At 38.1% G+C, this 57671-nt stretch carries 59 protein-coding genes and 5 tRNA genes (2 of these 64 running past the window's edge); 52 read left to right on the top strand and 12 right to left on the bottom strand.

Annotated features, from left to right (window positions below; genetic code table 11):
- From MKY71_RS17075 to zupT, 9 genes are all read left to right on the top strand, one after another.
- Nucleotides 1–312 carry the final stretch of a GNAT family N-acetyltransferase gene (locus MKY71_RS17075; protein WP_340733442.1) on the top strand. 522 nt of this gene lie to the left of the window's left edge, so only the last 312 of its 834 coding nucleotides appear in the window; the start codon falls outside the window, past its left edge; the stop codon is at nucleotides 310–312.
- Nucleotides 313–359: 47 nt separating this feature from the next.
- Nucleotides 360–1469, top strand: a complete 1110-nt coding sequence (menC, locus tag MKY71_RS17070; protein ID WP_340733441.1) for an o-succinylbenzoate synthase — start codon at nucleotides 360–362, stop codon at nucleotides 1467–1469.
- Nucleotides 1470–1747: 278 nt separating this feature from the next.
- Nucleotides 1748–2704 carry an ABC transporter permease gene (locus MKY71_RS17065; RefSeq protein ID WP_340733440.1) on the top strand — a complete coding sequence of 319 codons (957 nt, stop codon included), beginning with the start codon at nucleotides 1748–1750 and terminating at the stop codon, nucleotides 2702–2704.
- Nucleotides 2691–3647, top strand: coding sequence for an iron chelate uptake ABC transporter family permease subunit (locus MKY71_RS17060; RefSeq protein ID WP_340733439.1), 957 nt, complete (start codon nucleotides 2691–2693; stop codon nucleotides 3645–3647). The genes MKY71_RS17065 and MKY71_RS17060 overlap by 14 nt, the downstream gene beginning before the upstream one ends.
- Nucleotides 3644–4411 (top strand): iron ABC transporter ATP-binding protein, encoded by a 768-nt coding sequence (locus tag MKY71_RS17055; protein ID WP_079523338.1) that lies wholly within the window; start codon nucleotides 3644–3646, stop codon nucleotides 4409–4411. Before MKY71_RS17060 ends, MKY71_RS17055 begins: the two co-directional genes overlap by 4 nt.
- A gap of 182 nt (nucleotides 4412–4593) precedes the next feature.
- Entirely contained in the window at nucleotides 4594–5631 is a 1038-nt protein-coding gene (locus MKY71_RS17050) for a siderophore ABC transporter substrate-binding protein (protein WP_340733438.1), read from the top strand.
- A 64-nt stretch (nucleotides 5632–5695) separates the two neighbouring features.
- Nucleotides 5696–6028 (top strand): antibiotic biosynthesis monooxygenase family protein, encoded by a 333-nt coding sequence (locus MKY71_RS17045; RefSeq protein ID WP_339174126.1) that lies wholly within the window; start codon nucleotides 5696–5698, stop codon nucleotides 6026–6028.
- A 128-nt stretch (nucleotides 6029–6156) separates the two neighbouring features.
- The gene (locus tag MKY71_RS17040; RefSeq protein WP_340733436.1) at nucleotides 6157–6750 is read left to right on the top strand and encodes a phosphatase PAP2 family protein; all 594 of its coding nucleotides are present in this window, start codon (nucleotides 6157–6159) and stop codon (nucleotides 6748–6750) included.
- 148 nt (nucleotides 6751–6898) lie between these two features.
- Nucleotides 6899–7720 carry a zinc transporter ZupT gene (zupT, locus tag MKY71_RS17035; RefSeq protein WP_340733435.1) on the top strand — a complete coding sequence of 274 codons (822 nt, stop codon included), beginning with the start codon at nucleotides 6899–6901 and terminating at the stop codon, nucleotides 7718–7720.
- Between the two features lie 64 nt (nucleotides 7721–7784).
- On the opposite strand, the gene MKY71_RS17030 is transcribed toward zupT, so the two are convergent.
- The 3 genes from MKY71_RS17030 to thrC form a co-directional block, all read right to left on the bottom strand.
- On the bottom strand, nucleotides 7785–8432 hold the full coding sequence (locus MKY71_RS17030) for an NAD(P)-dependent oxidoreductase (RefSeq protein WP_340733434.1): 648 nt from the start codon (nucleotides 8430–8432) through the stop codon (nucleotides 7785–7787).
- Nucleotides 8433–8598: 166 nt separating this feature from the next.
- The gene (gene thrB, locus MKY71_RS17025) at nucleotides 8599–9498 is read right to left on the bottom strand and encodes a homoserine kinase (protein WP_339196381.1); all 900 of its coding nucleotides are present in this window, start codon (nucleotides 9496–9498) and stop codon (nucleotides 8599–8601) included.
- A complete protein-coding gene (thrC, locus tag MKY71_RS17020; RefSeq protein ID WP_339174114.1) occupies nucleotides 9495–10553 on the bottom strand; it encodes a threonine synthase in 1059 nt (352 codons plus the stop codon). Before thrC ends, thrB begins: the two co-directional genes overlap by 4 nt.
- A 209-nt stretch (nucleotides 10554–10762) precedes the next feature.
- Here thrC and MKY71_RS17015 point away from each other — a divergent pair, with 209 nt between their 5' ends.
- The 3 genes from MKY71_RS17015 (at nucleotide 10763) to MKY71_RS17005 (ending at nucleotide 14259) form a co-directional block, all read left to right on the top strand.
- Complete coding sequence (locus tag MKY71_RS17015; protein WP_339174112.1) at nucleotides 10763–11995, top strand: MFS transporter; 1233 nt, start codon at nucleotides 10763–10765, stop codon at nucleotides 11993–11995.
- Between the two features lie 357 nt (nucleotides 11996–12352).
- Nucleotides 12353–13201: a MurR/RpiR family transcriptional regulator gene (locus tag MKY71_RS17010; RefSeq protein ID WP_339174109.1), complete on the top strand. Its 849-nt coding sequence runs from the start codon at nucleotides 12353–12355 to the stop codon at nucleotides 13199–13201.
- A gap of 131 nt (nucleotides 13202–13332) precedes the next feature.
- A complete protein-coding gene (locus MKY71_RS17005; RefSeq protein ID WP_340733432.1) occupies nucleotides 13333–14259 on the top strand; it encodes a manganese-dependent inorganic pyrophosphatase in 927 nt (308 codons plus the stop codon).
- A 423-nt stretch (nucleotides 14260–14682) separates the two neighbouring features.
- On the opposite strand, the gene MKY71_RS17000 is transcribed toward MKY71_RS17005, so the two are convergent.
- Both MKY71_RS17000 and MKY71_RS16995 read right to left on the bottom strand, forming a co-directional pair.
- Nucleotides 14683–15906: an IS110 family transposase gene (locus MKY71_RS17000; RefSeq protein ID WP_340732598.1), complete on the bottom strand. Its 1224-nt coding sequence runs from the start codon at nucleotides 15904–15906 to the stop codon at nucleotides 14683–14685.
- Nucleotides 15907–16038: 132 nt separating this feature from the next.
- Nucleotides 16039–17511 (bottom strand): FAD-dependent oxidoreductase, encoded by a 1473-nt coding sequence (locus tag MKY71_RS16995; protein WP_340733430.1) that lies wholly within the window; start codon nucleotides 17509–17511, stop codon nucleotides 16039–16041.
- Nucleotides 17512–17665: 154 nt separating this feature from the next.
- On the opposite strand from MKY71_RS16995, the gene MKY71_RS16990 reads away from it, so the two are divergent.
- The 12 genes from MKY71_RS16990 to MKY71_RS16935 all read left to right on the top strand — a co-directional run bounded on the left by MKY71_RS16990 (nucleotide 17666) and on the right by MKY71_RS16935 (nucleotide 28405).
- Nucleotides 17666–18370 carry a DsbA family oxidoreductase gene (locus tag MKY71_RS16990; RefSeq protein ID WP_339196366.1) on the top strand — a complete coding sequence of 235 codons (705 nt, stop codon included), beginning with the start codon at nucleotides 17666–17668 and terminating at the stop codon, nucleotides 18368–18370.
- A gap of 215 nt (nucleotides 18371–18585) precedes the next feature.
- A complete protein-coding gene (locus MKY71_RS16985; protein WP_339174101.1) occupies nucleotides 18586–19224 on the top strand; it encodes an FMN-dependent NADH-azoreductase in 639 nt (212 codons plus the stop codon).
- Nucleotides 19225–19425: 201 nt separating this feature from the next.
- Nucleotides 19426–19731 (top strand): winged helix-turn-helix transcriptional regulator, encoded by a 306-nt coding sequence (locus MKY71_RS16980; protein ID WP_339174098.1) that lies wholly within the window; start codon nucleotides 19426–19428, stop codon nucleotides 19729–19731.
- A gap of 85 nt (nucleotides 19732–19816) precedes the next feature.
- Entirely contained in the window at nucleotides 19817–20728 is a 912-nt protein-coding gene (gene murB, locus MKY71_RS16975) for a UDP-N-acetylmuramate dehydrogenase (protein WP_339174095.1), read from the top strand.
- 102 nt (nucleotides 20729–20830) lie between these two features.
- The gene (locus MKY71_RS16970) at nucleotides 20831–21589 is read left to right on the top strand and encodes an exodeoxyribonuclease III (protein WP_339196364.1); all 759 of its coding nucleotides are present in this window, start codon (nucleotides 20831–20833) and stop codon (nucleotides 21587–21589) included.
- A 78-nt stretch (nucleotides 21590–21667) separates the two neighbouring features.
- Nucleotides 21668–24079 carry a penicillin acylase family protein gene (locus tag MKY71_RS16965; RefSeq protein ID WP_339174090.1) on the top strand — a complete coding sequence of 804 codons (2412 nt, stop codon included), beginning with the start codon at nucleotides 21668–21670 and terminating at the stop codon, nucleotides 24077–24079.
- A gap of 253 nt (nucleotides 24080–24332) precedes the next feature.
- Nucleotides 24333–24620, top strand: a complete 288-nt coding sequence (locus MKY71_RS16960; protein WP_445265725.1) for a late competence development ComFB family protein — start codon at nucleotides 24333–24335, stop codon at nucleotides 24618–24620.
- A 312-nt stretch (nucleotides 24621–24932) separates the two neighbouring features.
- Complete coding sequence (mntR, locus tag MKY71_RS16955) at nucleotides 24933–25352, top strand: transcriptional regulator MntR (RefSeq protein WP_340733429.1); 420 nt, start codon at nucleotides 24933–24935, stop codon at nucleotides 25350–25352.
- A 26-nt stretch (nucleotides 25353–25378) separates the two neighbouring features.
- On the top strand, nucleotides 25379–26236 hold the full coding sequence (locus MKY71_RS16950) for a CvfB family protein (protein WP_339174083.1): 858 nt from the start codon (nucleotides 25379–25381) through the stop codon (nucleotides 26234–26236).
- 119 nt (nucleotides 26237–26355) lie between these two features.
- Entirely contained in the window at nucleotides 26356–27270 is a 915-nt protein-coding gene (locus MKY71_RS16945) for a DUF1002 domain-containing protein (protein ID WP_339174080.1), read from the top strand.
- A gap of 99 nt (nucleotides 27271–27369) precedes the next feature.
- Complete coding sequence (locus MKY71_RS16940) at nucleotides 27370–27651, top strand: GNAT family N-acetyltransferase (protein WP_340733428.1); 282 nt, start codon at nucleotides 27370–27372, stop codon at nucleotides 27649–27651.
- A 346-nt stretch (nucleotides 27652–27997) separates the two neighbouring features.
- Nucleotides 27998–28405 (top strand): 3-oxoacyl-ACP reductase, encoded by a 408-nt coding sequence (locus MKY71_RS16935; RefSeq protein ID WP_339174076.1) that lies wholly within the window; start codon nucleotides 27998–28000, stop codon nucleotides 28403–28405.
- A gap of 142 nt (nucleotides 28406–28547) precedes the next feature.
- Here the strand turns inward: MKY71_RS16935 and MKY71_RS16930 are convergent, their stop codons facing one another.
- Nucleotides 28548–30068: a succinate CoA transferase gene (locus MKY71_RS16930; protein WP_339174073.1), complete on the bottom strand. Its 1521-nt coding sequence runs from the start codon at nucleotides 30066–30068 to the stop codon at nucleotides 28548–28550.
- A 328-nt stretch (nucleotides 30069–30396) separates the two neighbouring features.
- Nucleotides 30397–31047 (bottom strand): LytTR family DNA-binding domain-containing protein, encoded by a 651-nt coding sequence (locus MKY71_RS16925; protein ID WP_339174070.1) that lies wholly within the window; start codon nucleotides 31045–31047, stop codon nucleotides 30397–30399.
- A gap of 571 nt (nucleotides 31048–31618) precedes the next feature.
- On the opposite strand from MKY71_RS16925, the gene MKY71_RS16920 reads away from it, so the two are divergent.
- From MKY71_RS16920 to MKY71_RS16910, 3 genes are all read left to right on the top strand, one after another.
- Nucleotides 31619–32413 carry a helix-turn-helix transcriptional regulator gene (locus MKY71_RS16920; protein WP_339174067.1) on the top strand — a complete coding sequence of 265 codons (795 nt, stop codon included), beginning with the start codon at nucleotides 31619–31621 and terminating at the stop codon, nucleotides 32411–32413.
- 267 nt (nucleotides 32414–32680) lie between these two features.
- Nucleotides 32681–32935, top strand: coding sequence for a hypothetical protein (locus tag MKY71_RS16915; RefSeq protein ID WP_339174064.1), 255 nt, complete (start codon nucleotides 32681–32683; stop codon nucleotides 32933–32935).
- 25 nt (nucleotides 32936–32960) lie between these two features.
- A complete protein-coding gene (locus tag MKY71_RS16910) occupies nucleotides 32961–33836 on the top strand; it encodes a M15 family metallopeptidase (protein ID WP_340733426.1) in 876 nt (291 codons plus the stop codon).
- A 100-nt stretch (nucleotides 33837–33936) separates the two neighbouring features.
- On the opposite strand, the gene cls is transcribed toward MKY71_RS16910, so the two are convergent.
- Together cls and MKY71_RS16900 are read right to left on the bottom strand one after the other, a co-directional pair.
- Complete coding sequence (cls, locus tag MKY71_RS16905; RefSeq protein WP_445265756.1) at nucleotides 33937–35352, bottom strand: cardiolipin synthase; 1416 nt, start codon at nucleotides 35350–35352, stop codon at nucleotides 33937–33939.
- A 128-nt stretch (nucleotides 35353–35480) separates the two neighbouring features.
- Nucleotides 35481–36281: a YwqG family protein gene (locus MKY71_RS16900; RefSeq protein WP_339174056.1), complete on the bottom strand. Its 801-nt coding sequence runs from the start codon at nucleotides 36279–36281 to the stop codon at nucleotides 35481–35483.
- A gap of 469 nt (nucleotides 36282–36750) precedes the next feature.
- On the opposite strand from MKY71_RS16900, the gene MKY71_RS16895 reads away from it, so the two are divergent.
- Nucleotides 36751–36888 carry an Lmo0850 family protein gene (locus tag MKY71_RS16895; RefSeq protein ID WP_176141992.1) on the top strand — a complete coding sequence of 46 codons (138 nt, stop codon included), beginning with the start codon at nucleotides 36751–36753 and terminating at the stop codon, nucleotides 36886–36888.
- 94 nt (nucleotides 36889–36982) lie between these two features.
- On the opposite strand, the gene MKY71_RS16890 is transcribed toward MKY71_RS16895, so the two are convergent.
- Nucleotides 36983–38173 carry an FtsW/RodA/SpoVE family cell cycle protein gene (locus tag MKY71_RS16890; protein WP_340733425.1) on the bottom strand — a complete coding sequence of 397 codons (1191 nt, stop codon included), beginning with the start codon at nucleotides 38171–38173 and terminating at the stop codon, nucleotides 36983–36985.
- A 289-nt stretch (nucleotides 38174–38462) separates the two neighbouring features.
- On the opposite strand from MKY71_RS16890, the gene MKY71_RS16885 reads away from it, so the two are divergent.
- The 4 genes from MKY71_RS16885 to MKY71_RS16870 all read left to right on the top strand — a co-directional run bounded on the left by MKY71_RS16885 (nucleotide 38463) and on the right by MKY71_RS16870 (nucleotide 42556).
- Complete coding sequence (locus MKY71_RS16885; protein WP_339174051.1) at nucleotides 38463–39212, top strand: hypothetical protein; 750 nt, start codon at nucleotides 38463–38465, stop codon at nucleotides 39210–39212.
- A gap of 98 nt (nucleotides 39213–39310) precedes the next feature.
- Entirely contained in the window at nucleotides 39311–40384 is a 1074-nt protein-coding gene (locus tag MKY71_RS16880) for a D-alanine--D-alanine ligase (protein ID WP_339174050.1), read from the top strand.
- Nucleotides 40385–40396: 12 nt separating this feature from the next.
- Complete coding sequence (locus MKY71_RS16875) at nucleotides 40397–41767, top strand: UDP-N-acetylmuramoyl-tripeptide--D-alanyl-D-alanine ligase (RefSeq protein WP_340733424.1); 1371 nt, start codon at nucleotides 40397–40399, stop codon at nucleotides 41765–41767.
- Nucleotides 41768–41860: 93 nt separating this feature from the next.
- The gene (locus MKY71_RS16870; protein ID WP_340733423.1) at nucleotides 41861–42556 is read left to right on the top strand and encodes an alpha/beta hydrolase; all 696 of its coding nucleotides are present in this window, start codon (nucleotides 41861–41863) and stop codon (nucleotides 42554–42556) included.
- 153 nt (nucleotides 42557–42709) lie between these two features.
- On the opposite strand, the gene MKY71_RS16865 is transcribed toward MKY71_RS16870, so the two are convergent.
- Nucleotides 42710–42883 carry a hypothetical protein gene (locus MKY71_RS16865; protein WP_339174042.1) on the bottom strand — a complete coding sequence of 58 codons (174 nt, stop codon included), beginning with the start codon at nucleotides 42881–42883 and terminating at the stop codon, nucleotides 42710–42712.
- A 36-nt stretch (nucleotides 42884–42919) separates the two neighbouring features.
- Between MKY71_RS16865 and MKY71_RS16860 the strand changes: the two genes are divergently transcribed.
- The 3 genes from MKY71_RS16860 (at nucleotide 42920) to MKY71_RS16850 (ending at nucleotide 46639) form a co-directional block, all read left to right on the top strand.
- Complete coding sequence (locus MKY71_RS16860; RefSeq protein WP_339196351.1) at nucleotides 42920–44464, top strand: DEAD/DEAH box helicase; 1545 nt, start codon at nucleotides 42920–42922, stop codon at nucleotides 44462–44464.
- Nucleotides 44465–44691: 227 nt separating this feature from the next.
- The gene (locus tag MKY71_RS16855; RefSeq protein ID WP_340733422.1) at nucleotides 44692–45171 is read left to right on the top strand and encodes a PH domain-containing protein; all 480 of its coding nucleotides are present in this window, start codon (nucleotides 44692–44694) and stop codon (nucleotides 45169–45171) included.
- On the top strand, nucleotides 45164–46639 hold the full coding sequence (locus MKY71_RS16850; RefSeq protein WP_340733421.1) for a PH domain-containing protein: 1476 nt from the start codon (nucleotides 45164–45166) through the stop codon (nucleotides 46637–46639). Before MKY71_RS16855 ends, MKY71_RS16850 begins: the two co-directional genes overlap by 8 nt.
- Before the next feature lie 44 nt (nucleotides 46640–46683).
- Here MKY71_RS16850 and MKY71_RS16845 read toward each other — a convergent pair whose 3' ends face one another.
- Nucleotides 46684–47307 carry a rhomboid family intramembrane serine protease gene (locus MKY71_RS16845; protein WP_339174033.1) on the bottom strand — a complete coding sequence of 208 codons (624 nt, stop codon included), beginning with the start codon at nucleotides 47305–47307 and terminating at the stop codon, nucleotides 46684–46686.
- Nucleotides 47308–47397: 90 nt separating this feature from the next.
- Here MKY71_RS16845 and acpS point away from each other — a divergent pair, with 90 nt between their 5' ends.
- From acpS to MKY71_RS16760, 17 genes are all read left to right on the top strand, one after another.
- A complete protein-coding gene (gene acpS / locus MKY71_RS16840; RefSeq protein ID WP_339196346.1) occupies nucleotides 47398–47751 on the top strand; it encodes a holo-ACP synthase in 354 nt (117 codons plus the stop codon).
- A 65-nt stretch (nucleotides 47752–47816) separates the two neighbouring features.
- On the top strand, nucleotides 47817–48809 hold the full coding sequence (locus MKY71_RS16835) for a LolA family protein (protein ID WP_339196344.1): 993 nt from the start codon (nucleotides 47817–47819) through the stop codon (nucleotides 48807–48809).
- Nucleotides 48810–49039: 230 nt separating this feature from the next.
- Nucleotides 49040–50158: an alanine racemase gene (gene alr, locus MKY71_RS16830; protein ID WP_340733417.1), complete on the top strand. Its 1119-nt coding sequence runs from the start codon at nucleotides 49040–49042 to the stop codon at nucleotides 50156–50158.
- Nucleotides 50159–50324: 166 nt separating this feature from the next.
- Nucleotides 50325–50612, top strand: coding sequence for a hypothetical protein (locus MKY71_RS16825; RefSeq protein ID WP_008405780.1), 288 nt, complete (start codon nucleotides 50325–50327; stop codon nucleotides 50610–50612).
- A 4-nt stretch (nucleotides 50613–50616) separates the two neighbouring features.
- The gene (locus MKY71_RS16820) at nucleotides 50617–50967 is read left to right on the top strand and encodes a type II toxin-antitoxin system PemK/MazF family toxin (protein WP_008405778.1); all 351 of its coding nucleotides are present in this window, start codon (nucleotides 50617–50619) and stop codon (nucleotides 50965–50967) included.
- A gap of 273 nt (nucleotides 50968–51240) precedes the next feature.
- The gene (locus MKY71_RS16815) at nucleotides 51241–51642 is read left to right on the top strand and encodes an anti-sigma regulatory factor (protein WP_340733415.1); all 402 of its coding nucleotides are present in this window, start codon (nucleotides 51241–51243) and stop codon (nucleotides 51640–51642) included.
- Nucleotides 51643–51655: 13 nt separating this feature from the next.
- Nucleotides 51656–52651: a PP2C family protein-serine/threonine phosphatase gene (locus MKY71_RS16810; protein ID WP_339196340.1), complete on the top strand. Its 996-nt coding sequence runs from the start codon at nucleotides 51656–51658 to the stop codon at nucleotides 52649–52651.
- A 74-nt stretch (nucleotides 52652–52725) separates the two neighbouring features.
- Nucleotides 52726–53058: an STAS domain-containing protein gene (locus MKY71_RS16805; RefSeq protein ID WP_339174019.1), complete on the top strand. Its 333-nt coding sequence runs from the start codon at nucleotides 52726–52728 to the stop codon at nucleotides 53056–53058.
- The gene (gene rsbW / locus MKY71_RS16800; RefSeq protein ID WP_014822539.1) at nucleotides 53058–53528 is read left to right on the top strand and encodes an anti-sigma B factor RsbW; all 471 of its coding nucleotides are present in this window, start codon (nucleotides 53058–53060) and stop codon (nucleotides 53526–53528) included. The genes MKY71_RS16805 and rsbW overlap by 1 nt, the downstream gene beginning before the upstream one ends.
- Entirely contained in the window at nucleotides 53506–54291 is a 786-nt protein-coding gene (sigB, locus tag MKY71_RS16795; RefSeq protein WP_339196338.1) for an RNA polymerase sigma factor SigB, read from the top strand. Before rsbW ends, sigB begins: the two co-directional genes overlap by 23 nt.
- Nucleotides 54292–54417: 126 nt before the next feature.
- Nucleotides 54418–56589: a Tex family protein gene (locus tag MKY71_RS16790; RefSeq protein WP_340733412.1), complete on the top strand. Its 2172-nt coding sequence runs from the start codon at nucleotides 54418–54420 to the stop codon at nucleotides 56587–56589.
- 75 nt (nucleotides 56590–56664) lie between these two features.
- Complete coding sequence (locus MKY71_RS16785) at nucleotides 56665–57150, top strand: SprT family protein (protein WP_340733411.1); 486 nt, start codon at nucleotides 56665–56667, stop codon at nucleotides 57148–57150.
- Between the two features lie 176 nt (nucleotides 57151–57326).
- Nucleotides 57327–57402 (top strand) — tRNA-Asn (locus MKY71_RS16780).
- Between the two features lie 5 nt (nucleotides 57403–57407).
- Nucleotides 57408–57482: transfer RNA gene (locus tag MKY71_RS16775), tRNA-Glu, on the top strand.
- Between the two features lie 29 nt (nucleotides 57483–57511).
- Nucleotides 57512–57587, top strand: a tRNA-Asp gene (locus tag MKY71_RS16770).
- Nucleotides 57588–57591: 4 nt separating this feature from the next.
- Nucleotides 57592–57666 (top strand) — tRNA-Gln (locus MKY71_RS16765).
- A gap of 4 nt (nucleotides 57667–57670) precedes the next feature.
- Nucleotide 57671 (top strand) — tRNA-Lys (locus tag MKY71_RS16760) (it continues 75 nt past the right edge of the window).

Genomic DNA, 57671 nt, shown 5'->3' with positions numbered 1-57671 from the left:
GAAGAATTATTGGATGAAGCAAAGCCTGTAGTAAATTGGGAAGAAAACATGGTAGGGCTTCCGACATTGGACCCGGAGCAAAAGTTTGATAAAGAAGAAGCGCTTATTCATGATGCCTATCTGTTGCCTATCCCTACGAACTTCCAGAAAATCAAAGTGGAAAGTGTAGCTTTGGCAGAAGACTGGCGCTATAAAACAAGACATATTTTACAGGCAATGTTTGAACAAAATTATAAAATAATTTACTTAAATAAAATAAATGATAATATTAGCCACTACTTATTAGTAAAGCGTTCATTATTTGCTCTTTAATCATCAGTGAATGGTGCCGCAGCTAAATATTATTAGGAGCAGCAAAGATGAAATTAAAAGAAGTGACAATACATGAACTAGTGATGCGAATGAAAACACCGTTTACGACAAGCTTAGGAACGATGCAAGACAAGCGTTTTTTAGTTGTGGAAGCGACGGATGAAAGTGGTGTTGTCGGCTGGGGTGAAGGAGTAGCATTTGAGGAGCCTTCCTATACAGAAGAAACCTTTAAAACTTCTCTTCATTTATTGGAGGACTTTTTGATTCCTGCATTACTCGGAAAAGATTTAAAGCATCCGGATGATGTGTATGAGCTATTTCGTACGATTCGCCGCAACAACATGGCAAAAGCGTCGATTGAAGGAGCGGTATGGGATATTTATGCTCAATTGATGAACCAATCGTTGGCAAAAGCTGTTGGCGGGGTCCAAGAGAAAATTGAAGTGGGAATCAGCATCGGTTTACAGCCTACAGATGAACAGCTGATTGATACAATTCAGCATTATTTGGATGAAGGTTATAAGCGAATTAAAGTAAAAATCAAACCGGGAAAAGATATTGAGCTGATCCGAACAATACGGCAAGCATTTCCGGCAATTCCTTTAATGGCAGATGCAAACTCTGCATATACATTGGATGACATCGATCGGTTAAAAGAACTGGATCAATTTAATTTAATGATGATTGAGCAGCCTTTAGCGCATGATGACATCATCGATCATGCCATATTGCAGAAGCAGATAAAGACTCCGATTTGTTTAGATGAGAGTATTACTTCATTAGAGGATACGAGAAAGGCAATTCAACTAGGCAGCTGTCAGGTGATTAATATTAAAATTGCACGTGTTGGCGGTATTAGCGAGGCAAAACGAATTCATGACTACTGTATGGAACATCATATTCCAGTATGGTGCGGAGGAATGCTGGAAGCGGGGATTGGCCGTGCTCAAAATGTAGCACTGACAAGTCTTGCAAACTTTATAATGCCCGGTGATACCGCTGCCTCTGAACGCTATTGGCATGAAGATATCATTGAACCGGCAGTAACCGTTACAGATGGCTATATTACCGTTCCGAAAACAAAAGGACTAGGCTATCATGTAAACCGCGATACAATAAATAAATACAGTGTAAATAAAAAAACATATCGAATGTAAATGAAGGCCACAATTTTATTAATTGTGGTCTTTTTTTATTCGATTTTTCTACCTATTAGAATACATACGGGATGTTGTAAATAAAACGGAGAATCGCTATAAAAATACATTTTTCAATCTTTTCCTCTTTTAATACAAGTTTTAATGCAAATTGTCTGTTTGATTTTCATTATTAGCAATTATATAATGATGTAGGGAAAGAGATGATTCTCATTTTCATTTAGAATTTACGTATTATATAAAAATCTAAAATATATATAGAATAGTGGGAGAATGTAATGAGACTTTGGATGCTCGTAGCAGCGACCATCGTTCTGTCCTTTTTATCATTATTTATTGGTGCAATCGATATTAAGCCTTCTGATTTATTAGACTGGGAATCAGATAAAATGCAAATTTTCTTAATGAGTCGAGTACCACGATTGATGGCAATTATACTTGCCGGGGCAGGGATGGGTATTTCTGGATTAATTATGCAAAGCTTAAGCCGTAACAAGTTCGTATCGCCGACAACTTCGGGTACGCTCGATGCGGCAAAGTTAGGTATCGTTGTATCAATGATATTTTTCACAAGTGTAGGATATATGGAGAAAATTATTTTCAGCTTTGCCTTTGCACTGATCGGTATGATGGTTTTCATGCGTCTTCTTGAAAGCATTAAATTCAAAGACGTTATTTTTGTACCCCTTATCGGGATTATGTACGGAAATATTATTGGTGCCATTTCAACATTTCTTGCGTATGAGGCAGATGTGTTACAAAGTGTGGATACATTCTTCCTAGGAAGTTTTACGCTTGTTGTCTCAGGTCGCTATGAATTACTTTATATAGCAGTACCTGCAATTTTCCTTGCGTACTTATATGCGAATAAGTTTACAGTGGCAGGTATGGGGGAAGATTTCGCCAAAAATCTTGGCTTAAGCTATCGTACCGTATTAAATCTTGGTTTAGTACTGGTAGCAATTATATCCACTACAGTTGTTTTGACGGTAGGGATTATTCCTTTCCTTGGATTAATCGTACCGAACTTGGTTTCATTATATATGGGCGACAATTTACGTAAAACGATCCCACATACGATATTCTTAGGTGCAGCATTCCTATTAATGTGTGATATTTTAAGTCGTTTAATAGTATACCCGTTTGAAATTCCAGTAAACACAACGGTAGCGGTAATCGGCAGTGCGATCTTCTTAGTAATGTTGTTTAGGGGGAAAGCATATGCGAAAAAATAGTACGAAGCTAATCTTCTTAGCAGTTATCGCGCTGGTGTGTATTGCGTTATTTGCCTTTTATAATATTCAAGGCGGATTCAGTTATGCCTTTCCAAAGCGATTAGAACGAATTGCGGCAATGGTTATAACAGGGACGGCGATTGCCTATGCAACCGTTACATTCCAGACGGTTACACATAACCGCTTACTGACACCTTCTATGATGGGTGTCGATTCGATGTACGAAGTAGTGCAAACAATTATTTTCTTCTTTGCAGGCTCTGCATCAATCTTTGTAGTAAGCCGTTATTTAAACTTTGGTTTATCAATAGTGGCGATGGTCATTTTCGCCCTGATTTTATACCGTTTCTTATTCCGCGCAGATAAACATCCGATTTTCCTGCTTTTACTTGCCGGAATGATTATCGGAACATTGCTCGGCAGTCTGGTAACATTTTTACAAGTAATAATTGACCCGGTTGAATATGAAAGCTTACAGACACGTTTGTTCGCAAGTTTCATGAATGTAAAAACAGAGCTGCTGCTCATTGCTGTCATTATTTTAGGGGCTGCATTTATTTACGGTTACCGTTTATTGCGCGATTTGGATGTTATGTCACTAGGTCGTGAGAATGCAATAAACTTAGGTGTAAATTATGATAGAATAGTATTAAAAGTATTAATTTTATCTTCAGTTTTAATTGCAACATCTACTGCGCTAGTTGGTCCGATTACGTTTTTAGGGCTAATCGTTTCTAACTTGGCTTATCAGTTTTTTGCTACGTACAAGCATTCCGTTTTAATAGTGGGTGCGAGTTTAATTAGTATTATTGCACTTGTCGGTGGGCAGTTTTTAGTACTGCATGTATTCCAGTTAAGTACAACGATCAGTGTTATTATTAACTTTGTCGGTGGACTTTACTTTATTTACCTAATACTGAAGGAAAGTAGGAAAGCAGGATGATTGAAATTAAAGGGCTTTCTAAAAGCTTTGGAAAAAAACCGGTCGTTGAGGATGTCTCATTAACTATACAGCCGAAAGCAATCACTTCATTTATCGGACCGAATGGAGCAGGTAAATCAACATTATTATCAATGGTAAGCCGATTGCTTGATGCAGATACAGGTGAAGTATTTTTAGATCAAAGTGATGTTAAAAAAATGAAATCCAATGATTTTGCAAAACGCGTCGCAATTTTACGCCAGTCGAATCATTTAAATGTACGTTTAACCGTTCGTGAGCTTGTATCATTTGGGCGTTATCCATATTCGAAAGGTCGTTTGACTCCGGAAGATGAACAGCATATTGACCGTGCGATTGAATATATGACATTGGGAGATATGGAACATAAGTTTTTGGATGAACTATCCGGCGGTCAAAAGCAGCGTGCCTTTATCTCAATGGTAATTGCTCAGGATACGGAATATATATTATTGGATGAGCCATTGAACAACTTGGATATGAAGCATTCTGTGCAGATTATGAAAATTTTACGTAAGCTTGTTGATGAATTGGGCAAAACAGTAGTAATTGTTTTACATGATATTAACTTTGCTTCAGTGTATTCAGATCGGATTGTCGCTTTAAAAGATGGACGCCTTGTAAAAGATGGTCCAACAAATGAGATTATTAACTCCGAAGCATTAAGAGAAGTATATGATATGCATATTCCGGTACAGGAACAAGATGGTTGCCGTATTTGTGTATACTTTAATTCACATAGCTAAATAAAATGGTAATAAATGCATAAGTTTGCTCGCTTATGCATTTATTTTATGAATTTAAATGAGAATGAATATTAGTTTCAGAATATTCGTTGACAAGTATGAACAGTTGATTTAAACTAACGATAGTTAATTGAAAACGATTATCACTCTCGCTTGAGAGAACTTTAGGAGGAAAAGTAATAATGAAAAAGTGGAAATTTTTAACGGCAGCAGCATTAACATTAATGTTAGCAGCTTGTGGTTCAGACGAAGAAACATCTACTAAGGATGATGCGAACGAGCCGGCTAAAACAGAAGAGACATCTTCATCTACAGAAGCTTCAGCTTTCCCAATGACAGTTTCTCCATTATCAGTAAACAGTGAAACAGAAGATGGTAAGTCTCTTACTTTCGACGATGTAACATTTGAAGAAATGCCAAAAAACATCGTAGTATTCGACTACGGTTTCTTAGATACACTTGATGCATTAGGGGTTGAAGGAATTGTTGGTATCGCTGCAAACGGCGGTAAAGGTAACTTCCCTGAGCATTTAAAAGAAAAATATTTAACTGATTCAGTAACTGACGTTGGTTCTTTAAAACAAATCGACTTTGAAAAAGTAGCAGCTGCTAATCCGGATGCAATCTTTATCTCAGGTCGTCAAGGTTCTTTCTATGAAGAATTAAAAGAAATTACACCAAACGTAGTATTTATCGGTTCTGATAACTCAAACTATGTGGATGGCGTATATGAAACAGTTGACTTAGCTGCTGAAATCTTTGGCAAACAAGAAAAAGCTGAAGAATTAAAAGCTGCATTACAAGAAAAAGTTGATGCTGTTAAAGAAAAAGCAGCTGGCTATGAAAATGCATTAGTAGCAATGTACAACGACAAAAAGATCTCTGGTTTCGACAACGGTGAAGATTCTCGTTTCGCATACGTGTACAATGACTTTGGTTTCAAACCATCAACAACTGATATCAAAGCTTCATCACACGGTTCTGACTTCTCTTACGAATCAATTCTTTCTGTAGATCCAGAAGTATTATTAATTATTGACCGTACAGCATCAGATGTAGACACAATCAAAGCTGACATCGAAAACGATATCATCAAAAAAACTCGTGCTTATAAAGAAGGCAAAATTGTTTACCTTGATGGCGTTAACTGGTACTTCTCTTCTAACGGTGTAACAACTGAAGCAGAGAAATTAGATGAAATCTTAAACGAATTAAAATAGTATAATAAGTATGGCATGTCTCTCAATAAGAGGCATGCCATTTTTAAAAGAGAGGGGAACTTAAATGTTCGTACAAATTCGCAAATGGATTGTAACAGAAGGCAACTCCGATAAAATTATTGAGCGCTTTAGTAAAAAACCGGGTCAAGGCCCATCGATGCTTGAACAACGTGAAGGCTTTATCGGCCGTGAACTACTTGTAAAAAATGTTCGACGTGGTGAAGAGGAAGTTGTAATGATTGTTCGCTGGGAATCAGAGGATGCATGGAAAGCCTGGGAAAAGAGCCCGGAGCATATTGCAGGCCATAAAGCGAAAATCAAAGAGCATGGTGGTAAACCACCAAAACCGGAATTCGTTATTTCGATGGAACACGGAAATTATACAGTTGTGGAATAATGATTGTTTAAGGAAGAATCTACTTTGCAGAATTTATTTTGCGAAGTGGATTTTTATTTTTTTTGTATATTACATATAATAATAGGGTAAGTAGAATAACAGTTTGACTGAAGAAAGTAGGTGTTTATTTGAAAAAGATAACATCAATTTTTGCACTTGTTACATTGGTAGTATTTATTATTATTGCTTTAAATTTTGATACACCAAGCTTTGAGGCATTCGATATAAAAATCCGTTCATTATTATTTGAAAATAGTTTTATTATCTTATTTCACAATTTGGGAGAAACTAAGTTTATTATTGTGGCAACCGTTATTATGCTGCTGTATTTAGCGTTCTTCAAAAGAGATCTTCGCAGTGTGCTCTTTGTATTACTTACAGTTGGTGTGGGAAATGGACTAAACCAGCTATTAAAGCGTATTTTTGCACGACCACGTCCAGAGCTTGAAGATCAGCTATCTTCGTTTAGCTTTCCTTCCGGACATGCACAAATTAGTGTGATGTTCTTTTTAACACTGGCATATTTGATTGCGAAATGGCTGAAAAACAAGAAGTGGAAATTTACTACATATACTGTAATGCTGATTCTTATTTTTTTAATAGGATTATCACGTATAGCGGAAGGTCGTCACTATGCAACGGATGTTTTAGCAGGGTGGAGTATCGGGTATACTTGGTTTATCATATGCGTATTATGGTATGAGTCAAAAAAACATAAATAGCAGTAAGGGGGTTCCTGATACATAGGGATCCCTTTTTTAGTAAAATGATTTGGTTTCCCGCATAAGATGTTTCCTAATTGAAAAAAGTTGCACATAGGAAACTTTGTGCGTATAATGTGAGAAAAGAATTATAAAGAAGGAGAATAGTATGGATGAGAATGTATTATTAGCACTGGGCTTAACATTATTTGCAGGGCTTGCTACTGGTATTGGCAGCCTGATCGCTTTTTTTACAACGCGTACCAATAAGAGATTTCTTTCAGTAGCATTAGGTTTTTCGGCCGGTGTTATGATCTATGTATCGCTTGTTGAAATTTTTGTAAAAGCAAAAGATGCATTAGTAAATGTTCACGGGGAAACAGTTGGGTACTGGTATACAATCATCGGCTTTTTCGGTGGTATGCTTGTCATTGCTCTAATCGACCGCTTTATTCCGAAAGGGAAAAATCCGCATGAAGTAAAATCTGTAGAAGATGTTCAAAAGGCTCAATTGATCGGGAATGAAGATGTAGAAGCAGACCGCCTCATGAAAATGGGATTATTTACAGCGCTGGCAATCGGGATTCATAACTTTCCGGAAGGTATTGCGACTTTCATGGCAGTATTGCAAGACCCGAATGTCGGAGTTGCGATTGCCATTGCGGTAGCCATTCATAATATCCCGGAAGGTATTGCGGTAGCCATTCCAATTTTTTATGCAACAGGGAAGCGTATGAAGGCATTTAAATGGTCGTTCGCCTCTGGTTTATCAGAGCCGCTCGGTGCATTTATTGCCTACTTAGTACTAATGCAATTTATGACAGATACATTGTTCGGTATTGTTTTTGCTGGTGTTGCAGGGATTATGGTATTTATTTCGATTGATGAGCTGTTGCCGGCAGCCAAAAAGTACGATGAAGCCCATTCTTCTATTTACGGATTAATAGCAGGTATGGCAGTGATGGCCATCAGTTTAGTAATGTTAACTTAAGTTAATAACTTCACAAAAAAGCCAGCATCTCCTAACGGAGTATGCTGGCTTTAATGCTTTTCTATTATGATGCGGCTGTTACATTTTCAGATGCAACAGTAAATGTTGTATTCGGGTATTCATTTTTTTCAATTTCATCAAGCAATGCGACAGCAAAATCAGCATAACTGATATAACTGTTAAATTGTGAGTTTACTAAAATTTTCTCTTCACCTTTAATGTAATGGCCGGTACGTGGTCCATCCGAATCGAACATAGCAGATGGGATAGCAAAGGACCAGTGAATTGAAGAGCCTTCCAAATCACGCAAGTTCTGCAGTTGAGCCTTTGCTGCAACAGCAAGGTCTTCAGGATAATCCTCGAGATCCATAAGACGAACTGTTTTTTCGCGGTCAACAAATAGGCAACCCGAACTACCGATCACAAATAATTTTTTTTCTGTACCTTCCAGTAAAGAAATCAAATGTTCACCGGCATCGACGTGTAAATGTTCATCTCCTGGTAGTGGAGCAAAAGCATTAATTAAAATATCGAAAGGAGCGATTTGTTCCTTTGTTAATTTAAATAGGTCGCTTTCAATGATATTAATATTATTTTCTTGGACTGTTGCTTTATTTTTTACAATCGCTGTCACATCGAACTTTCGCATGATTGCTTCTCGTAATATATGAGTCCCTGCCTTACCCGCAGCCCCAATAACTGCAATTTTCATAAACATTACCCCTTTCTAACAGTAGATTTATTAATATACCCATATTTAACGGGAATTATGCATAAAAGACAAAATTACATATAAAAAAACAAAAAATGTACGCTATTCGAAATTGAATAACGTACATTAACTATCATTATGAGCTTGTTATCTATAACTTTGTAAATTAATTAACTGTGACAGTTGAGCCCGATGGTGATGCAGTTGTTGCTACCACTTGGTGATCCGGGAATTGCTGTTGCATTGAAGCGACAAATTGTTCGGAAATAGCGGACGGAATCATCGAGATTAAAGTTGGCCCAGCACCGCTTAAAGCTGTTCCATATGCGCCAGCTTTTTTTGCTGCTTCGCGAATCTCATTATAAGAAGGAATAAGATTTGCTCGGAAAGGCTCATGGAAAAGATCTGCTTCCATATAACGCCCGATTCGTACATAATCCTTCGCAATAAGGGAAGCGGCGAGCATATTTGCATTGGCACTTGCCCGCACTGCATAACTTCGCTGCAGCTGTTCCGGTAAAACACCACGTGATGCCGCAGTTTTAAGTTCAACGTTCGGAATGAAGACAACGAATGCTGCATCCATTTCCCGAATATGAAGTGTATCGACAATTCCTGCTTCATCCATTGAAGAAATCGTCAATCCGCCTAAAACCGAAGCGGTCGCATTATCAGGATGACCTTCAATCTGAGAAGAAATATTCAGTTTATCCTGTTGCGATAATTTCAGATTTCCTAAAATATCGGCTAATTCTATAGCACCGACAATTGCAGCCGCACTGCTGCCGATTCCACGTGCAAGCGGGAGCTCACTCGTCATTTCAATTTTACATGGAGGCAGCACGGCATGATATTGCTGTGCCACTTGCTGCGCTATCGTATAAATTAAATGTGTTTCGACTGTCGTATCAGAGGGCACATTGTCACCAATATGCACAAATTCCCACTCGTCTTGTAATGTGACATCCAATGTTAGATAAAGTGAAAGTCCAAGACCGATGGAATCAAATCCAGGACCTAAATTTGCTGTACTGCCAGGAACTTTGATTTGCCACTTCTTACTCATAGACTAAATACGCCCTCGATGTAATTACGGATTTCCTGCTCATCATTTTGAAGTGAGACAAGGTCTACTGTCGAAACATTCATCGCTGTATCTGGGTCCTTTAAGCCGTTTCCGGTAAACACTGTAACAACACGACTGCCAGCAGCAATTTTACCTGCTTTTACAGATTTAATGACACCAGCTAATGATGCTGCCGAACCAGGTTCAACAAAGATCCCTTCTCTGTTGGCAATTAGTTTATAAGCATCTAAAATTTCATCATCTGTTACTGAATCAATTAAACCGCCTGACTCATCACGGGCAGTTTCAGCGAACTTCCAGCTTGCAGGGTTTCCGATACGGATCGCTGTTGCAACTGTTTCCGGGTCTGCAATTGGTGCTCCTTGCACGATAGCAGCGGCACCCTCTGCTTCAAAGCCGTACATTTTAGGAAGGCCACTTTGTTTTGCTTCATTATATTCTTTGAAGCCTTTCCAGTAAGCTGTAATATTCCCCGCGTTCCCTACAGGAATACATAAGTAATCAGGAGCTTGACCTAGTTGATCAACAATTTCAAAAGCCGCTGTTTTTTGACCTTCAATACGATATGGGTTTACAGAGTTCACAAGTGCGATCGGAGTATTTTCACTGATTTTGCGCACAATATTTAATGCATCATCAAAGTTGCCGTCAATTTCAATAATTTTTGCACCATACATGCAAGCTTGTGCCAATTTACCGAGTGCTACTTTGCCTTTAGGAATGACAACGATTGACTGGATGCCTGCACGAGCAGCATATGCCGCCGCTGCCGCAGATGTATTGCCTGTCGATGCGCAAATGACAACTTTAGAGCCTTCTTCGATAGCTTTGGCAACAGCAAATACCATCCCGCGGTCTTTAAATGAACCGGTTGGGTTAGCGCCTTCAATTTTTCCGTATAACTCAATTCCAAGTTCCTTAGATAAATTTACTAATGGAATCAGTGGTGTATTTCCTTCATTTAGTGATAATGCAGGTGTATTTTCAGTAACAGGTAGGTACTGTTTATATTCTTCGATAAGACCTTTCCACATAGATAATAAACTCCTTCTGTTCTCGCTAGATGAACATTTGTTTTTGTATACAAGACATTTTATACCTATGCGTCCCTTATTTCAATAGGAATTGCTAAATTGTCGGAACAATTCGTTAAGTTAAAAAAATGTTGTCACTTTTAAGAAATAAATGTATGATAGTAACGTTGTTAAGTCAAGTGTAAAGACACATGGAAGGTGGAAAAGTAATGTCGGTGGAAACAAAGGATCAAAAGCCCCTATCACGTAATAAACTTCTACGTATAGCAGGGGTTGGATGGATGTTCGATGCAATGGATGTCGGAATACTATCTTTTATCATTGCAGCGCTTGCAGTTGACTGGGGTTTAAATAGTAGTCAAATGGGCTGGATTGCAAGTGTAAACTCAATTGGTATGGCAGTTGGTGCATTGTTTTTTGGTGCACTCGCAGATAAAGTTGGACGTAAACAAATATTTATGTGGACACTAATAATATTCTCCGTTGCAAGTGGTTTATCCGCATTTACAACAACTTTGACACTGTTTTTAATTTTACGCTTTTTTGTTGGTATGGGGCTTGGCGGGGAATTACCTGTCGCATCCACGCTTGTATCTGAAAGTGTAAAAGCTGAGGAACGCGGAAGAGTGGTTGTTTTACTTGAAAGTTTTTGGGCTGGTGGCTGGCTGATTGCCGCACTGATTGCCTATTTCGTTATACCGGCTGAGTTTTGGCCGATTGAAGGATGGCGCGTTGCCTTATTAATTACGGCAATACCGGCACTATATGCAATTTATATAAGAATGAAATTACCGGACTCTCCACAGTTCAGAGTAAAAGAAGAATCGAAAAAACGCTCGGTGTTGCAAAATATCGCAACATTGTGGGAGAAGAAATATGCCCGTTCTACACTGATGCTTTGGATTTTATGGTTTGCAGTTGTATTTTCTTACTACGGCATGTTTTTATGGTTACCAAGTGTAATGGTAGGTAAAGGATTTGATTTAATATCAAGTTTTAAATATGTATTAATCATGACTTTGGCCCAATTACCAGGCTATTTTACAGCTGCTTGGTTCATTGAAAAGTTTGGACGCAAATTTGTATTAGTTACATATTTATTAGGTACGGCAGCAAGTGCCTATGTATTCGGCAGTGCAGAAACAATCGAAGTATTATTAATTTCAGGTATGTTGCTTTCATTCTTCAACTTAGGAGCATGGGGAGCCTTATATGCGTATACACCTGAGCAATATCCGGCAATTGTACGCGGTACAGGTGCAGGTATGGCCGCAGCAATAGGTCGTGTTGGCGGTATTTTTGGTCCGTTATTAGTTGGGACACTACTGACAAAAGGTTTTGATATCAGCTATATATTCGCGATTTTCTGTGTAGCGATCGTCATAGGCGTGCTAGCGGTTATTTTCTTAGGAAAAGAAACGAAGCAAACGGAACTACTATAGTAGTAAATTATTAGAATTGATGTACTTTATAATAATGAATAGGGATCTGTGCTAATAAAATAGCCCAGGTCCTTTTTGTTGTAAAAACACTGGAAAAAAATACCTAACCAATAAACCAATATACCATTTTTTTAATAAATGTTTAGTTTTAAATTATAAATTTTACAAATCTATGTCAATTTCCTACTCGAACTTTTATATTCTTTAGTATGCTAAAGTTTTTTCAGAAAACTCGTTGAATTCTATTATTATTCATGATAATGTATTTTTTATTATTAAGAATTTAGTGCACGTAATGTTACATGAATGAGTGAGAAGTTATTTTAATAAAAAATATAGGAAAGGGAGATGGAGAATTTGACTATTTGTGAAAATATTAAAAAGAAGTATATTCGTCTTTCGAAGGGGCAGCGGAAAGTTGCACAGTTTGTTATGGATAATCCGAATATAGTTGGGACACATACCGCTTCCGAAGTAGGAAGGTTAGCAGATGTAAGTGAATCAACTGTCATCAGATTTTGCTACTCAATGGATTTAGCCGGTTTTAGTGAGCTCCAGGAAAAACTCAAGGGATATTTAATGGAAAAAGGTGAATCAACTGAAGATAAACAAGCGATGCCTGTTAAAAAAATCCGAAATCATATTGGAGCAGATATTGTAAAAAAAGATATCGCCAACATATCAAAAACTTTCAACCAGCTAAAAGAGCAGGATGTTGAAGAAGTTGTACAATTACTACATACAGCGAAAAAAATCCACTTTTTAGGTTTCAGACAGTCGACACCAGTTGCATTTTGGATGTACAGCAATGTCAATCGGTTACGAAACCATGTTCATTTTATTCCCCATGAGGCAGACAAAATTGCTCAACAACTGGCATATATGGATGAAGATTCATTGCTTTTCATAATATCACTTGATGAAGAGTACGAAGATATGGCGACAACAGTAGAAATTGCCAAAAGAAAAAATGCAAAAATTGTTGCAATTCGTAATGAAGAGCTCAAATCACAAGCGGAACCGGCTAACCCTGTACTTATCGTTCCAAATATAAAGGAATCTGGGGTTACATGTACAATTGCCATTTTCTCTCTTTTGAATATTTTAGTAGAATCAATGGTAAACCAAGATCCGCAGCAATATGAGCAGTATACTAAAAAAGCAAAAAGCACGGTCGGTATGTCTAATTTAATAGCAATTAGCTAAAACTGTCATGGCTGCCTCATAGCCATGACAGTTTTCTTTTTGCTTAATGAGATTGGTAAATCTTCTATTTTTCACTTTCTGAACGTTATGTTAAAATGAAGAGCGAAAAGCATTTAATAGGAGGCTCACTCATGAGTAAAACATTAGTTTTCGGACATAAAAACCCAGATACAGATACAATTACTTCAGCAATTGTTTATGCATATTTAAAACAACAATTAGGTGTAGATGCAGAAGCGGTTCGCCTTGGAGAATTAAATAACGAAACAAAGTATGCACTAGAAAAATTCAATTTTGAAGCGCCACGTCTAATTGCTAACGTAAAAGATGAAGGCGCAAAAGTAATTTTAGTGGATCATAATGAGTTCCAGCAATCAGCAGATGGAATCGAAGAAGTACAAATTTCGGAAGTGATCGACCATCACCGTATTGCAAACTTTGTAACAGCTGACCCGGTTTATTTCCGTGCGGAGCCTGTAGGATGTACAGCAACAATTTTAAATAAATTATTTAAAGAAAATAATGTGGAAATTCCGGCTAATATTGCTGGTTTAATGCTTTCTGCGATTATTTCGGATACATTACTATTCAAGTCTCCTACATGTACAGAGCAAGATGTGAAGGCCGGTGAAGAACTGGAAGCTATTGCAAATGTCGATGCTGCACAATACGGTTTAGCTATGCTAAAAGCAGGTGCGGACCTTTCGGATAAATCATTGGAAGATTTATTATCATTGGACGCAAAAGGGTTTGAATTTGGTGAGTATAAAGCGACGGTTGCCCAAGTAAATGCGGTTGATATCGAAGACGTTCTTGGACGCCAGGAAGAGCTTGAAAACTTATTGAACAAAAATATAGCTGATAACGGCCTGGATTTATTCTTCTTTGTCGTAACAGATATTTTAAACAATGATTCAACAGCAGTTGCAGCTGGACAAGTTGCAGAAGAAGCTGCGAAAGCTTTCGGTGCAACAATTGTCAATGGCCGCATCAGCTTACCAGGCGTTGTATCACGTAAAAAACAAATCGTTCCCGTTTTAACTGAAAACTTAAAATAAAAAATGATGAGGCTGGGACATAACCCGAAAATGCTATTTTTCTCTTAGAGAAAAATAGCATTTTTTTGCTGAGTGTTAAAATTGATTTCCATTCCGGGACGCTTTCCGCGGGCGTGGCCTGAGCCTGTAGTCTCAGGCGTCACGCTATTCCCGCAGGAGTCGCCCTGCATTCCAATCAATTTTGCAAAATATCCGTTTCTTAATAAAGGATTTCCTGTTATTTATCGGTTATTCTACTTATGTCCCAGTCTCATTTCTTACGATTAGTCAAGTGTATTCTACAACTTTAGTAGCTATTTTAGATTTAAGTGTAGGGGCATAGTTTCTCTCTTTATTTTACACTTATATTTTTATATGCCAAAAAGACCTAACGATTTTTATTTTTTTCGAGAGGTCTGTATGATATAGTGGAGTTACGTTTTATTACGATTTCTGAGCTGGTAGTGCGGACTCATAATCGTAAAGGATGCCTCGTGTTAATAACTGAAATGTCACTTTCAGAAACTTATTAACACAGGCGATGATCGCAACCTTATGAGGCTTTCTCTGAGGTTGCGTTTTTAATTTATAATAGTAATCCGCAAAATGATTTGGTTTCTCTTTTAACATAAGCATCCCTTGCATCATGAAATATAAAATTTTCCGCAAATGTTTATTCCCACGCTTATTGATACGATCCCGATATTGTGTGTTCCCGGATTGATAGCGCATGATATCGATCCCTGCGTAGGCGTTTAATTGTTTTGCATTTCGGAAGCGGCGAATATCACCGATTTCACCAATCAAGCGACAAGCTGTTGTTTCACCCACACCAGGAATGGAGCGTAATACAATATATTCTTGACGTTCTTTTGATAGCTCCGTCATCTGTTGGACAAGCGCCTCTTTCTTTTCCTTCAGTTCTGCAATACGAGTTGCGTAATCCTTTACTTGATCACACCTTACATCTGTCGGCTTAATGGCCGGATAACTATTTTGAGCTGCTTCCATTAGTTCAACGGCTTTTTTCTCTGCACGAGTAAGGGAAAGGTTCTTTTTCGTATTCGCCTTCAACCGATTTTTTATGACGGTTTTTGAATGAGACAAAACAAGGGTAGGGTGTGGGTAAAGCTGTACGATATTTAAAAATAATGCGGAACTTGGCGTAATGAGTTTTTCAAGCTCTGGAAAACTCATATGTAAAATCGCATGCATCCGACTCTTTAGTAAAATCATTTCCTCATCGATTTCATCATAATAGCGTGTAAGTGCACGCATCTGTTCATAATAATCATCTTGAACGTAAGTCGCTTCACGTTCCAATCTAAAATGCGTTTTGGCTAGTTCATGTGCGTCACTTACATCCGTTTTATGGCGTCGCATTTTCGCCATCTGTAAATTCGCTTCAAGTGGATTCATCCGACTATATGTATAGCCATGATTTTTGAAAAACGCTTCTACTGATTTGGAATAGACGCCTGTTGCTTCAAATACAATTTCAGGAGCTTGTCCATCTAGTTTCTTCATTTCTTCGATACGCTCGTGTAATCGCTCAAAGTCAATTCGTGTGTGATTTAATTCGCCTTCAAACTCACATTTTCGATACCGATCATAAATAACGACCGAACTTTTGCCTTTACTAACATCTAACGCAATGACATGTTTCATGATTTCATTCTCCTTTTTAGCCAGTCATAGAAGCCTTCACAATACCTTATCGATTCCACTTTCTTATACACGATCTCTTTGGACCCAACATACTAAACTGATTCATATAAGGGCGTGAAGTTAGCCGGTTTTTTATACGGACTCACAAATGGTCCCAGAGGCTGGTCGGCTTTTCTTCACTTCTACTATAAAAAAATAGTAGCACAAACCATGGCCTTGGTTTGTACTACTAATGTTAGTATGTTTTTTCATTTTTAACGGGTAGACGGCAGGGCCTTCAATAACCTCGCCTTTTGCGTTATAGCGTGATCCGTGGCAAGGGCAATCCCATGTATCATCTGCAACATTCCACCTTGTTTTACAGCCAAGATGTGTACATTTCGGTGCATCCGGTCTGTCGATATAGCCTTTTACAAGCTCTTTTCCAATCATCCCGCCTGTTTGCAGCATAAAGTAAAAAGTCTTTCCGAAATTTGAACGATTCGGTGAGAATAATGCGGTTGCAGGGTTTGCAATTCTTTTAATAAGATCCGTAAGCAATGTTCCGGCAACAAGTGAAGAAGAAAGTCCCCATTTGTTGAAGCCCGTTGCAATATACAAACTGTCATCACTTGGAGAAAGTTGACCAATATATGGGATTTGATCTGCAGTCATAACATCCTGAGCACTCCATCCGTATTCATATGGCGGAAGCTCAAAATCTTTTGTTAGCTCATGCTGCAATGTTTCGTAAAACGGGTCTGTATCGCTCGTCGATCCGGCTGTATGTGATTGTCCGCCGTAGATGAAGTAGGGCTGATTATCGATCAGTGCTGTTCTGATAGTACGGCTTTGCGCATCGATACTTAAATATTGGCCTTCCAACAGCTGTGAATATTTAGTTGCTGTCAGGTAAGAACGTTTAATTTGCAGCTTCATCGAATAAAGCTGACGAATCGATTCAATCGGATAATGTGTGCATAAAATCAGCTTTTTATAATGCACAGTATGGTCATTGCTTGTATGGAGGCAATTTTTGGACATCTCTAATTTTGTAACCCTCGTATTTAAATAAAGTTGAGCTCCATGTTTTCTTGCTAAATGGACATACGTATTTGTGAACTGTACTGGATTGATCTGACCTTCATTTTTAATACCGAGCGCAAGTTCTAAAGGAACCGAAAGCTCGATTTCTTTTGTGGCTTCAAAGGGAATGCCGATTTTTTTATAGCTTTCCGCCTCATTTAACAGCTGCTCTTTCCCTTGTGGGGTAGCTGTATATACATAGGAAGTAGCGCGGGAAAAGCTTGTGCTATTTTCGGAGGCGGCTTGTTCAATAGCTCGTTTATTCGCCTCGTAGTAAATTTTCCCGTCTTCTTCACTTAGTTTTGAGTAAATGAGGTTATGCTGCACTGTCAATTTTCCAGTCGAATAGCCGGTTGTTCCTTGTGCAAACTGAGGCATTGCTTCGATAAGAACGACACTAAGCCCCTCTTTAGCAAGCGAATAGGCAGTATAAATGCCACTAATCCCGCCTCCGATTATGCATATGTCGCAGTTGATCGATTCTTGAAGGGTAGGAGCAGCAAAATCTGAATGTGTTGGGAGCCAGAGCGATTGTTTCAAAATATCACCTTTTTATTTTTTAGCATTGGGCATTTGACGAGGATTTATTCAGGAGTTGTCACATATTAAATATTTCCGGGCCAGAGGGGTAGTTTCAAACATTGTACTTTTGTATTGTTGCTCGCTACAATACAAGACAAGGAGAGTGATTAGCATGAAAATCGAAGTATGGTCCGACTATGTATGTCCTTTTTGCTATATCGGCAAAAAACAATTGGAAATCGCATTAGATGAACTTGGGTATGGAGAGGCGATTGAAGTATCATATAAAAGCTATTTATTAGATCCTTCTACACCTGTTGATACAACAAGCTCTGTATACGAAGAATTGTCCCGAAAGTATCAAATTTCATTAGATGAAGTGAAGAAAATGACAGCAAATGTTACAGCACGTGCCAAAGAAGTTGGGCTTGAGTACAATTTTGATGATATGAAAAGTGCAAACACTGTAAAAGCGCACCGTTTAGCAAAATGGGCTGAAACGGAAGGGAAAGAACAGCAGTTCACAGAGCGCGTTTTAAAAGCCTACTTTTTAGAAGGTGAAGCAATTGGGCAAACTGATGTATTGCTGACATTGGCAAAAGAAGTCGGCTTATCTGCAGAAAAAGCGCGTCAAGTTATTGAAAGCGATGAGTATATGGAACAGGTACAGCAGGATATTGCGGTAGCTCAAAATCTTGGTGTACGCGGTGTACCTTTCTTTGTCATTGATAATAAGTATGGAATTTCAGGTGCACAGCCACAGGAAGTATTTGAACAAACAATCGAAAAGGCAGCGCAGGAAAGTGGTTTGCGTAAGCCCTTGAAAATGCAAGGGGTAGACGGGGCTGCGTGTACTGACGATTCTTGTGATATTTAACAGGAGTTCACGTGGTGTTAACGGGAAATTTTACCTAGATTCGTATTTTTATATAAAAGTGAAATAGGAATTCAGACTAAAGTATGAGGGCAATCTAATTGATTTTTTTAGGTTGTTCTTTTATTATATATAAGTACCTCGAATTTGAGATATTTTAAAACAAGATAAAAATATTCAAAAAATAAATAAGATTGAAATAGTAGGGAGAAATGAAAATGACAAACGTATTAGTAGTAAAAGCAAATAACCGTCCGGACGGCGTATCAACAAAAATGTATGAAACATTCATGGCGGAAGTAGCGAACGTTGAAGGTTTAAACGTAACATCTTTTGATGTATTTGAAGAAAATATGCCATATTTTGGCCAAGAACTATTCAATGCATTCGGTAAAGCACAAGCAGGCGAAGAATTATCAGCAATCGAAGCAGGTTCATTAGCTGCTTTCAATAAATCTCGTGAAGCATTAACAGCTGCAGATGTAGTAGTATTTGCATTCCCATTATGGAACTTAACAATTCCAGCAGCATTACAATCATTTATCGATTACACTTATGGCGCAGGTTATTCATTCAAATACAATGAACAAGGTCAATTAGTAAGCTTAATGACTGACAAAAAATATATCGTATTAAACGCTCGCGGCGGTATTTACTCAACACCACAAGCATCTGCTTCAGAAATGTCTGTAAACTACATTAATGCAGTTATCGGCGGCGTATATGGTATGGAAAAAATTGATGAAGTTATTATCGAAGGTCATGCTTCGAATCCAGCTGGTGCTGAACAAATTATTGCTGATGGCTTAGAAAAAGTAAAAGCTGCAGCGCAAAACTTGGCAAAAGTAACAGCTTAATTTAATTATTCATATAGTAGAGAAGGGTTGCTCACAAAGTTGTGGGCTCCCTTCTTTTTTTAGTCGGATAACAGCGTGTCTTAAGGTAAAATGTCACTTGGCAGTAAGCTACTTACTTTTCGTAATTAATGAGAAGTGGTAATATAATAAGTAGCAGTTAAATAAATTTAGTTTTAGAGTAGTGAATATGAGGTGAAGAAAATGAAAGAATCAGCACTATGTCCGCGCCTGTCAAAAGCAATGGAGCTTGTAGGAAAACGCTGGACAGCTTTAATTATTTATCAATTGTTGGAAGGGCCTCAACGTTTCAATGCAATCGAAGCTGCATTACCGATTAGTGGACGCTTACTGTCGGAGCGACTAAAGGAACTCGAAAAAGAAGGTATTGTTGAACGGAAAGTGTTTTCAGAAGTACCGGTTCGTGTTGAGTATAATTTAACCGATAAAGGGCGTTCACTTGAACAAACTGTGAGAGAAATTGAAATATGGGCAAAAACTTGGTTATAAATCTTGCTGTTTTACTTGTAAAAAGCGTTATAAAAACAGATACTTAAAAAGTACGTCAGCTTTACAGGAAAGGAAAATGTTTTTTATGACAATTCAACAGTGGGAAAATGATTTATTACAATGGATTCCTTCAACTAATATAAAAAAAAATGAAACATTAAAAAAATATACGATGACAAAACTTGGCGGTAAGGCAGATATTTTAGTACTGCCGAAAACTGAAGAGCAAGCAGCAGCAGTCGTTAAGTATGCATACGAAAATAATGTACCGCTACTCATGCTGGGGAACGGCTCCAATATGGTTGTACGTGATGGCGGGGTACGTGGTATCGTCCTGCATTTTGCTTTACTGGACGAAATTCGCATTGAAGGTGAAACGGTTTATGCTCAAAGTGGGGCATTGATCAAAGAAGTATCAAAACAAGTTGCAGCTCAAAGCTTAACCGGTTTTGAGTTTGCATGTGGTATTCCAGGGTCAATAGGCGGAGCAATGGCAATGAATGCAGGTGCGTACGGTGGTGAAGTTAAAGACATCGTCACATCATGTAAAGTATTGACACCGGAAGGAGAGGTTCTTGAGTTGAACAATGAGCAACTAGAACTTTCTTACCGTAAAAGCATCATTGCTAAAAAAGGCTATTTTGTACTGTCTGCTACGTTCCAATTAGCACATGGTGATCAAAAGCAAATCGATGAGAAAATTGCCGATTTAACATTCCAGCGTGAATCGAAGCAGCCGCTTGAATACCCTTCAGCAGGCAGTGTATTCAAGCGCCCGCCAGGTTATTTTGCAGGTAAGCTTATTCAGGATAGTGAATTGCAAGGTAAAGGTGTCGGAGGGGCAGAAGTTTCTACAAAGCATGCAGGATTTATCGTCAATAAAAACAATGCCACGGCAAAGGATTATATTGATACAATTCAAATGGTACAGCGTGTTGTAAAAGAGAAGTATGATATCGACTTGGAAATGGAAGTAAAAATTGTCGGTGAAGACTAATCTTGGATGATATAAAATGACTTCAACTCGTGCTAGTTTAGCGCGGGTTCTCTTTTTTTAATGGATAATTTTAATATGAGTTACATAAAGGGAGTAGGATAGATGAAATTTATTTCGTGGAATGTAAATGGGATTCGTGCATGTGTAAATAAAGGGTTTTTGGATTATTTCCGTGAAATGGATGCGGACTTTTTCTGTATCCAGGAAACAAAATGCCAGGTAGGACAGATTGATCTTCAACTGGAAGGATATTATCAATATTGGCACTCGGCAGTGAAAAAAGGTTACTCTGGTACAGCTGTCTTTACGAAACATGAACCGTTAGCAGTGTATTACGGTATCGAAAATGAAATAGCGGCAGATGAAGGACGTATCCTTACATTGGAATATGAAAATTTTTATTTAGTGAATACATACACACCGAATGCCAAAAGGGATTTAACTCGTTTGGAAGAGCGGTTGCAATGGGAAGACCGTATGGCACTCTATTTGAAGGAACTTGATGCGAAAAAGCCCGTCATTTATTGTGGAGATTTAAATGTTGCACATAGCGAATTGGATATTAAAAATGTGAAATCCAATATCGGAAATTCCGGATTTACATATGAAGAGCGCGGGAAAATGACAGATTTGCTTGCAAGCGGTTTTACAGATTCGTTTCGGCATTTCCATCCGGACCTAACCGACCACTTCACATGGTGGAGTTATATGGCGAAAGTACGCGAAAGAAATATCGGCTGGCGCATTGACTATTTTATCATCTCCGACCGGCTTGTAGATAAGGTTGAGGAAGCATCCATACATTCAGAAATTTTAGGTAGCGATCATTGCCCTATCGTATTAAAATTAAAAACGGTGTAAGATGAATAGACTAATAGAAACAGAACTTTTGCAGCATATTAAAGCTTTGTGAAAAAGAGAAAAAAAGAGGTGGAATTTATGGCACAACAGGCGAAAAAGTCAAAATGGCGCAAATTTATAAACATCGCCATTTGGGCAGTCGGGATTTTAATTATTATAGGTGGTGCGGCGGTAGCAGGATTGCACTTATACGTATCCAATTCTAAACCTGTCATTGAAGGTGAACTTGCAGTATCCATTTTAGATGATGATGTGGAAGTTACGAGAGATGGTGTAGGAGTACCGCATATTGTGGCCAAGTCCGATGCAGATCTTTATCGTGCTCAAGGCTATGTCCAGGCACAGGATCGTTTATTCCAAATGGATTTGGCACGCCGTCAAGCAAGTGGTACTTTAGCTGAGGTAGTAGGGGAATCTGCGGTAAATACAGATAAGTTTTTCCGTACATTCAGTTTACGACAGGCTGCAGAGTTATCATGGGATGACTATGATGCACAGTCAAAACAAATTCTTGAATGGTATGCGGATGGGGTAAATGCTTTTATCGATGAAGTAAAAGGTACAAGCAAACTTTCATATGAATTCAAATTACTTGGGTATACACCTGAAGCTTGGTCACCGATTGATTCATTGACAATCGGAAAATACATGGCATATGACTTAGGCGGAAACTGGAATCAGCAGGCTTTCCGTTCATGGGCAATGCAGAATTATACAAAAGAACAAGCTGAAGAATTATTTGTAGAATACCCTGAAAACGCTCAATCAATTATTGAGGCAAATTTAAATCTTGAAACGGATATTGCAAGCGCCATTCCAACGGATTATTTGCCGTCAGAACATAACGGCAGTAATAACTGGGTTATAAGCGGTGACCTGACAAAATCAGGTAAACCATTACTTGCAGATGATCCGCATCTAGGATTAAGCACGCCATCTGTATGGTATCAAATGCATCTGCAATCACCTGAACAAAATGTTAGTGGTGTCATTTTTGCAGGGATTCCTGGAATTATTCTTGGACATAACGAAGAGATTGCATGGGGTGTAACGAATGTAAACCCGGATGTGCAAGATTTATATATTGAAACACCAAACCCGGAAAACCCGTATGAATTTGAGTATGACGGTGAATGGGAAGAGGCAACTGTACGACAAGAGCCGATCAAAGTAAAAGACGGTGAAACGGTTGACTTTGAAGTTGTGGAGACACGCCACGGTCCAGTCATCTCTAATATTATGCTGAAAGATACTGAGATGAAAGAGCAATTCTCTATGCAGTGGACAGCACTGCAATCAACACAGGAATTAAAAGCAGTTCTAGGCTTCAATAAAGCGACAAATTGGGAAGAGTTCGAAGTTGCACTAGAAGACTTTAAAGCACCGGCACAAAACTTTGTGTTTGCTTCAACTGATGGAACAATTGCATACAAAGCAAATGGTCTAGTACCAATCCGTAAACAAGGTACAGGTTCATTACCGGTACCAGGTAACTCTTCGGAATACGGCTGGGAAAGCTATATTCCATTTGATGAGCTGCCAACGGTTATTAATCCGGAAGAAGGCTTTATTGCAACAGCGAACAATCAAGTGGTAGGCGAGGAATACCCTTACCATATTTCGAATCTTTGGGCACAGCCTTATCGATATGAGCGAATCGTAGAGATGATTAAAACACCGATGTATGATGAGGAAACAGGTGAATTATTAAAGCTTTCTGTTGCGGAAATGAAAGGTATGCAAATGGATAAGAAGAATTTGCATGCAGTAGAATTTTTACCAGACTTGCTTGAAACGATTAAAGCTCAAGATCAAGATGGTAAGTACAAAAATGTCATTACGCTTCTGGAAGAATGGGAGTATTACGATGACAAAGACCAAGGCGCACCACTTGTGTACCATTTCTTAATCGAAAACATGGAAAAAGCATTGTTCCAGGATGCAATGCCGGAAGATGTGTATAAATTAATGCCTGGCAAATCGCAAATTACAGACCAAATGCTGCGTGATGCATATGCAGGTAATTCGGGTGTCTGGATTACAGAAGAAGGCGGACTGGATAAATTCGTATATACTGCCTTCGAGGATGCTGTAACGAAGATTAAAGGTAAATACGGGACATCCGTTTCAAAATGGAAATGGGGCAGCTATAATCAGCTTACATTTAAACATCCATTAGCAAGTGCGTCGGACTTTTTAGCGGACTATGTCAACCCTGAAAAACTGCCGGTTGGCGGGTCTAGTGTTACCGTACAGGCAGCTTCCGAAGATGGCAGCGGAAATGTAAATCACGGTGCATCGTGGCGTTTTGTTGCAGACTTGGATAATTTAAATACAGCACATCACATTGTCGGTCCAGGACAAAGTGGACATGTGAAGTCAAAATGGTACGACAACCAAGTTTCAAACTGGGTATACGGCCGTTACCATAAAACAAATATTAATGGCGATATTAATACGAAGTACGAGTTAATTTTAAAAGCCGAATAGAAGTAAAACACCCTTTTTCTCAACGAGAAAAAGGGTGTTTTACTTTCTGGATGCATTTTTTTGCGCTTAATTTGATGAGTTTACTAAAGGCAGAAAGTAGTATACTGATATTTATAAAGTAAGCTAAAATATAGAGGTATAGTTTTTAATTCAAAAGTAAAAAAGTCACATATTCTAATCGAAAAGTTTGAGTTAAATTACTTTGCGTTATATGATTATAGAAGAGAATCCAGTTTTATAAATGAGGCGAAAGATGACAATGTCAGGTATTATATTAGTAAATGTAACAGAAGAAATTGTAAAAGGGCTTGTAAGTTTTCTGCTGCATGGCGTTGAATATCAAACATTTTGTCATTGTGAACAATGTGAGATGGATGTGAATGCAATTGTTTTAAATGTATTGCCGGCTCGTTATGTTACTTCAAACGAAACGAGAGATGCTGTATTTAAACAAATGAGCACACCGGAAAATCTTGAGGAAATCAACAAACAGATTATCCGTGCCCTTCACATTGTTAAACAATATCCTAAACATCCATAAGAAATGATTCAATGCATTCTTTATGTATATAAGCAGTTACGAGCAAGTTTTATAAAAGGTAAAAGGAAGAGGTTATTCAATTAGGGGCATACTAATTGCAATAGCCTTTTTCTTTTAATGCCTTTTAGCGTAGGAAGCTGTTTGTATAAGCCGTAATTCACGGAAATGACGGACTAACCTGCTTCCTGTCTTGCGATAGCCGAATCGTTATGGAATGAGCCAATGTAATTTAAGCGTTTACTGTTTTCAGTTAACTTTTTGCGTGAAATTGTAGTAAACTGAAAGAAGCAATTGGAAAGAGAGGGAACAGCTATGCCAACACCTAGCATGGAGGACCACATTGAACAAATTTATCTACTAATTGAACATAAAGGGTATGCACGTGTGTCCGATATTGCTGAAGCTTTATCTGTTCTACCTTCCTCCGTTACAAAAATGGTGCAGAAATTGGATAAAGACGGCTATTTAATATATGAAAAATATAGAGGCTTAACATTAACGCCAAAAGGGCAAAAGTTAGGAAAGAGACTTGTTCAGCGACATGATTTGCTGGAACAATTTTTGCGTTTAATAGGGGTTGATGAAGAACGTATATATGAAGACGTTGAAGGGATTGAACATCACTTGAGCTGGAATTCCATTGATCGCATTGCAGATCTGGTCCAGCTTTTAGAAGAAGAGCCTCAATTGACCAAGAAGCTGGAAGAAATGAAATCAAATCATATTATGTAATGATTGACTAGAAAAAGGAGAATATGATGAATCAATTAATAAAATCAGGACAAGTTGTGGAATTAACGGTATTGGAAGAGCAAGGGTCACGTTATATTTTAACGAATGGTGAGTTGGAAATTCCTTTAAATGCATCAGATGTAATAGAAGAAATTGCAATCGGCGATGTTTTAAAAGTTTTCCTTTATACGGACCGTCGTGGAGACCTTCAGGCAACGACAGCCATTCCGCATATTACAGAAGCGGATTATGGTTGGGCACGAGTGTTGAAAGTGACAAAAGAAGGGGCTTTCTGTGATATTGGTACTTCCCGCGAAGTATTAGTGCGTGCTGAAGACTTACCTGCAATTGAAGAAGTGTGGCCGGAAGCGGGAGATCATTTGTATATTACATTACGAACAGATCGCAACGGGGATTTATTCGGTCGTTTAATTACAGAAGAAAAGGTTAATGACATGTTTGAAGGCGCAGCAGAAGATATGTTCAATAAAAACATTACAGCTCGACCATACCGTCTATTACCGGTAGGTTCGTTTTTATTAGGCGTTGAAAACCCTTATCGTATTTTCGTACACGAATCGGAAATGAAAGCTGAGCCACGTCTAGGACAAGAAGTGCAAGTGCGCATTATTGATGTGAAGGAAGATGGCTCGTTGAACGGCTCATTCTTACCCCGAAAACATGAGCGTTTAGGTGATGATGCGGAAAAAATCTTCGCCTATTTGGAAAGTGTCGGTGGGAAGATGCCATTTGGCGATAAGTCAACACCGGAGGAAATATCCGAAATGTTCAATATGAGTAAAGGTTCGTTTAAACGTGCACTAGGTACTTTAATGAAAGCACGCAAAATTACGCAAAAAGACGGCTGGACAGAAATCGTTTAGATACAAATATAAGTAAAAGGGGAAATACATATGAAACCTTTTACTTTTTTTATTCGTATTATTTAAAGAATGTATAGCAAAGTTGGACAATATATACATTCGCAAAGGGGGATATACAAATGAGACAAAAATGGATGGCAGTCATCGCAGCATTCGCTTTATTGATTTCTTTCGTTTTACCAATGAGCGCTTCTGCGGCTACTACAGAACAAAAAAATCCAATCAATGAAAAGCTCGGTGTACCAATCGTTGTTTATGGAAGCAATTTATCTGCTGATGAAAAGGAATTAGTGAAAACTGCTTTACGTGTAGATCAGGAATCAGAAGTAGATGAAATTACAATTTCAGGACAGGATTTAGCTAAATATATAAAAGATAGTAACCCAAGTTCACGCATGTTTTCATCTGCTAAAATTACGCGTCAAGATGCTGGTAAAGGACTTACGATTAGTATCGTAACACCAGATAATATTACACAGGTAACATCGGAAATGTATGCAAATGCCATGTTAACAGCAGGTATTGAAGATGCGATTGTGGAAATTGCTGCACCAAAACCGGTAACAGGTCACTCGGCATTAGTCGGGATATACAAAGCATATGAAGCAAAAACAGGTGAGACATTAGATATCGAGCGTACAGATGTTGCAAATGACGAATTATCCGTTGCTACATCAATTGCTGAATCGGCAGGCGTTTCAGATGCACAAGTTTCTGAATTATTAACAGAAATTAAAAAAGCTATTGCAGAAAATAAACCGGGAACAAAAGAAGAAGTTCAGCAAATTGTTGAAGAACAATTGAACAAACTGCAAATCAATTTAAGTGAAAAAGACCGTCAGCTTTTAGTGGATTTAATGAACCGAATTAGTAATTTAAATATCGACTTCGGTAAATTATCATCACAGCTTTCGGATTTAACGGCAAAATTCGATGAAAAGTTCGGGGCGATATTAGAGGATGAAGGATTTTGGCAAAGCGTCAAAAACTTCTTCAATAATTTAATCAATACCATTTCATCCTGGTTCAAATAAAATAGTCGTTCAGTGAAAGCACTCATAAATTCGGGTGCTTTTATTTTTATTGAAAATTCAAATTATGGTATATTGTGAAGTACAGAAGGAGGGAGAAATATGGAATTTATTTATAAAGACAAAGGGAACAACTATGGTGCTTTGGAATATCAAAAGGACGGTCAACGTGTTGCTGAGATTACCTGGTTTTTACGTGATGGTGTCATGAATATGGATCATACGTATGTTTCTGATGTACTGCGCGGTCAAGGGGTAGCCAAAAAGCTTTTAGATGCTGCTGCGGATTATGCACGGGAAAACAATTACAAAATGAATGCCCTTTGTTCATATGTCGTTTCTTCATTCCAAAAAAGCGATGCGTATGACGATGTAAAAGTATAGCAATATACAAAAAACACGATTTTCTTTTTTTAGAAAATCGTGTTTTATTATGGAATTATAACTTTATTTTGTTTTAATAGCATGTGAATTAAAAACCTACAAATAATGAAATCAGAGCTGTAACCACTGCGGAAACACCGAGAAGCGAAAGGATTTCGGTACCTTTGTATGTAATTTCTTTGTTGTGGAACATAGTGACCACTCCTTTATTTTTTTATTTATATATATTTATCCAATTCAGGTAGTTTTTAATCCTATAACACCGAATGTTTTAAAAGAATTTCGCAGGGTATATTAATTTATATGAAAAGGGAAATTAAATTCCGAAATAGGAGGTAATATTATTATGGCTAAATTAAAAGGTAAAGGCGTTGTAGTTGCAGGATTATTAGCGGGTGCCGCTTCATTTTTAAGTAAAAAGGAAAATCGTGATAAAGCAATGGATTATTTGAATAAAGCAAAAGGAAAAGTAAACGAAAGCGGTGGCGTGCAGGGCTTGATGGAGAAAGTTCAAGGCAAATCTGCTGGTTACAGTAATGAAGATGCACATCCATCATCAACTGGTGATTTGGATACAAATGTTGCGAAATCAGCTTCAGTCGGGAAAGATGATTACAAGAAAGAATCACTGGAGGAAGTTGCATCGACAGCTGGAGAAGTATCAGACCATACTTTAGAGGGTAACCAAATGGTCGAAGAAGGCGGTCAAACAACACTGGAATATTACAACCATGAACAGGACAAACGTGCATAAGCAGTCCGATCCTTTATATAAAAACAAGGCAGGCGGGAAATTAGCCGCCTTTTTTTATGTTTTTTGTGGTTAGCAATTAAAAAGGGTTTGTCTTGAAACGTTAATAAATCGTTTCAGACAAACCCTTTAACATATATAAAGATTAAGCGTTAGCTGTTTCTTTTTTCATTGTTTTGTTTTTAGCAAGGTTAACGTGCCAAGATAGAGCTTCCTCTAAGATATGAGGAGTGTGTGCGCCGCCAGTTGCTTCGTAAGCGCGGTTATAGTAATCCCATAACTGCTCTTTGAAATCTGGGTGAGCACAGTTTTCGATGATTAATTTTACGCGCTCTTTTGGAGCAAGTCCGCGTAAATCAGCGATACCTTGTTCAGTTACAATTACGTCTACATCGTGTTCAGTATGGTCTACGTGAGAAACCATTGGTACGATTGAAGAAATCGCGCCGCCTTTTGCGTATGATTTCGTTACGAAGATACCAAGACGAGCGTTACGTGCGAAGTCACCAGAACCGCCGATACCGTTCATCATTTTAGTACCTGAAACGTGTGTAGAGTTTACGTTACCATAAATATCTAACTCAAGAGCAGTGTTGATTGAGATTAAGCCCAAACGACGGATAAGCTCTGGGTGGTTAGAGATTTCTTGAGGACGTAAGCAAATTTTATCAGCATACTTTTCTAAGTTGCCGTAAACTTTTTTCTGTAATTCTTCTGTAAGTGTAATAGAAGTTGCAGCAGCAAAGCGTACTTTACCAGCATCGATCAAGTTGAATACTGCATCTTGTAAAACTTCAGAAGCAACTACCAAGTTTTCGAATTCTGCATCAGCAAAGCCGTCTAATACTGCGTTTGCTACAGAACCTACACCTGATTGTAATGGCATTAATTCATTTGTTAAACGACCCGCTTTGATTTCAGAACGGAAGAAGTCTAATAAAATGTTTGCCATTGTTTGTGTTTCCTCATCTGGAGGAACGATTAATGAAGGAGCGTCTGGCTCTTCAGAAATAACGATTGCTTTAATTTTAGCTGGATCAACTTTAATACCGATTTCACCGATACGTTGCTCAGCATTTGTCATTGGGATCGCGTCACGCTTACCTTGTTCACCTGGAACATAAATGTCGTGAATACCGATCAATGCTTCTGGATGAGAGATATTTAATTCGATAATAATATTCTCTGCATACTCAGCGAAGATAGGAGAGTTACCTACAGAGTTAGATGGAATAATTAAGCCATCTTCTGTAATAGCAACTGCTTCTAAAATTAAGTGTTTAATAGGACCGATAATTCCTTGACGTACTAACTCAGCGTTGTGAGAAAGGTGTGCGTCTACATAAGAAATTTCGTCTTTGTTAACTAAACCGCGCATTACCGCATCCCCTTGGAAAGGACCGCGTTTGTTAATAACGCCAGCAGCAGCTAGGTAGTTATCAACTTCAGGACCTAATGAAGCCCCTGTATATACATCAATTTTGAATTTTTCATTTTTAGCGCGCTCTACTAATGCCATTGGTACAACTTTAGCGTCACCTGCGCGAGTAAATCCTGACATCCCTACAACTGTGCCATCTTGGATTAAAGCAGCAGCTTCTTCAGCAGATACAACTTTATCTACTAATTGTTTTAAACCTAAACGTTTCTCAACTCGTGGATCCATTAATAAATCCTCCCCTAATAAGTTATTTAATCGTTTGATAAACAGAAAACTTTTTTAATTTTCTGTGTATTTTACCAGGTAGTAAACCGGCATTTATGCTAATATTATCATCAAATTGTCACATTTACTTCACGCCCAACATAAAAGCGCTTAAAAGGTGAATAATAGAGAAATTTAGTGTAAAAAAGAGATAAAAAAGATTGGTTATGAAGTGTAGAGTAGAATTTGTTCAGCAAATTTGCACAATTAAAGTCAGGAAAATAGGTCAAAAGACTAAATGGGGAAATGAAAAAGCGACTCGTGTATGTACGAGTCGCTTTTAAATGTTTTAGAATCCTAAAGAACGGCGGAAGTAGCTTGCATAGCGTTGGCTTACAGGAATACGCGTACCGTCTTTCATAATTAATAGGAAAGTTGAGTGTGAATCTGGTTGGATTTCATCGATATAATCGATATTTACAATGTAAGAACGGTGGCAGCGGATGAACGAATCAGGAGCTAAAAATAACTCTAGGTCACTTAAGTTCAAGCGGTGATACCCTTCACGGTGCATCGTTTTTACAAATGTTTTACGCAATTGAGTCTCCAAATAAATCACTTGGTTGTGTTTAATTGGATACCAGCAGTCATCAATTTTTACTGTGATATAATTTGTTAAAAATGGAGAAGGTTTTTGAGGGAAGATTGCTGTAATAGCACCTTTTGTTTCACCTTCTTCAATGAGAGGAATACTCATTCCGTAATACGGAACTCCGAATACGTCCGATTCAATGTATGAATTGATTTTTTGACCATACGTTAACGCTTTGTACGCAGCAGAACCTTCTTTGATCGGGTCACCTGCTTTGATTTTCAAGTCTACCTTTTTGCTTGGCTGGTAATATAAATACTCATTGGTATCTGAAATAGCAATTGATGTATTCTCAGGGAAAAATTCTTTAATGACTTCCATAATTTCTTCTATTTGTCTTGGATCCACTTTATAACACCTCTTTATAAGCATTTTATACAATTATGAACTATTTTACTACATATTTAAAGAAATTGGGTTGGGAAGATTTTTTAATTTGAAAAATATTTATTAGAGATAATAAAAGGAATTATTTTCATAAAAAATTTAGTGAAAAAATAGCGTGAAAATTACTATGCTAAAAGAGTATGATTAGGTGAAATATGCATTTTTTAAATTCCATTATTTCTATAATTGGAAGTAACCTAATAATTTTGTCCTAGAGTAATTGTTAAAATTAGGTTGAAAGCAAATCTTGTAATATGGTAATATTCACTATAGTTACTAATAAAATGTACTATTTTGCGGAAAACAATGCATATTATAATAGTATAAATAATTACTTTGCTTAATATAAGAAATTTCCTATGGACAATTCTTATGATTAATATAATGATATCACTTATTATGAAGGGCAGACTGGCTCGTGAAAGGTATATAACCAATCTGCGCAATTTTGACAAATTCTTGTACATTTTGTATAAGGCTTGTTTTTTTAATAAGTAATAGAAGGTCATTCTGAAGAAAGATGGGGTAACTTATGCAACTACATCAATATTCAATCTCGGAAACAATTTCAAAACGATATTTTCAAGAGATTGACAATATCAATCAATATGCTGGTATCGAAGATTTTTTTGTTCTGGAATCTCGATTGATTTTTGAAGTCTATCATTTAGAAGTAGCGAAAGCAAAGAAGACATTACATGAAATTATAGACATATTATCCGCACGCTTCGGAAAACAAGTCATTAAAGTAGTGCGCTCGTACTTTGTTACGTTATCCTCAATTGTTGCGCGTAAGCTTTTAGATAATCAAGTTCCTTCTAAAAAAGCCTTTGCCTTCAATTTAGCATGTGCAGATATGATTGAAAACAAGATGAAGGATGCCGAGTTTCTGCAATTTGCAGATGACTTAATTGACTTTTATGTGTACTTTATTGCGGACCGTAAACAGCCAACGTTCCGTCACCAAACAGTAAACAAAGTAATTATGTACATAAATGATGAGCTGGAAAATGATTTGACAGTTGAAAGTATTGCAGCAAACTTCCATATTAGTACGAGTCATTTATCGCGTATATTCCGTGAGCATGTTGGTATCACGTTAGTGGAATACTTAAATGTTCGCCGTGTAGAGGAATCTCAATATTATTTACGTCATACAAATAAAAGTATTACGTCAATTTCAGATCAGTTCCATTTCTGCAATCAGAGTTATTTCACTAGAATCTTCAAGAAGTACACTGGTGTGACACCTAAACATTTCCGTGATGAGCTGCATCATGAATTTTTCCGATTTGAAATTCCGGAAGTCGAGTACGAAAGTGTTTAATATTATAAAGCCTGCGTATTCTTAAGTGTAGGGCAGATTGGCAATTGTATTTCCTTATTCTTCGTACACCTGAAAGTTTCAGAAAAAAAAGAATAATATATGAAAACTCTGCATGGTATATATTATTACATGTAGAGTTTTTTATTTGGAATCTAGTTTATTCTATAAGATTTTCAAAATTGCATTATCATTTACGCTAGTTTTATACTAAACAAGGATTGAAAATTAGATTGCTTTTACATGCAATCATCATGTAAGGAGAGAAAAATGAAAAAATACGAAAGAGCGATTTCACTCATTTTAGTTGCAGGGGCTAGTTTAACCGCACTATTTTTCATTGTGAAGCAAAATATGGAAGCAGCCATTTTAGCAATGACAATTATGTTTACGTTTACGAATTTTTTCCGTTCACGTACCTTCAAAGAAAAGGGACATGAAAAAGAAGCTAAATGGATGCAGAGGATGTCGATGATTTTTGCGGTTTTATCAGTAATTGTATTATTGATTATTGTCACAGGATAAAAATAGAAAAAGAAGGCGAAATGGAATGAAAAGAAAAGCAAACAGAAAAAGTCCGATCGCAATGATTGTATCCATTTCAATTATTATTTTAATCGCGATCCTAGGATCTATTTATTATAAATTTGAAGTAGCACAAACAGCTACAGAAGAAAAATCTGTTGAACCAAATGAACTGGAAAATAAAGAGACACAAAATACAATAAACGAAAAAGAAGAACCATTGAAGCCACAAAGTGGAAATGGCGATGAACCGGATAGCGCTGAAGACCCTTCTTCAAGTTCGGAACAGCCAATTAAAGAACCGGCTAAAGAAACACCACCTGCTACAGAAGAGGTAGAGCTGGAAAATGGGTACATTGTTGGCCAAAAACCTGCAACAGAACCTACTTTTGTGAAAGGGGTTTTAATTGCGAATAAGAAAAATCCGCTCCCTGCCACATACAATAAGGGGGAAGATCCTAAAGCGCGTGCCGCTTTTGAAAAGATGGCAAAAGCTGCGAAGGAAAATGGGCTAGAGCTTGTTGCTTTTAGTGGTTTCCGTTCTTACGAATATCAACAAACGCTATATGACCGCTATGTGAAGCGAGACGGGAAAGAAGCGGCTGATCGCTATAGTGCAAGACCGGGATATTCCGAACATCAAACTGGACTTGCTTTTGATATAGGGGAAAAAGGTCGTGAAGAATTATGGCTGACAAATGAGTTCGGCGACACCGAAGCAGGGCAGTGGTTGGCGCAAAATGCCCATAAATACGGGTTCATTTTACGATATCCAAAAGGAAAAGAAGAAATCACAGGTTTCATGCATGAATCTTGGCACTTCCGCTATTTAGAAGGGGAATTGGCCACAAAGGTATATGAAGCAGGCGTAACGTTGGAAGAATATTTAGGGATTCAATAATATAGGGATCAAAAAAACCAATTTTCTCTCGGAAGAAAATTGGTTTTTTCTGTGCGCAAAAGGTTTTCAACTTCAGCTACTATTACATTCATTACCCTTTCTATAAAATTGGGGACAATAAACGTGAAATGGATTCTTTGAATTTAATGAAATTAGAACGGTTATTATACAGTTCATATGTGAGCTCTGAGCAGTCTAATATATCACGTTCGAATATTTCAGCAAGACTGTGTGCCAATTCCCCGTCATAAAGAAGGGCATTCACTTCAAAGTTTAAACTAAAGCTTCGGACATCGATATTAGCGGTACCGACTGAAGCGATTTCATCATCCACGACAATCATTTTTGCATGGATAAAGCCTTTCTCATATTGATACACTTTAGCTCCAGCTTCTACGAGTGGTCCTACATATGAATAGGTCGCCCAATAGACGAACATATGGTCAGGTTTATTTGGAATCATAATCCGAACGTCGATTCCGGATAGGGCAGCGATTCGAATCGCATCAAAAAACGATTCATCTGGAATGAAATACGGGGACTGTATGTACACGTATTTTTTTGCATTTGAGATTAAATGCAAATAGTTGTTTTTAATGACTTCCCATTCTGTATCAGGCCCGCTTGAAATAATTTGCAAAGCTGCCATTCCTTTTAGAGGAATAATCGGGAAGTAGCGTTCTGCATAGCAAATATCATTTTTGGCGCTTGCCTGATTCCAGTCCAAAATGAATCGAGTCTGTAATGGATGGACAGCACTCCCTTCAATACGCAAGTGGGTATCGCGCCAGTAGCCGAATCGATCCGATAAACTTAAGTATTCGTCCCCGACGTTAAATCCGCCGATATAGCCGACACGCCCGTCTATTATGGAAATTTTTCTGTGATTTCTAAAGTTTAGACGCGGATTGATAAGAGGTAAAATCGAAGGGAAAAAAACTTCTACTTCACCGCCTGCTTCGATCAGCTCTTTAAAATGCCGCTTCCGAACTCCGCGGGATCCCATTTCATCAAACAGTACACGTACTTTTACACCTTGTTTCGCCTTTTTTATTAAAGCATTTAAAATACGTTGCCCCAAATTATCCAGTTTAAAAATATAATATTGAATATGGATATGGTTTTTCGCATGTAGGATATCATTTATAAGTGCTTCGAACTTGTCACTGCCATCAACGAAAATTTTCACATCATTGTCCTGTGTCAAAACAGCGTTATTTGTTTTTAAATTCATATAAATAAGATGGTTATAATTTTTAATGTTTTCTGTACGCAGTTCCAGCTCATTACTTTCAATTGCTTCAATCTGATAATTAATCAGCTGTTCAATCCCGATATCTTTTCTGCCATCCCACCGGAATAAATGTTTTTTTCTCAATTGTCTTCCTAACAATAAATAGAGGAAAAAGCCAACAAACGGTAAGAAAAAAAGAACGAGCAACCATGCCCAGGTCGATGAAGGCTTTTTGCGCTCTAAAAATATGACAGTCAGGGCAAATAGAATATTTATAAACATTATAAGTGGCACGAGTATGGAACTTTGGGTAATTGCGCTCAAAAGATTCACCTACTTTCTTTCTTATCATTATAGCCTATGGAAGCAAAACAAAAAAAGAAACACTACTAGCGAGTGCTTCCTGATGATTAATATTCCTCAACATGAAAGTAAATATCCGAGAAATCGCATTGTGCTAATTTTTTTGAGTTGATGAAGAAACTGATAATACCGCTATCTCCCCACATAATCTTTTGCTCATCGTTGGAAACGATTTGCAGTAATAATGTGTCGTAATGCTGCAAATAGGGTGAAGTTTTCCTGAAGTCCTGATGTATGAAATATGGATAGCCGCCGATTTTATGTTCCGCCGCTAAATAACATTCCAAATATACATCCTGAAATGAACGGTCATCCAATGTGATCGGTGCATCCATAATTTCAGGTTTGAAATAATTATTTAATCGGTAATCCGTTGCAGAAACCGGCTCAAATTGTGTTTTTGCAATGAGCTTCATCTCCTGCTGAATCGGGAAACTGCTGATGTTTACATCTTCTAAATAAGTGAAATCATGAATAAATTCATTATAGTGACCTTGATAAGGGATATACTGCACTTTAAAAGAACGACATTCAGAATGTGACTTCTCCTTTTCGTAACATTGCTGCGGGATATAAAATTGCAATATACCATCTTGCGGAAATGGGTGATCAAGCTGGATTTCCGCAAAATTAAGCTGCGCTAGAAAAAGCATATAGCGGTTATGTTTATCTTTTGGATGTTCCATTTTATTTGTCAAAAAAGGAAGACCGGCAAATTTACTTTCATGTAAGAACGCAGGTTGTTTCACCGGTTGTAAAATGGCTGCTTGTTCAGCTGAGTGACTTAAACTTGTATGATAATGGATCAATTCTTTCGGTATATAAATATTTTTTTCTATATGTGGCATTTGAAGTTCCTCCTAATGAAGTAACATCTATGTGAATGATGGATGAAAAAGCCCGTGTGGCTAAAATTTGTTTATTCTAAACGGAATTACTTCACAAAAATGGTCATGATATTTTCAATATTTCCACTTGTAATTTTTGTTAAACATAGTTGGAAATATAATGCAATTCATTTTGACTACAGGGAAAATAAAATTATTAAATAACATGTATCCGAAAAGGATTATAGAGATTATTTCAAAAGTAATTATAAAATTTATAAGAAAAAAATTTCTCTAAATAATAGGTTTATTATTATTGATAAACGGTTAAGTTTAATTATGTTTTAGTTTTGTCACAAAACAGGAAAGAAAAATTAGTTTATACGTGGTAACATATGAAGTAGTAAAAGGTCTGACCTTATTAATTTGAAACTTTTAACATGAAAAAACGTTATATATATTAACAAAGGAAAGTTTGAGGTGTAATCAAATGGCGAAAGAGATTGATTTAAAGCGTATTGTTACAAACTTATCAAAATTAGGTGTTACGGCGACAGTTACGAAATCTCGTCTTGAGCTTTTAAAAGTTTTAACACCACCAACACAAACTCCACAAACGCAAAATTAATGAAAATCAGGTGTGATGAAAACCCGTTCATCGTACCTTATTTTTATTTATAACAATAGGAAAAGGACCCGTGTCATCCACGGGTCCTTTTGTATTATTCATCGTCGGGATCATTTGTTGTAAACATATACGTCCGGTAATGAAACTTCATACTATAGACTAAACCGATCGCTAATGCATTCCCCATCATCGAACTTCCTCCGTAGCTAATGAAAGGTAAAGGAATCCCTGTAATCGGCAGAAGCTGGATTGTCATACCGATGTTTTCAAAGACATGGAATGTAATCATCGCGATAATCCCTGCACATACATAAGTACAGAACGGATCTTTTAACATTAATGTCATCTTCGTTAAGTGGTAGATTAGCAGGAAATATAGGCAAATAACCGCGCTCGCACCGATAAAGCCCCATTCTTCGCCAATTACGGCAAAGATAAAGTCTGTATGGTTTTCCGCTACATATACTTCACGCGACATGAAGCCTTTACCGAAAACCTCACCCGATCCAATTGCATTTAGTGAAGTAATTAAGTGGTAGCCATCTGATGTTGCATACGAGTAAGGATCAAGCCATGAATAAATACGAGCGAACTGATATGGCTGGAAACCAAATGTCTTTTCCAGAAAATCCTGCATATACAGTGCCATCCATAATAACGAACCGCCTATAACGACAGCCCCGCCGAACAGCGGTAAAATAATTTTCCACGTTACACCTGCCACAATTACAAGTGCAGCGGTAATGGCAAAGAATACTAGCGCAGAACCTAAGTCAGGCTGCAGCATAATGAAGCCAAGCGGCACGCCTAATGTTAGTGCTATTTTGCCGAGTAGCATTAAATCGGATTTTATCGTTTTGATCTGGTAAGTTTCATTGTGCTTACTAATTAAAAAGGCCGAAGCTAAAATGTAGAATGTCTTCATAAATTCGGCAGGCTGTATATTACCGATTGGTGTTTTATACCAGCTCTTTGCTCCGTTTGTTTCAACAGTTAAACCAGTTGAAGTCGGAATAATGACAAGGGCGATTAATAATAATATTCCGAAACCGTACAACGGCCAAGCCATTTTTTTATACTGATCAGGGTCAAAGTACATGACAAAGGCAACAATAAAAGCAAAAATTGCGTAGTTTAATATTTGCTTCGGTATGAAATTTATTCCATATTGACCTGAAGTTTGTGCAGATGCGATTGCAAGCACACTTACCCCTAAAAATATGAGGAGGATTGTAGTAAGTGGCCAGTCGAACCGTTTATTAAAATTATAATTGTTTGTATCCATTCGATTCACCTTAAATTATTAAATTTAACCCGTTCAAGGGCCAGAAGATACCAACAAATTGAAGGTTCTTTGAGCACAACATTTCCCGGTAAAAGAAGTGCAAATATAGGAAACTTTTCACGGGAACTGCCGTAATGTTTTAAGCTTTATTTACTTTATCATATTCTTATAAAAATTACTTTAGTAAGACTAATTTAAAAGTTGGACGAAACAGGTGAGAAAATGTTTCAAATTTGAATGAGAAGTCATATAATAATCATATTATTCATATTAAAGGGGCGTGCAAATCGTGGCGAAGAAAATGAAATCTGCTGAAGATTTTATGCATCATTTATATATTCATATGAACGATGTCGAACATTTTGTTATTTATAGTGGTCTTACACTGAAGGAGTTTATGGTTTCAGTCGAGCCAGTAAAAAATGTTCTGCTATTAAAGCACGCGTATGACAACGGCTCTTTTAATATGCATACACAATTTGATTTTGTAACAAATGAAGATATGCGCGATTTTTTGAAAAAGGAAAGCGACTTAAAGAAAGATTTATGCTGGGTAGATTTTACGACAGAAAAAAACGTTAATACATTAACTCCCCTTGAACAGGCAGAACTCCTTTATTTTAGTCATAAGCGTGAACCGCTTGCATCGCCTTTTTTCGGCAAATTGCAAAATCGCTACGCTTATTACTCATCTGTAACTGACAAACTGACAAAAGTATATTATCGTTTTATAGGAGATTCTGAAATACTTGTTTCGAATCTATTTAATCAAATGATAAGAGATAAAGAAGGTGTTGGGAGCTTTTGGAGAAGAAAGAATAAAAATAACTCACCGACAATCGATCCTTCGACATTAAGACAATATCGGCCTTTTGCTAAGGAAGGTGCATTGCTGTCATTATATAAACTAGATAAACCAAATTCCCATTACGCAATCGAAGTTCGAGTGCTGAGTGATTATGATTATCCGGATGAAGTTTGGGATGATTTAGATGAAATATTAAAACAAGGCTATGATGAATTAATACAAATTAGTTAACACTCACAGCGAACAGGGCAGTGGGTGTTTTTTATCCGATGTCAGCATTTAGTGTATTCGTGATAAAATAAGGTTAGTGAAAACTGGAGGTCAAAAAAATGAAAAAAAGAATTGGTTTATTATATGGTGGTAAGTCAGCCGAGCATGAAGTGTCACTCTCAACTGCAAAGGCAGTAACGCAAGCAATGGATTTTAATGAGTTTGACGTTTTCCCTGTTTTTATAACATTGAAGGGTGAATGGCGTGTTGGACCTCAATTAACAGAACCCGCTCAAACGATTGAACAATTGCAGTTTACAACGACATCAGACCAGTCTGAAAATAATATTTCGCAATTTATTGCAAAACATATGGAAACTCCATTCGATGTAATCTTCCCTTTACTGCATGGTACGAATGGTGAAGATGGAACGGTACAGGGCTTTTTGGAAGTGCTGAACATTCCTTACGTAGGCAACGGTGTTCTTGGTTCAGCTGCAGGCATGGATAAAGTAGTAATGAAGCAGCTGTTTGAAATGGCAAACTTGCCGCAATTACCTTATGAATATTTCATTCGTAGTGAATGGGAACGTGAGAAAGAAGCTTGGATTAAAAAGTGCGAACAGTCTTTAGGTTATCCGATGTTTGTTAAGCCGGCTAACTTAGGATCAAGTGTAGGCATCAGCAAAGCAAACAATGCAGCGGAACTAGAAAAAGCTGTTCAATTTGCATTGCAGTACGACCGCAAAATCGTCATTGAACAAGGCGTAACGGCGCGGGAAATTGAGCTTGCTGTATTAGGAAATGATACACCTAACGTTTCGGTAGCAGGTGAAATTAAGCCGATGACGGAGTTTTATGATTACGATTCAAAATATAAAGATGGCTCGACAGCATTAATTATTCCGGCACCATTAGAAAATAAGGTATATACGGACTTGGTAGATATGGCGAAAAAAGCATTTAAGGCGATTGACGGCGCAGGATTAGTGCGTGCGGATTTCTTCGTAACTGAAAACAACGAAATTTTCATCAATGAAGTAAATACAATGCCAGGATTTACACCAGTAAGCATGTATCCATTATTATGGCAGCATACGGATGTAACATATCCACAGCTAATTAAAGAGCTGATCGATTTTGCACTTGAACGTTATACAGAAAAACAACAGCTTCAATACAACAGAGATTGAGTGGGATAAAAAGTGAAAAAAAGTTTACAGCAAATTGCAGAATGGTTAACGATAGAAGATCAGTCATTTCCTGAAACGATTGTCACAGGTATTTCCATTGATACACGGACAATTGCAAAAGGGGATTTATTTATTCCTTTCCGTGGAGAAGCCGTAAATGGGCACCGTTTTGTTGAACAGGCATTTGAAAAAGGCGCGGCCGCTTCTTTATGGATGATTGATGAACCGAATCCGCCCGAACATTTGCCATTGATTTTCGTAAAGGATCCGGAACTTGCACTTCAAAAAATGGCGGAGTGTTACCGCAATGAGCATCAAGCGACATTTATCGGGATTACCGGCTCAAACGGGAAAACGTCTTCAAAAGATATTTTGGCGGGAGCGCTTTCTCCATACTTTAAAGTACAAAAAACAATCGGGAACTTTAATAATCAGCTTGGTTTACCGATTACAATCCTGCAGCTTGATGAGGATACGGAAGTGTCCGTTTTGGAAATGGGGATGAGCGGTTTCGGTGAAATTGAATTTTTAACGAAGCTTGCAAGACCGCATTATGCCATTATTACAAATATCGGTGAAGCTCATATGCAAGACTTAGGATCACGTGAAGGGATTGCGAAGGCGAAGTTTGAAATTGTAAAAGGATTGTCTGAAGAAGGCGTTCTTTTCTTTGATGGTGATGAACCATTACTTCAAAACTTAGTTGCAAAAACACCGCAGTTAAAAACACAGGCATTTGGCTTTAGCGAAGCGCAGAGTTTGACCGCTTCCCAAATAGAAGCGACAGCACAAGGCAGCAGCTTCCATGTAGATGGACTGATCCAAGGTGATTTCTTTATTTCGGTTTTAGGCGAGCACCAGGTGAAAAATACATTAAGTGCAATGCTCGTAAGTAAGGCATTAGGATTGACTGATGAACAAATCCGCGAAGCATTAAAGAAAGTAGTTTTAACAGATATGCGGATGCAGCTTGTTCCGGTTGGTGACTTATTATTTATTAATGATGCATACAATGCTGCGCCAACTTCGATGCATGCTGCCATCCAATTTGTCGAGCAAACAACAATCCGCAATGAAAAGTGGCTTGTCCTTGGGGATATGCTTGAGCTTGGAAACGATGAAAAGCCGATGCATGAAGGAATTGCGGCACATATCAATCCTGATGAAATCCGCTATGTTTGCTTATATGGCCCACGCATGAAGTGGCTCTATAATAAACTGCAAGAAACTTTTGATGCTGTGCATTTAGTGTACTCCGAAAATGAGTACGCACCGATTATCGAGAAAATCCAATCTCATGCAACAGACGAGTCCATCCTTTTAGTAAAAGGTTCTCGTGGAATGCAGTTGGAAAAAATTATTCATTCAATCGAGTTAGCCTAGTGCTAGCTCGTTTTTTTTTAGCGCAATAACTTTTTTCGACTTTAGATGTAGCTTATTATAGATACTAACAGCTTAATGGAAGCAGGTGATTGGATGAAAATCGGTGTCCTGTTTTTACATGGATTTTCAGGTGGACCGTATGAAGTGGAGCCTTTTGCACATTATATAGAGCAACGAATAGATTGGTTCATAAGTATTCCGACATTCTCCGGTCACGGTGATGCAGAGCATTTGGCAATGAAAGGCTATAAAGCAGAACATTGGATGATGGAGGCGGAGATCGCATATCGGCAGTTGAAAAAGCAAGTCGATGAAGTCATAGTCGTCGGTTTTTCAATGGGTGGTGTCATTGCGATGTACTTATCTATACGTTACCCAGTAAAAAAATTGGTACTCCTAAGTGCTGCAGCAAAGTATGTGAGTCCTACGCAGTTAGTAAAAGATGTTCGCGCAATTGCCCAGGATATGGTGCATCAGAAGTTAGAAGAAAACGAATTGTTTGCACGGTACAAATTTAAATTTAAAAACGTTCCATTAACAGCGACGATTGAATTTATGAAGGTCGTGAAGAGAACAGAACCTTATATAAAGAATATTCAGTGTCCCACTTTTATTGTACAGGGGGAGCTGGATGGTATTGTGCCAAGTGCAACAGCCCAAATTTTATTTGAACAAATTCAGTCGCAGGAAAAGCAAATGTATATTTCAGATTGTGGAAAACATCATATTTGTTACAGTGATGATTGTGAGCAATGGTTTGAGCAAGTGTATCAATTTTTATTGGAGTAATAAATTTCTGACTATTTTGATACAAAGCAATATCATTGCATACCGTTACAACCCGTGTTAGACTAATAAAAGCAATGGATACATTTTGTGCGAAGGCTCTTCAGACTTATAGGTGAAGAGTGCTTTTTTTTGATAAACGGTTTTATTCTATTTTTACAAAAGCAACATCCAATTAGAAACGGTAGAATTGAACCGCTCGGCAATGACCGGGCTTTCCTTTTCATATAAGAAACTCTGCCATGAAGCAGAGAGAATTTTTAAGTAACGGAAACGTTCCACATACAATGGCTCGAAATTTGCCGCCATTTCATCTGAAAATGTAACCATTTGTCAACTTATACAGGAAAAAGGAGAATGAAGAGTTTGACAAATTTTTCAGAATTAAACATTAGTGAATCGACATTACGTTCTATTAAGCGTATGGGATTTGAAGAAGCAACACCAATCCAAGAAGGAACAGTTACATTTGCAATGGCTGGCCGTGACGTTTTAGGTCAAGCACAAACTGGTACTGGTAAAACAGCTGCGTTTGGTATTCCTTTAATCGAGAAAATCGATCCAAAAAACCCGAATATCCAAGCATTAGTAATTGCTCCGACTCGCGAATTAGCAATCCAAGTTTCAGAAGAACTTTATAAATTAGGTTATGATAAGCGCGTAAAATTATTATCAGTTTACGGTGGTCAAGAAATCGGCCGTCAAATCCGCGCATTAAAAAACAAACCACAAATTATTGTAGGTACACCAGGTCGTATTCAAGACCATATTAACCGTCGTACATTACGTTTAGACGAAGTACAAACTTTAGTTTTAGACGAAGCGGACGAAATGTTAAACATGGGCTTCATCGATGATATTAATGCGATTTTAGAAAATGTACCATCTGATCGCCAAACATTACTATTTTCAGCGACAATGCCTCCAGCAATCCGTAAAATTGCAGAGACATTCATGAAAGATCCTGAAATCGTAAAAATTAAAGCGAAAGAATTAACAATGGAAAACATTGAGCAATTCTTCGTAAAAGCAACAGAGCGTGAAAAATTCGATGCGTTATCTCGTTTACTTGACGTTCAAAAACCAGAATTAGCAATCATCTTCGGCCGTACAAAACGCCGTGTTGATGAGTTAAGCCAAGCTTTAGGTTTACGTGGTTTCTTAGCAGAAGGTATTCACGGTGACTTATCACAGGCGAAACGTATTTCAGTTTTACGTCAGTTCAAAGAAGGTAAAATTGACATTTTAATCGCAACAGACGTAGCGGCTCGTGGATTGGATATTTCAGGTGTAACGCATGTTTACAACTTTGATATTCCACAAGACCCTGAGTCTTACGTTCACCGTATCGGTCGTACAGGCCGTGCAGGTAAATCCGGTGTTGCCGTAACATTCGTAACGCCTCGTGAAATGGGCTACTTACGTATCGTAGAAGAAACTACGAAAAAACGTATGACACCTTTACGTCCACCAACATCTGAAGAAGCATTAGTAGGCTTACAAGAAGATGCAGTGCAAACATTGGTGGAATTAGTTCAAAATAATGATTTAGGTACTTACCGCGAGTTAGCTGCTAAGTTATTGGAAAATAACGAAGCACTTGACTTAGTAGCAGCAGCACTTAAATCAATCACTAAAGAACCGGATGCTACACCGGTATCTTTATCAGAAGAGCGTCCATTACCAATGCGTCGTGACCGTTCACATGGTGGCGGAGGCCGCGGCCGTGGCGGTAATGACCGTAACCGTGGTGGCAACCGTGGCGGTGGTGACCGTCGTGGAGGAGATCGCCGTCGTGAAGGTGGCGGAAGCCGTTCTGGTAGCGGAAGCCGTGATGGAGGTCGTCGTGAAGGCGGTGCTCGTCGCGAAGGATCTCGTGATCGTCGTCCACGTCCACGTCGTGAAGACTAATATTATTTCTACACACCAACGATTTACTGTTGGTGTGTTTTTTTGTGGAGATTTTTATATAAATATATTTTCCGGGAAATAAAATTTTTATAAATTATTTAACAAATTTACCAATTAACTATACTATGAGGGAAGGGGAAAGTTTTAGGTCACCCCAGATTAAGCAGAATGAAACATTTAAACGTTTGATACGTATAGCATAATAGAGAGAAAGAGGTGTAAGGCTAATGAGAGATCAACCAAAATATCAGTTGCCTAAAAAAGCGCAAACAGTATGGCGACTATATGGAATCATTCAAACATTTATTATCGCTCTTTTAACAGGTGGTATCGTATTTTTAACAATCCGGTTTGACTGGCCACAATGGATTATGTGGATTGCCATTGCGCTTGTAGTGTTATCAATTGCGTTTTCGGTTATTGTTTTCCCGGGCATCCGCTGGAGAGTATGGCGCTATGAAGTGCGAGAACAGGAAATTGAAATTCAAAGCGGTCTTTTTGTCGTTAAACGGACATTAATTCCGATGGTGCGCGTACAGCATGTTGATACTGAGCAAGGACCGATTTTAAAGAAGTACATGCTGGCGAATATATCGATATCTTCGGCGGCAACAGTACATACGATTCCTATGCTGAAACTTGAAGATGCCGATGAATTGAGGACTAAAATTTCTGAACTTGCAAGGGTGGCGGAAGATGATGTCTAAAGAAAAATACAAACTTCATCCTGTTACGGCAATCATCAATGTTGTAAAAGCATTGAAAGATCTTCTAATACCGATCGTAATTATTGTTGCGGCGAACGGCTTTAATATTAATCTGGATTATCGTAGCGAAACTTTTTTCAGCGAAATGATCCCACTCTTCATTTTAGTAGTTGTTTTATCGATAACGGTCGTGAGCGGTTTAATTAAGTGGTGGACATTTGTTTATTGGTTTGAAGACAGTGAACTACGTGTGGAATATGGTCTGTTTGTAAAGAAAAAGCGTTACATTCCATTTGACCGCATACAAAATTTAAATTATAAAGAAGGTATTTTCCACAGGCTATTCAAGCTTGTACAAGTACAAGTAGAAACGGCGGGAAGTAAGGACGGTAAACCGGAAGCGGAATTGACAGCTGTAACGAAAGCTGCTGCTGACGAAGTGGAAATTCAAATGAAAAGGGCGAAGCAAAAGCAGCCTCTTGAAAGTGACATGATACAACTGGCGGAAGAAGAACCAGAGGCGGATTCGGTAGTATTACACAAAATGAAAGTACCGGAACTGTTATTGTTAGCGACAACTTCCAGCGGTGTTGGGGTAGTAATTGCCGGGGTTTTTGCTGTCCTTTCACAATTTGCGGAGTTCATTCCATTTGATCTGATTTATGATGAATTGGCCTTTTTAGTGGAATACGGATATATTGTAGTCATGATTTTAATTGCTCTTGCGCTAATGCTGGCGTGGACAATTTCGGTTGGTTTGACGTTTTTAAACTATTATAACTTTACGGTCAGCAAGCAGCATGACCGGCTCATTATTACGAGAGGGTTAATCGAAAAAAAACGTGTGACAATCCCGTTAAACCGGGTTCAGGCGATTAAATTGGCGGAAAACCCTTTCCAGCAGATGCTTGGTTTGGCATCTGTTGCGGTAGAAAGTGCTGGAGGAGGATTCAGCGGGGAGAATGATAAAAAGATCATCCTATTTCCGTTAATTGCAAAAAAAGAAGTGTTTTCACCATTGGCAGAACTGTTTCCGGACTATGATTTTCAAGTTACCCAACTTGTTCAGCCGCCAAAAAAAGCACAGCCTTTTTTCTATCGGATTGATTTTGTATGGCTAGTCCCGTTAATCGGTGCCATATCATACTTTTTCTATCCATACGGATTATTGTCACTATTGCTAATCGTTCCAATCATTCTTCTTGGGAGATGGCAATATAAAACGACAGGATATAAGGTGCAAGATCAGCAAATTACGATTGTCTCTCGCCTCATAAGCCGTGTAACCTTTTATGCTTTAAAAAAACGTGTACAAATTACGCAAGGCAGTCAAACCTACTTCCAGAAGCGACGGGATGTAGGCTCTGTAAAAATTGTAGTGATGTCAGGCATTGCTGGAGCTTCGGCGACAGCACGTCATATGGAACAACAGGAAGTGGAAAAAGTGCTATCCTGGTATGAACATTAAAAAACAGGGTCCGCGAGAAAAATTTCTTTTCGCGAACCCTGTTTTTATTTTACCCGTTTAATGGACTGTTTGCGCCAGCGTCCCATATTTTTAGGATTAAAGTATACAACCCCTAAAATAAAACCGGTTACTAAACCGCCTAAATGTGCAGCGATATTAATATTTGGCGTTAAAAATGTCATAATAATGCTAATCACGATTAAAGGCAATATAATTTGTCTTAACTGCGGGAATAGGTGTCTTGTGTAATAAACAAGTGCACCGAAAGCACCGAAAATTCCATACAGCGCTCCGCTTGCCCCAACACTTGCATAATAGGCATCCTGTGTTGCGTATGTAGCAGCGACACCAAAAATTCCGGCTAAAAAGTAAATTGTTAAAAAGCGCATTTTGCCGGCGATTTTCTCGAGCTCCGGACCAAACAGAAATAGGGAGAACATATTAAAAAGGACATGCATAAAACCGGCATGTAAAAACATGGACGTAATAATACGCCACCATTCACCGGCTGCAATGAGTCCATTAACGCTCATACCCGCATAAAGCAGCTCTTGGCCTAAACCCGGGACTAATGTTAGGACGAAAACAATGAGATTAATTGCTATAATTGACGATACGACCGGATATAACGCAATGTACTGTTTAAAATTTTCTCTACGAATAAACATGTTCCACCTCAATTAAGTCGATACAAAATAAAACGTATTTTTGTTCATTATACATTGGAGTAATGATTAAAAGAAAGGGAGAGCTATTAAATGATAAAAGGGATTGGCTTAGATTTAGTAGAATTGGACCGAATTGAAAAAATGTCAGGGCGATCAGCAAAATTTGCTCAAAGAATTTTAACGGAAAGAGAACTGGCCATTTTTGATACATTATCGGGATGGCGCCAAGTGGAATTTTTGGCAGGCCGTTTTGCAGCAAAGGAAGCCTACTCAAAAGCAAATGGTACAGGAATCGGTAAAGGCTGTGAACTTCATCAAATAGAAATTTTAAAAACAGAGCAAGGAAAACCTGTATTATACTTTGATGGCGAAGAGGTGAACGGGTTTATTTCCATTACTCATACACGGACAACGGCAGCTGCCCAAGTAATCTTAATGCAATAATACATACATGCACACCTTGGCTCATATAGTAATTTATCGAAATAGATAATCGAAAGGGTGAATCTTTGAAACTCCGACTGCTAGTAGTTGTCGTTTGTTGTCTCTTTTTGGCCGCGTGTGGAAAAGCTACAAAGGATGAAGTGATTGAGGATGTTAACAAGAAGTGGAATGACGCAAAAGGTTATGAATTAAGTGCTTCGATGGAAGTTCGGACAGGCGCAGAGCCACGAATTTACGATGTAAAAGTTTGGCATACAAAACCGGACTTTTACCGAGTGGCAGTTAATCCAAAAGGCGAGTCAGAACAACAGTTAATCGTTCGAAATGAAGAGGGAGTCTTTGTTGTTACACCATCATTACGTAAGACGCATAAATTCCAAAGTGAATGGCCAAAGCAAAATAGTCAAGCGTATATAATTGGTGCACTGGCTGAGGATTTAGTGGCCGATTCAAAAGCGGTCATGACTGAAGATGATGCAAGCTATACTTTTGAAGTTGCGACACGAAATGTTGACCAAACGGCATTACCGGTACAGCAAATTGTAGTTGATAAGAAAACGATGCTTCCAACAAAGGTAAGTGTTATGGATGAATCATTGCAAGAACAAGTGGTAATTACATTTGCAGACATTAAATTAGGCGTGCAGCATACTGCAGAAGAATATGCGGTAGAAAAATTCTCTGAAAAAGAGGAAAAGAAAGCCGCATCAGCTGAAGTGGTGGACACTGAGTTTAGCGTGTATTACCCGACGATTGACTGGGCACATACAAAGCTGACAGACGAATTTGAAGTACAGGAAGACGGAAACACACGTGTTATTCTGACATTCGAAGGGGAAAAGCCATTTACACTAATGCAGCAGCCGATTCAATCTGATGAAACAATATTACCTGTATCAGGGGATCCGGCTGATTTAGGATATACAATAGGGGCGATTACTGATAATTCCATCCAGTGGGACAAAGATGGCATGACCTTCTTTATCGCTTCCACAAAATTAACGAAGGATGAATTACTGGAAGTAGCTGCAAGTGTACAGGAAAGCAGTATTAAGTAAAAATTCAATCAGCAGGGGTTCTATACCTCTGCTGATTTTTTATGAAATAAATTTAAATTATGTCTTTCTGAACTTGTTTTTAAATTGTATTTTATGGTTATATTTAATAAGAGACATCTTGCGCGTTCTTGCGCAAGATGGTTTCTTTCGTATACGGATTTGAAAATGATTGACTGAATATTACATAAATAACAATAAGTTTAAACTTAAAAAAAGAGGGTAAAAGTCGAATGGATACTCCAATATATTACAGACCAACAAAAGCAGTAATTGATCTGCAAGCAATCACGCATAACCTAACTTCGCTCCGAAACTATTTAGGACCGGATGTCCAAATAATTGCCGTAGTAAAAGCGAATGCATATGGTCATGGAGATGTGGAAGTTGCAAAAACGGCAATTGAGTCCGGAGCAACAATGCTTGCTGTCGCAACACCGGACGAAGCAGTACATATTAGAGAAAATTTTAAGGATATTGATATTTTAGTTTTAGGTGCTTCACCACATGCTTTTATTCCGTATGCATCTTCGGAAAATATTACCCTTACCGTCTTTTCGACAGAATGGCTGCAGGAAGCACAGCAGTATGCGCCGCTTTTGAATCCGTTAAAACTTCATATCAAAGTGGATTCAGGTATGGGTCGTATCGGTGTATCAGCTAAAGAAGAACTATTGGAATTATATACAACGATTAATTCTTCCGAAGACTTTTTGGTGGATGGAATTTTTACGCATTTTGCTACTGCAGATGAAGAGGATTCAATGTACTTTGACAATCAGGCTACCCTATTCAAGGACTTTTTAGAGGCTTTGCCACAAAAACCTCGTCTAGTTCATGTTGCCAATACAGCAACCGCATTAGTGAAAGATCCTTCTTTGCACTATGATGCGGTACGATTCGGTATTTCCATGTACGGATTATTGCCTTCGGATTATGTAGGCACAAAATTGCCTTTTCCGATTAAACCGGCATTATCTCTGCAGACAGAACTTATACATATTAAAAAAATGCAAGCTGGTCAATCGGTAGGTTATGGTGCAACATTTACGACAGAAGAGGACTGCTACATCGGAACGATTCCGATCGGCTATGCAGATGGGATGATTCGTAAGCTTTCGGGTCAAGAAGTACTTGTTGGAGGAAAAAGGGCGAAAATTGTCGGAAGAATTTGTATGGATCAAAGTATGATTTTACTTCCGGAAGCATATAATGTTGGGGAAGAAGTTGTACTAATAGGCTGCCAACAGCAAGAGGAAATCACAATAGATGATTGGGCTCATAAACTCCAAACAATTAATTACGAAGTGCCATGTGTAATCACGGCTAGAGTTCCTAGGGTATATAAATAAATCGATGTAATATTACTGTAAATAACTTCAAATATTCAAAACAAGTATGTCCATATTTATTCCTTTATTGCGAGAATTGTCAGTTTTTTAATTTTCCTGTCTTTTCATTGTAGGCAATCAATGATAGAATGAATGGGAAATGGGATGTTCGGTGGAGGTGCTTGTTTTGTACGCGAAGGAATTAGTAGAAGTAGAAGAAGTAGTAATTGACATACCAAATGAGCTAGTAACGCAATTCGAAAGAACGTTTGGGCGTAATACTGAGAATGGTTATATGATGGCGTATTTGGCGACTCAAAATTATACAAAGCATATGCAACCAAATCAAATACGGGAAGCTTTAATAAAGGGCTATGTGGAAATGTCGCAAATTAATCTGACAATTTGCAGTGAGTGCTTGCATGCAGAGTATGAAGCGGAACATATGGTGGAGCGTCTCGTAAGCGGGGGATGACAATTTGATTGTAAAACGTGGAGACGTTTTTTTTGCTGACCTATCGCCAGTGGTAGGTTCAGAACAGGGCGGGACTAGACCCGTTCTTATTATTCAAAATGATATTGGAAATCGCTTTAGTCCAACCGTCATAATAGCTGCAATTACTGCGCAAATTCAAAAAGCAAAGTTACCTACACATGTTGAAATTGATGCGAAAAAGTATGGTTTTGAACGTGATTCGGTAATTTTGCTTGAACAATTGCGTACAATTGATAAATCGCGATTAACAGATCGCATTACTCAGCTAGATGCAAAACTAATGCAAGAAGTAGATATCGCTCTTAATATTAGTTTAGGACTTGTAAAATTTTAATACATAAAAAAGCATCGAAACATTTTGTTTCGATGTTTTTTATTAGTACAAAATCAAAGTTCCTGATTAATTTAGTTAAATAGTAAACTATAATCATGCAATAATGTAATATTTTACTTAAAATGGTCTATACAGCGAAAATATAGTTGAAAAATTAATCCAACTAAACTACAAGGATAACATATGGTATAATGTTGAAGATTAATAATTCAAAAAACTGATACTATACGTTAACTCCACAGAAAGAAAAAGTAGGAAATTGGGGGAGCTATGATGAATACGAAATCTACCGTAGAGATTGTAACAGAATGGGATATTGTAGCTGCACGTCAACTTGGACGTAACGAGGCGAAAGCAATTGGCTTTGGCGCGGTAAATCAAGCTCGAATTACGACAGCGATAAGTGAACTGGCCCGAAACATTTATTTATATGCCCGTGCCGGGGAGGTTACAATAGAGCGTATTAGTGATGAAGATAAAGTTGGCCTTCGCATAATAGCGGCAGATAAAGGACCAGGAATAAGTAATTTAAAAAAAGTAATGGAAGACGGCTATTCTACTTCAGGCGGGCTTGGAGCAGGCTTACCGGGAGTTAAAAGACTAATGGATACAATGGATATTCAATCCACTGTAGGAAATGGAACGACAATAGTTATCGAAAAATGGGTAAAGTAGGATGTGGTAAAATTTGAAAGAGCTGCAAACACAATATCAAAAGATCTTATCGGATTTTTTGGCAAACCAAACTGAGCGAAATTTATATATAGGGCAGAACTTTATTCGACAGTTAATTCAAAAAAAAGTAGCTCCAGAAGAGGTAATCAATATCCACAAATATGCGATAGAGCAAATTTATCCAGAACTACCAGAAGATATTTCGCATAGCTATGATTTTTTAATTGAGATTATGGTGCACTTTGGTTTAACTTTAAAGGAGCATCAAAGCTTACTTGAACAGCAGGAAGAACTGCGCATGGAGATGAATGTCGCTACAAAAATTCAGAATATGATTCTCAGAACAACAGTACCTGTGCTTGATCAGATTGATATTGGAATGCTTTCCGTACCTATCCGTAAAATGAATGGTGACTACGTTCATTTTTTAAATAACAATGATTCAGTTGTCAGTGTAGCTGTAACAGATGTTGTCGGAAAAGGTGTGCCTGCTGCTCTTTGTATGTCCATGGTTAAATATGGGCTTGATACACTCGAGTATGCAACAAAAGATCCGTCCTATATTTTGGAAGTATTAAATCGCATTATCGAAAAAAGTGTTGATGATAGTATGTTTGTCTCGATGTTTTACGGGACATATAATATTAAGGAAAGTAAATTTACATATGGGTCAGCTGGACATGAGCCTGCTATCTATTATAATGCCCGTGAAAAAACTTTCTTTGATTTGGAATCGAAAGGTTTATTGTTAGGTGTCATGCCGGAAGTGACATATCCGCAGCACGATATTTATTTGGAAGAAAATGATTTTATCATTATGATTACAGATGGTGTAACCGATTTCCGCAAACAAGGGGAATTGGATCCACGGGATGTGATCAAGAATTTGGCTTTGAGCTGTAATCATCTTTCGGCACAGGAAATGTGCGAGGAAATGTATACCTATTTAAAAAAATTGCCTGACTTCGAACTAGAAGATGATTTTACGGTCGTTATATTTAAGAAATAAAAAATAAAAATTTTATGTTTGAACTCCCGCGGATTCGGGAAAAGTAAGAAGGTTTATAACGGAGGTGTCTAATAATGAATGTTAATGTTCAATTTAGAGAAGATGGAGATGTATTAAAAGGGTATATCGAGGGTGAGATTGATACGTACACAGCCCCGATTTTACGCGAAGAGCTGGAGACTGTTCAAATTGTCGAGGGTCGAAAAATCGAATTGGATTTATCCAAAGTTAATTATATGGACAGTACAGGTTTAGGAATCTTTGTTGCATTTTATAAAAAAGTTACAAAGGAAAATGCATCATTAAAATTAGTAAACTTATCAAATCGTTTGGTGAGATTGTTTGAAATTACAGGATTAAGTGAATTAATGAGTATTGAGATTGATGAGGAATTGGAGTTGAAATAATGAGAGCATTTGACTATATTGAAATTCGAGTGCCTGCTAAATCGCAATATGTAAGTGTTATACGTCTAACAATTTCAGGATTAGCGATGCGAGTTGGGTTTACTTATGATGAGATTGAAGATTTAAAAATTGCTACGAGTGAAGCGGTGACAAATGTTGTTCACCATGCATATAAAGCAAACGAGGAAGGCGAAGTTGTAATCGGCTGTGCATTATTTGAGGACAAGATTGAAATAATGGTCGCAGATTACGGTGTCAGCTTTAACTTTGAAGAGATCAAATCAAAAGTTGGTCCATATCATGAAAATGAAAACGTAGCATTATTACGTGAAGGTGGATTAGGGATTTATTTAATGGAGACTTTAATGGACGAAGTTAAATTAAATAACGAAGGTGGCGTCACTGTTTTCATGACAAAGTATGTCTCGAGAGAGCAGGTGAAAGGAAATGTCGAAAGAATCACTACCTAAAAATACATCAAAAGAAGAAGTGCTAAATTGGATTGCAGAATATCAGGCAAACGGCTGTGAAGATTCACAAACAAATCTTGTGCTTCATTATCAGCAATTAGTTGAATCGATTGCACGCAAATATTCACATGGTAAATCTTATTATGATGATATTGTACAAGTAGGGATGCTTGGCTTATTAGGTGCGATCCGACGTTTTGACCCTTCTTTTGGCAGAAGCTTTGAGGCGTTTGCTGTTCCGACAATTGTCGGAGAAATAAAACGCTTTTTACGCGATAAAACTTGGGACGTGCATGTTCCAAGACGTATTAAAGAACTGGGGCCTAGAATTAAAGCCGCTGTCGAAGCATTAACGACATCGTTACAACGTTCCCCATCCATTACGGAAATTGCAACATATTTAGAAGTACAGGATGAGGATGTATTGGAAGCGATGGAGATGGGTCGAAGCTATCAGGCGCTTTCGATGGACCATTCGATTGAATCGGATTCTGATGGTAGTACGGTAACGTTATTTGATGTAGTCGGTCGAGAAGATGCAGGCTTTGAAGTGACAAACCGCCGTATGATTGTAGCAGATGCGATGAGTGTATTAAATGAACGTGAGCGACAAATTATCCAATTAACTTATTTGGAACAACTTAGTCAAAAGGAAGCCGGAGAAAGACTCGGTATATCCCAAATGCACGTTTCGCGAATTCAGCGTAAAGCAATTAAAAAATTACAAGACGCCATTACAGCAAGTGGCGGCGTCTCATTATAAGTTTAAGAGTCTACTAGCCATAAATTAGTAGACTCTTTTTTCATGCATAAATTGAACGCTTTTTTGGGAAATAATACTAATGGAATGGTACACTAAAAGAAGTTCGAAATTTAAAGGAGTGGCATGATGGAGCAACAAAAAATGTTACAAATAATCGCAAAAGATGCGAAAGTAGAGCCGAAGCAAGCGAAAGCGGTTATTGGACTACTGGAAGAAGGTAACACAGTACCGTTCATCGCACGTTACCGAAAAGAAATGACAGGTTCACTTGATGAAGTTCAAATTAAGGCAGTGGAAGACCGCTACCATTACATACAACAGCTCGAAACAAGAAAGGAAGAAGTGCTGCGTCTAATCGATGAGCAAGGTAAATTAACGGAAGAACTGCAAACAGCAATCCAGGCATCGACAGTTCTTCAACGCGTCGAAGATTTATATCGACCGTTCAAACAAAAACGACGTACAAAAGCAACGATTGCCAAAGAACGAGGTTTGGAACCGTTAGCTGAAGAACTGTTAAAGTTTAAAAAGCGTACTTTGGAGGAAATGGCAGCGCCTTATATTAACGAAGAACAAGGTGTTACAGCAATTGAAGATGCATTGGCTGGCGCGCGTGATATTTTGGCAGAGCGTTTTGCCGATGATGCAGCGATTCGTGAAAAACTGCGTACTCTATCTTGGCGTGAAGGAAAACTTGTCACAACGGTAAAAAATGCCGAAAAAGATGAAAAGCAAGTATTTGAAATGTATTATGCATATGAAGAACCTGTACACCGGATTGCACCACACCGAATATTGGCTGTAAACCGCGGTGAAAAAGAAGAAGTGATCCGTGCAGCGATTGAAGTTCCAGTAGATAAAGCGACAACACAAATGGAAAATCATTTTATTCCTAGAAATTTTGTAGGTCCTTCTGTAAATGAAGTGAAGTTGGCAATTGCGGATAGCTATAAACGGTTAATTAAACCTTCTATTGAAAATGAACTGCGAGCAGAACTTTCATCAAAAGCAGAAACACAAGCAATTCATATTTTCTCGGAAAATCTCCGTAACTTATTATTACAGCCACCAATGCGCGGTAAAATGGTTCTTGGTGTAGACCCTGCCTATAGAACTGGCTGCAAATTAGCGGTAGTAGATGAAACAGGCAAGATGATTGAAGTTGGTGTTATCTATCCCCACACGACGTCGGATCCTTCAAAAGCGAAAGCAATAGTGAAGGCATTATTAAAGAAATATCCTATTAGTATTATTGCGATTGGAAACGGGACAGCCTCCCGTGAAACAGAGCAGTTTATTGCGGAACTGCTAAAAGAAGTAGAAGGCAACATTGCATATGTTATTGTCAACGAGGCAGGGGCTTCTGTATATTCTGCTTCAGAAGTAGCAAGAGCGGAGTTCCCGGATTTACAAGTAGAGCAACGGAGTGCTGTATCGATTGCCCGTCGTTTACAGGACCCATTATCAGAACTTGTAAAAATTGATCCGAAAGCCGTTGGTGTAGGACAATATCAGCACGACGTTTCGCAAAAGCAGCTCGCAGAATCACTGACGTTCATTGTGGAAACCGCAGTAAACCAAGTTGGGGTTGATGTAAATACAGCTTCAGCCTCCCTTTTACAATATGTATCCGGCCTTTCAAAAACGGTTGCGGAAAATATTGTGGCGATGCGAAGTGAAAACGGTCAATTTACATCACGTGCACAACTGAAAAAAATTCCGCGATTAGGTGCTAAAACTTACGAGCAGGCAGTTGGTTTCTTACGTATAGCAGATGCCAAAAATCCGTTAGATGCTACAGGTATCCATCCGGAAAGCTATAAATTAGCCGAAGCTGTATTAGAGGCGGCGGGGTTAACGAAAAAGGATGTCGGAACGCCAAAAGCCGAAGAAGCAATCAGCAAGTTAAATTTAACAACATTGGGTGAATCTTTAGAAGTAGGGGAAGTTACATTGAAAGATATTGTCGATACATTAATGAAACCAACTCGTGACCCTCGTGATGCTTTCCCGCAACCATTGCTGAAAACAGACGTACTTAAAATGGATGATCTGCAAGTTGGAATGGAATTGCAAGGGACGGTTCGAAATGTTGTTGATTTTGGTGCGTTTGTCGATATCGGGGTTAAGCAGGATGGACTTGTCCATATTTCCAAACTGCAAAAGGGACGGGTTAAGCATCCGTTAGATGTTGTATCCCTGGGCGATATCGTGACAGTTTGGGTAGAAAAAGTTGAAGCGAATAAAGGGCGTATTTCTTTAACGATGCTTTCTCCGGAAAATCAACAGAGCGTGTAAAGAGCAAGATTTTCAATTATAATAAAAAGCGCATAGCTGAATATGCGCTTTTTATTAATTTAAGGGGGTTGGCATATGACGGATGAACAAGCACAAAAATTAGTGGAACAGTTATCAAATGATTTCTTTAATCGGCCGTTTATTCATAAGGCTTATTTTAATAGTCGATTGAAAACGACGGGCGGTCGGTATATGTTAAACAGCCACAATATTGAACTTAATAAAAAACTATACGATCATTTCGGGATAGAGGAGTTAAAGGGCATTATTTTACATGAACTTTGCCATTATCACCTTCATATTTTAGGAATGGGTTACAGGCATGGCGATGCAGATTTTCGGAATCTATTGAAAAAAGTAGGCGCGCCACGTTTTTGTTCTACATTGGAACAGCCAAGAGCAAAGCCTAAGCAAAAGACGATACATATATATAGCTGCACGAACTGCGGACAATTATATAAAAGAAAAAGAAAAATGGATGTAAAAAAATATTGCTGCAGTATGTGCAAAGGGAAAATTAAATTTCTACACAGTGAAAATAATTTTAAAAATGATGTTTAAAACTAAGTGAATAATGGTATACAGTAGTTATGTTGTTTTTTAGAGAAGATGATTTTTGTCCTATATATAGGAAGAGATTTTTTCTTTAAATTTTTTCAGGAAAAGTGTTGACGAAACGGAAATCGCTCTCTATAATAGTAAAAGTCGACAAGATGATGTCGCAACAAAGTAATTATTCCGAAGTAGCTCAGTTGGTAGAGCATCCGGCTGTTAACCGGCAGGTCGCAGGTTCGAGTCCTGCCTTCGGAGCCATTAATGGCCCGTTGGTCAAGTGGTTAAGACACCGCCCTTTCACGGCGGTAACACGGGTTCGAATCCCGTACGGGTCACCACTTATATTTTAATAATAAAGATTTACAATGGTCCCGTGGTGTAGCGGTTAACATGCCTGCCTGTCACGCAGGAGATCGCCGGTTCGATCCCGGTCGGGACCGCCATTTTTGGGGTATAGCCAAGCGGTAAGGCAACGGATTTTGATTCCGTCATGCCCTGGTTCGAATCCAGGTACCCCAGCCATTTAG

Source organism: Solibacillus sp. FSL W7-1324 (genome assembly GCF_038008025.1).
In the GTDB taxonomy this organism is placed as follows: Bacteria; Bacillota; Bacilli; order Bacillales_A; family Planococcaceae; genus Solibacillus.
This window is presented reverse-complemented; position numbering and strand designations above follow the sequence as displayed.

What these genes read in the sequence shown, in the direction of transcription:
- MKY71_RS16980 (WP_339174098.1), top strand. Translation starts at nt 19,426, where the DNA reads ATGAAAGAATCAGCACTATGTCCGCGCCTGTCAAAAGCAATGGAGCTT.
- MKY71_RS17060 (WP_340733439.1), top strand. Translation starts at nt 2,691, where the DNA reads ATGCGAAAAAATAGTACGAAGCTAATCTTCTTAGCAGTTATCGCGCTG.
- MKY71_RS16900 (WP_339174056.1), bottom strand. Translation starts at nt 36,281, where the DNA reads ATGCCACATATAGAAAAAAATATTTATATACCGAAAGAATTGATCCAT.
- MKY71_RS16870 (WP_340733423.1), top strand. Translation starts at nt 41,861, where the DNA reads ATGAAAATCGGTGTCCTGTTTTTACATGGATTTTCAGGTGGACCGTAT.
- alr (WP_340733417.1), top strand. Translation starts at nt 49,040, where the DNA reads ATGGATACTCCAATATATTACAGACCAACAAAAGCAGTAATTGATCTG.
- murB (WP_339174095.1), top strand. Translation starts at nt 19,817, where the DNA reads ATGACAATTCAACAGTGGGAAAATGATTTATTACAATGGATTCCTTCA.
- MKY71_RS16985 (WP_339174101.1), top strand. Translation starts at nt 18,586, where the DNA reads ATGACAAACGTATTAGTAGTAAAAGCAAATAACCGTCCGGACGGCGTA.
- MKY71_RS16910 (WP_340733426.1), top strand. Translation starts at nt 32,961, where the DNA reads ATGAAAAGAAAAGCAAACAGAAAAAGTCCGATCGCAATGATTGTATCC.
- MKY71_RS16850 (WP_340733421.1), top strand. Translation starts at nt 45,164, where the DNA reads ATGTCTAAAGAAAAATACAAACTTCATCCTGTTACGGCAATCATCAAT.
- acpS (WP_339196346.1), top strand. Translation starts at nt 47,398, where the DNA reads ATGATAAAAGGGATTGGCTTAGATTTAGTAGAATTGGACCGAATTGAA.
- MKY71_RS17055 (WP_079523338.1), top strand. Translation starts at nt 3,644, where the DNA reads ATGATTGAAATTAAAGGGCTTTCTAAAAGCTTTGGAAAAAAACCGGTC.
- rsbW (WP_014822539.1), top strand. Translation starts at nt 53,058, where the DNA reads ATGAGAGCATTTGACTATATTGAAATTCGAGTGCCTGCTAAATCGCAA.
- MKY71_RS16920 (WP_339174067.1), top strand. Translation starts at nt 31,619, where the DNA reads ATGCAACTACATCAATATTCAATCTCGGAAACAATTTCAAAACGATAT.
- MKY71_RS16970 (WP_339196364.1), top strand. Translation starts at nt 20,831, where the DNA reads ATGAAATTTATTTCGTGGAATGTAAATGGGATTCGTGCATGTGTAAAT.
- MKY71_RS17030 (WP_340733434.1), bottom strand. Translation starts at nt 8,432, where the DNA reads ATGAAAATTGCAGTTATTGGGGCTGCGGGTAAGGCAGGGACTCATATA.
- MKY71_RS17065 (WP_340733440.1), top strand. Translation starts at nt 1,748, where the DNA reads ATGAGACTTTGGATGCTCGTAGCAGCGACCATCGTTCTGTCCTTTTTA.
- MKY71_RS16815 (WP_340733415.1), top strand. Translation starts at nt 51,241, where the DNA reads ATGAATACGAAATCTACCGTAGAGATTGTAACAGAATGGGATATTGTA.
- zupT (WP_340733435.1), top strand. Translation starts at nt 6,899, where the DNA reads ATGGATGAGAATGTATTATTAGCACTGGGCTTAACATTATTTGCAGGG.
- MKY71_RS17015 (WP_339174112.1), top strand. Translation starts at nt 10,763, where the DNA reads ATGTCGGTGGAAACAAAGGATCAAAAGCCCCTATCACGTAATAAACTT.
- MKY71_RS16930 (WP_339174073.1), bottom strand. Translation starts at nt 30,068, where the DNA reads ATGGATCCACGAGTTGAGAAACGTTTAGGTTTAAAACAATTAGTAGAT.
- thrB (WP_339196381.1), bottom strand. Translation starts at nt 9,498, where the DNA reads ATGAGTAAGAAGTGGCAAATCAAAGTTCCTGGCAGTACAGCAAATTTA.
- thrC (WP_339174114.1), bottom strand. Translation starts at nt 10,553, where the DNA reads ATGTGGAAAGGTCTTATCGAAGAATATAAACAGTACCTACCTGTTACT.
- MKY71_RS16880 (WP_339174050.1), top strand. Translation starts at nt 39,311, where the DNA reads ATGAAAAAAAGAATTGGTTTATTATATGGTGGTAAGTCAGCCGAGCAT.
- MKY71_RS16940 (WP_340733428.1), top strand. Translation starts at nt 27,370, where the DNA reads ATGGAATTTATTTATAAAGACAAAGGGAACAACTATGGTGCTTTGGAA.
- mntR (WP_340733429.1), top strand. Translation starts at nt 24,933, where the DNA reads ATGCCAACACCTAGCATGGAGGACCACATTGAACAAATTTATCTACTA.
- MKY71_RS16890 (WP_340733425.1), bottom strand. Translation starts at nt 38,173, where the DNA reads ATGGATACAAACAATTATAATTTTAATAAACGGTTCGACTGGCCACTT.
- MKY71_RS16895 (WP_176141992.1), top strand. Translation starts at nt 36,751, where the DNA reads ATGGCGAAAGAGATTGATTTAAAGCGTATTGTTACAAACTTATCAAAA.
- MKY71_RS17000 (WP_340732598.1), bottom strand. Translation starts at nt 15,906, where the DNA reads ATGAAACATGTCATTGCGTTAGATGTTAGTAAAGGCAAAAGTTCGGTC.
- menC (WP_340733441.1), top strand. Translation starts at nt 360, where the DNA reads ATGAAATTAAAAGAAGTGACAATACATGAACTAGTGATGCGAATGAAA.
- MKY71_RS16960 (WP_445265725.1), top strand. Translation starts at nt 24,333, where the DNA reads ATGACAATGTCAGGTATTATATTAGTAAATGTAACAGAAGAAATTGTA.
- MKY71_RS16990 (WP_339196366.1), top strand. Translation starts at nt 17,666, where the DNA reads ATGAAAATCGAAGTATGGTCCGACTATGTATGTCCTTTTTGCTATATC.
- MKY71_RS17005 (WP_340733432.1), top strand. Translation starts at nt 13,333, where the DNA reads ATGAGTAAAACATTAGTTTTCGGACATAAAAACCCAGATACAGATACA.
- MKY71_RS16865 (WP_339174042.1), bottom strand. Translation starts at nt 42,883, where the DNA reads ATGGTTACATTTTCAGATGAAATGGCGGCAAATTTCGAGCCATTGTAT.
- MKY71_RS17045 (WP_339174126.1), top strand. Translation starts at nt 5,696, where the DNA reads ATGTTCGTACAAATTCGCAAATGGATTGTAACAGAAGGCAACTCCGAT.
- sigB (WP_339196338.1), top strand. Translation starts at nt 53,506, where the DNA reads ATGTCGAAAGAATCACTACCTAAAAATACATCAAAAGAAGAAGTGCTA.
- MKY71_RS16845 (WP_339174033.1), bottom strand. Translation starts at nt 47,307, where the DNA reads ATGTTTATTCGTAGAGAAAATTTTAAACAGTACATTGCGTTATATCCG.
- MKY71_RS16855 (WP_340733422.1), top strand. Translation starts at nt 44,692, where the DNA reads ATGAGAGATCAACCAAAATATCAGTTGCCTAAAAAAGCGCAAACAGTA.
- MKY71_RS16965 (WP_339174090.1), top strand. Translation starts at nt 21,668, where the DNA reads ATGGCACAACAGGCGAAAAAGTCAAAATGGCGCAAATTTATAAACATC.
- MKY71_RS16950 (WP_339174083.1), top strand. Translation starts at nt 25,379, where the DNA reads ATGAATCAATTAATAAAATCAGGACAAGTTGTGGAATTAACGGTATTG.
- MKY71_RS16790 (WP_340733412.1), top strand. Translation starts at nt 54,418, where the DNA reads ATGGAGCAACAAAAAATGTTACAAATAATCGCAAAAGATGCGAAAGTA.
- MKY71_RS16805 (WP_339174019.1), top strand. Translation starts at nt 52,726, where the DNA reads ATGAATGTTAATGTTCAATTTAGAGAAGATGGAGATGTATTAAAAGGG.
- MKY71_RS16945 (WP_339174080.1), top strand. Translation starts at nt 26,356, where the DNA reads ATGAGACAAAAATGGATGGCAGTCATCGCAGCATTCGCTTTATTGATT.
- MKY71_RS16785 (WP_340733411.1), top strand. Translation starts at nt 56,665, where the DNA reads ATGACGGATGAACAAGCACAAAAATTAGTGGAACAGTTATCAAATGAT.
- MKY71_RS17050 (WP_340733438.1), top strand. Translation starts at nt 4,594, where the DNA reads ATGAAAAAGTGGAAATTTTTAACGGCAGCAGCATTAACATTAATGTTA.
- MKY71_RS16915 (WP_339174064.1), top strand. Translation starts at nt 32,681, where the DNA reads ATGAAAAAATACGAAAGAGCGATTTCACTCATTTTAGTTGCAGGGGCT.
- cls (WP_445265756.1), bottom strand. Translation starts at nt 35,352, where the DNA reads ATGTTTATAAATATTCTATTTGCCCTGACTGTCATATTTTTAGAGCGC.
- MKY71_RS16935 (WP_339174076.1), top strand. Translation starts at nt 27,998, where the DNA reads ATGGCTAAATTAAAAGGTAAAGGCGTTGTAGTTGCAGGATTATTAGCG.